Genomic DNA, 55,897 nt, shown 5'->3' on the forward strand with positions numbered 1-55,897 from the left:
CGTCGGCGAGGTGGGCGAGCGCATCGCCCGTACCCGCGCCGAGGCCCGGGAGAAGCACGGCTGGATCATGGACGTCTACCTGCTCCGCCGCCCCTGATCAGTTCAGCGCGGCGAGGACCTTGTCCGCCAGCTCAGGCCGGCAGATCACCAGGTCGGGTAGGTAGGGGTCGGGGTTGTTGTAGGTGAGTTCGCTGCCGTCGAGGCGCGAGCAGTGCAGGCCGGCGGCCCGCGCGACGCCGACGGGCGCGCACGAGTCCCACTCGTACTGGCCGCCCGCGTGCAGGTACACGTCGACCCGGCCGGTGACCACGGCCATCGCCTTCACCCCTGCCGACCCCAGCGAGACCGGCTGCAGCCCCAGCGACTCCGCGACCCGGAACATGCCGGGCGTCGCGCGACTGCGGGACAGGGCCAGGTTCCCGGTGAGGGCGCCGGTGGGCGGGGTGACGGTGTCGGAGCGGAAGACCTGCCCCATCGCGGGCAACGAGACCGCGCTGTGCACCGGTTGCCCGTCCTGCGTGAGCGCGACGTGCACCGCGTAGTCCGGACGGTGCGCCGCGTAGTCGCGGGTGCCGTCGAGCGGGTCGATCACCCACACCCGGTCGGCGGACAGGCGCTCCGCGGAGTCCGGCGCCTCCTCCGAGAGCACCGCGTCGTGCGGCCGGTACCGGCGCAGGACGCGCGCGATCCACGCCTGCGCGAGCCGGTCGCCGGTGTCACCCAGCACCCCGTCGTCGAGCAGCGCGGCGTGCCGGATGGCCTGCAGGATCCGGCCGGCACCGTCGGCGATCTCGGCCGCGAGGTCGATGTCGGACAGGGCGCCACCGCCGGAACGGCCGAAGTAGGTCATACCTCCAGCCTAGAGTGGGGTCATGCCGGAGCTTCCCGAGATCGCCGCGATCGCGGACTACGTGGGCGCCAAGGCCGTCGGCACGCAGGTCCGCCGTGTCGACGTGGCCGCGTTGTCCGTGCTCAAGACCTATGCGCCGGGCCCGCAGGACCTGGTCGGGGCCACCGTGACCGGCACGCGCCGGATCGGCAAGTACTTCGTCCTCGATGCGCGCAAGGGCGACGATGCCCTCGCCCTCGTCGTGCATCTCTCCCGCGCGGGCTGGCTGCGCTGGTCCGAGAAGCTCTCGCCGACCCCGCTGCGACCGGGTGGGAAGTCGCCGATCGCGCTCCGCGTCCACGTCGGGCCGGAGGGCGAGGGCTTCGACCTCACCGAGGCCGGCACGCAGAAGCGGCTCGCGGTGTGGATCGTGCGCGACCCCCAGGAGATCGAGATGGTCGCGACCTTGGGGCCCGACGCGCTGGCCGTCACCCGGGACGAGTTCGGGGAGATCCTCGCCGGTTCGCGCGCGCAGCTCAAGACCCTGCTGCGCGACCAGCGCACGATCGCGGGCATCGGCAACGCCTACTCCGACGAGATCCTGCACACCGCGAAGCTCTCGCCCTTCGCCGCCGCGAAATCGCTGGGCGAAGAGCAGGTCGACGCCCTCTACGCCGCCATGCGGTCCGAACTCGACGATGCGGTGCAGCGGTCCGTCGGGCAGCACGTGGCCACCCTCAAGGCGGAGAAACGCTCCGGGATGAAGGTGCACGCCCGTACCGGCAGCCCGTGCCCCGTCTGCGGTGACACGGTGCGGGAGGTCTCCTTCGCCGACCGGTCCTTCCAGTACTGCGCCACGTGCCAGACCGGCGGGAAGGTGCTCGCGGACCGCCGGATGTCCAAGTTGTTGAAATAGGTCGAATCGCCCTGAGGGTAGGCATCACTTCATAGGCGGTTGTAGGCGTGCCTTACCTTGGAACGCATGAACTGGGGTGATGCCGTCCCGAACTTCCTCATCGGCCTGCGCGAGGGCCTGGAAGCGGGACTGATCGTGAGCATCCTGCTCGCCGCCGTGAAGAAGTCCGGCGGGTCGCGGGTGCCGGTGTGGTTGGGCGCGCTGGGCGCCGCCTCACTGTCGCTGAGTTTCGGCGCGGTGCTGACGTTCACCACCTCCGAGCTGTCGGCCACCGCCCGCGAGGTGGTGGCGGGAACGTTGAGCGTGCTCGCGGTGCTGCTCGTGACGATGATGATCTTCTGGATGCGGCGCACCGCGGCCTCCTTGTCCAAGGGGCTGCGCGCCGATGTTGAGACGGCGATGGTGCTCGGCGCGGGCGCGCTCGTGCTCACCGCCTTCTTCGCCGTTGCGCGCGAGGGCCTCGAGACCACGCTGTTCCTGTGGACCGCGGCCCGCGCGTCCGGCGATGCCGTGGGGCCGGCCGTCGGCGCCGCACTGGGCCTGGCGGTGGCCTTCGGCATCTGTGTGCTGCTCTACCGGCAGGCGGTGCGGCTGAACCTGGCCACCTTCTTCCGGTACACCGCGATCCTGCTGGTCGTCGTGGCCGCGGGCGTCCTCTCCTACGGCCTCGGTGATCTGCAGAACGCCGGGGTCCTGCCCGGCCGCACGTGGATCGCCTTCGACCTCTCCGGCAGCATCAGCGCGGACTCCTGGTGGGTGGCGCTGATCGGGGGGATCACCAACCTCGGCCCGAAGATGACGGTGCTGCAGGTGGCCGCCTGGCTGGCGTACCTGGTGATCGTGCTCGCGATCTTCCTCGGCACGAAGCCCGCGCCCGCTGTCCCGGGGGAGAAGGGCCGTTTCGAGGCCTGGGCGGCGCGCCTGGCCGGGACCCGCACCGGACTGGCGGCGGCGGTCGTCGTCCTGGTGCCGCTGCTCGTCGCCGGCCTGATCATCGCGATCCTGCCGGCCAAGCCGCCCGCGGCGGGCACCGTCACGGTCACCGAAGCCGACTGCGCCAAGGGCTTCACCGGCGCCTCCGCCGGCCAGCAGCGCATCACCGTCACGAACAAGTCCGGCAAGTCCGGCGAGATCACCCTGGTCGACAGCGGCGACGCCGTCGTCGGCGAGATCGAGACCCTCGGCCCGGCCACCACCGCCGACCTCTCCGCGACGCTCGGGAACGGCGGCTACCGGTTCGTCTGCTACCTCGCCGGCCAGAAGGAGACCCGGTCCGAGCAGTTCATCGTGACCGGCGGTGCCGGCGAGGCGCCGAAGCCCGTCGCGCGGGTCACCAAGGACGACCTCGACGGGGCGAACGCGAAGTACCAGGACTACGTGCTGACGGTGCTCCCGTCCGTCGAGTCGGCGCTGACCCGCGTGAAGACGGCGCTGGGCGGCGGCGACACCGCGGCCGCGAAGGCGGCCTGGTCCGACGCCATGACCGCTTGGGAGCGAGTCGGCGCCTCGTACAACAGCTTCGGCGACGCGGGGAAGGCCGTCGCGGGCCTCCCGGACGGATTCGCCGACGGGGTCCGCGATCCGGACTTCTCCGGTATCCGCCGGATCGAGTACGGGCTGGCCACGGGCGAGCCGTCGGCGGCGTTGATCGCGCAGGTCGACAAGACCCTCGACGGGCTCGCCAAGGTCCGCACGGACCTGCGCACCGACGAGATCGCGGGCGACCCGATCACGCTCACCAAGCGCGCCCAGGAGATCCTCGAGGACGCGCTCCGGGACCACCTCACGGGCGTCAGCGACCAGGGACTGCACGCGGGATACGCCGCCACCGCCGCCGACGTCGAGGCCACCCGCGCCGTGCTCCGCGTGCTCGAGCCGCTGCTCGCGCCGCGCGTGCCGGACCTGCTGCCGACGGCCCGCCGGGAACTGGACGACATCACCAAGGCCCTCGACGCGGTCAAGCGGCCGGACGGCACCTACCCGCCGCTCGACGGCGCGGGGGCACCCCCGCTCGCGCAGCGGCAGAAGATCAACGGCACCGTCGGGCAGGCCCTCGAGACCCTGTCCGCCGTGCCCAACCTCCTGGAGATCCCCAAGCATGAGCGATGAGCAGCAGAGTGTTCCGGTGGCAGGTACCGGTCGCCGGAGGTTCCTGCAGGGCACGGCGGTCGGTGCCGTGGGGGTGGCCGCGGTCGGCGGCCTGCTGGCCGAGGGCGCGCGCAGCGACGCCGCACAGTCGGCGGGTCCGGCGGTGCGCGAGTCCTACCCGTTCGAGGGCGAGCACCAGTCCGGCATCCTGACGCCGTCGCCGGCGGAGAAGCAGGCGTCGCTCATGGTGGCGGTCTTCGACGTGATCGCCGCGGACCGCGCGGGCCTGGAGAAGCTGCTGCGGACCATCACGGACCGGGCGCGGTTCCTCACCGCCGGCGGCGCGCCCGCGAACCTGGGCGTGGGGAAGCCGCCGTCGGACAGCGCGGTGCTCGGTCCGGTGGTCCCGGCCGACGGCCTGACCATCACGCTCGGCGTGGGGGCGTCGCTGTTCGACGGCCGGTTCGGGCTCGCCGAGAAGAAGCCACGCAAGCTCAAGCCGATGACGGTCTTCCCGAACGACCAGCCCGACCCCGCCCAGATGCACGGCGACCTGGTGCTGCAGCTGTGCGCGAACCACCCCGATACGGTGCACCACGCGCTGCGCGACATCGCCAAGCACACCCGCGGCGCGATGCAGCTGCGGTGGAAGATGCAGGGCTACGGTGCGCCGCCGCGCCCGGAGGGCGCCTCCCGGAACCTCATGGGGTTCAAGGACGGCAGCGCTAATCCCGTGGGCCGCCAGGCCGAGGAGCTGATCTGGGTCACGGGCGGGGACGAGCCGGCCTGGACCCACGGCGGCACGTACTACGTGGTGCGGCTGATCCGGATGATGGTCGAGTTCTGGGACCGCGTCTCGATCGCGGAGCAGGAGGGCATGTTCGGCCGGCGCCGCGACTCCGGTGCGCCGCTCGACGGTGCCGTCGAGACCGACGAACCCGATTTCGCGGCCGACCCCGAGGGCGACGTGATCCCGATGGACTCGCACATCCGCCTGGCGAACCCGCGGGAGGGGGAGAAGACGGAGAAGCAGCGCATGGTCCGGCGGTCGTACAACTACGACCTGGGCCTGGACATGAACGGCAACATGGCCTGCGGCCACATCTTCCTCTGCTTCCAGCAGGACGTGGAGGCGCAGTTCGAGGAGGTGCAGAAGCGCCTGATCGACGAGCCGCTCACGGACTACGTGACGCCCTTCGGCGGCGGCTACTTCTTCGCCGTCCCCGGCGTGCGGGGCGCGGACGACTTCCTGGGGGCCGGGCTGTTCCGGTAGCGGCGGCCGCGTGCCCTCGCAGACGACGATGCCGCCGGACCCCTGGGTGATGGGGGCCGGCGGCATCCGTGTTCGCGGCCGGTGAGTGCCGCGGCGGGGACTACTTGATCAGCTTGTCCGCGCCGTCGTTCTCGCCCGTCTCCGGGTCGTAGTCGCCGAGGATGACATCGCCCTCGGCGGACTCCCGCTCGATCTCCTCGGAGACGGCGGCGGTCTGCGCGAGGGTCGCATTGCGGCGGGCGATGGTGATCGCGCCGCCGGCGACGGCGCCGCCCAGCGCGAGGGCGGCGAGCCACGGCTTGTTCAGGCGGTCGCCCAGCAGGTGGTCGACGGAGTACTTGCCGGGGCCGGTCAGCGCCAGTGCGGCCGCGGCGGCACCCAGGGTGATCGGGTACTCGTTGCCGCCGCCCTGCGCGGCGAAGCCCTGCGGCCGGTGCACCTCGGCGGCGACGATCATCGCGCCGACGCCACCCGCCGCGGCCAGCGGCGTCGCGGCGCCGAGAGCCAGTGCCACACCCGCCAGCTCGCCCGCGCCGGCGAGGGCCGCGTTCGGCTTGCCGGGCGCGAAGCCCATCGACTCGAAGCCCTGCCCGGTCGCGTCGAGGCCGTGGCCGCCGAACCAGCCGAACAGCTTCTGTGCTCCGTGGTAGGCGAGCGCGCCGCCGACGGCGGTGCGCAGGGCGAGGAGGCCGAGGTCACGTGCGGTGTTCTTCTGTCCCATGTCGGGGTGTCCCTTCCAGCGGAGGTCGTCGGTTCTGGGGTGTTCAACCGGACCGCGGTCCCAGTGATTCCTCCAGCGGGCGGATATGACGCACGTCACGCTGCGTCGGTGGTGAAGGACCGGAGGTTGCGGAGTGTCTCGGTGACGAGGGTATCGGGAATCGCCGTGCCCCAGAGGTCGACGCTGAGCCGACCCCGGTAGGACGAGGCGATGCCCAGGGGGAACGCCGCCCCGAAGGCGTCCCACATCGCCGTGCCCTCCGTGGAACCGCTCGCGGCGAGGTGCAGTGCGGGATGGAAATCGGTGAGGGCGAGTCCCGGCGGCGTGGGGAGGTGCGGCACCGGGCCCCAGTTCGTGAGGGGGGCCATCACGCCGTCCGCGGGAAGCCCGCCGGTAGCGGCTCCGGTCATCGGTTGCTGGACCGTCCCGGCGGCGAGGTCGCGGGCGAGGCCTGCGCCGACCTGCGCAGCGAGTTCATCGAGGCTCGTCTCGTCGACCTCCGCCTGGAACAGGGCCGTGCCGAGCGCGTCGGTCACGTCCGTGAAGGCGATGGGGGGTTCGCCCAGGCGGCGGCGCAGGTCCACGGGATAGCAGTAGGTGACTTTCGAGACGCCCAGCCCGCGGACGGTGGCGGCGGCGGCGATGAAGGCGGCCGAGACCATCTGGTTCACCGTGCGGCCGGTGCGGTGGCCGTGCGCGACGAGTGCGGCCGTCTCCGCCGCCGTGAGGCGGGCCCGCCGGATGGAGGGGGCGGCGGGATCTCCTGTGGGCGTGGTCGACCCGGTGAGCGAGGCGGCGCTCTCCAACAGCGCCGCGCCCGCCGATGTGTCGCCGACCGGTTCGGGGTATGCCCGTTCGGCGAGGATCTCTTCGAGCGATCGGGGGAAGGTCTCGGGGGCCTGCGCCGGGGTGTCTTCGGTGCCCGTGACGATCGCCGTGTACGCGGTCCACAGGGACTGCAGGAGGGCGAGCGCGTGGTGACCGTCGGCAAGGGCGTGGTGAACCACCAGGTAGACGAGGTGGGAGCGGTCCGATTCCGTGATCACGTGGATGGCGGCGAGCGTCTCGCCCTGGCTGAGGCCGATATCGGGCAGGGGTGCGGCACCGTCGACCGTGCCGGAGCTCTCCGAGACGCCGACGGGGCTGGGGTCGTCGCGGAAGACGAAGATCCCGCTGCCCGGGGCGTCGGCGACGATCCGGGCGCGCAAGCCGGGGTGGGCGTTGGAGAGCCAACCGGACGCCTGTCGGAGCGCGGCCAGGTCGATCGGGCCCTCGGCCGTCACTCCGTAGCCCACGTAGACGCCGTCGCCGACCAGGAAGAACGCCTCCGTGGGCGCGAGACGCCGGATGGCGCGGGGCTCCACCGATTTGTTTAGTTGCGCTCTTCATGTATCGACGATAGAACCGCGCATCCGCTCGGTGCTACGAAATGTGACGGGGCGCATAGCGGTTCCGCGTCGATCACACCACCAGCTGCCCCGCCAGGTCCGGCAGGCTCGTGCCGCCCGTGGCCCGGCGGTACGCCGCCCCGACCAGCTCGATGGCTCGCGCGAGCTGGTCCGGAGGCAACGTGTAGGGGATGCGGATGTTGCGCTCGAGGGCACCGTCGACCCCGAAGGCGGAGCCTGCGGCGATCCGCACCCCGAGGGCCGCGGCGGCCGCGGCGGTGGCGGTGCCGACCGGCCGCGGCAGGGTCACCCACAGGCACAGTCCGCCGACGCCGGGGGAGACCGTGGCGCCGGGCAGCTGCTCGGCGACGGCGCGCAGCGCGACGGTGCGCGAGGCGCGCAACGAATCGAGCCGTGCCGGCAGGAAGTCCGCGAGGTGGTCGAGCGCGTAGCCCGCGGCGAGCTGCTCGAAGACGGCGCCGGCGAGGTCCATGTCGTGGCGGGCGGCGGTCATGGAATCGGGCGCGGTCTCGGTGCGGATCCAGCCGACCCGCAGGCCCGCCCAGATGGTCTTGCTCGCCGAGCCGAGGGTGATGATCCGGGCGCCCCGCGGGGCGCCCGCGGCGACGGGCGGGGGAGCGGGCGCGTCGAGGGCAAGCTCGGCCATGGTCTCGTCGACCACGACGGGCACGCGGTAGCGCGCGGAGATCTCGCCGAGACGCCGCCGCCCGGCCGCGTCGAGCAGCAGTCCCGTCGGGTTGTGGAAGTCGGGGATGGTGAAGACGGCCCGCGGATTCTGCTGTTTCACGACGGCTTCCAGCTGGTCGAGATCCCAGCCCTGCTCCGGGTGCAGCCCCACCGCGACAGGCCGGACGTTGTGCCGGCGCAGCGCGAGGATGCTCCCGTGGTGGGTGGGCTGCTCGATCACCACGCGGTCGCCCGGGTGCACCAGCGTGTCCAGCACGATCCGCAGCGCGTGCTGCGCGCCGGAGGTGACCAGCACCTGCTCGGGGTCGGTCGGCAGGCCGCGGTCGGTGTACCGCCGCGCGATCGACTCCCGCAGTGCCCGAACGCCTCCCGGGTACAGGCCGATGCCGGCGAGGTACGGCGGGGCGCATTCGAGGGCGTGCCGGTAGCCGTCGTGCACGATCTGGTCGGGGGCCGACGGTGCCGCGATGTTCAGCCGGATCAGGTCGGCCTCGGGTCCGGTGTCCGCGGGCTCGACGGGCACGGCCTGCGGCAGGGTGAGAACGCTGCGCGCGCCCTGCCGGGACTGGAGGTGGCCGCTGTCGCGGAGCTCGGCGTAGGCCGCGGTCACCGTCGTCCTGCTGACCTGCAGGTGGGCGGCCAGGGCGCGCTCGCTCGGCAGCGCGGTCCCGACGGGGACCCGGCCGTCGAGCACGAGTAGGCGCAGCGCTTCGGCGAGCGCGAGGTAGGCGGGACGCGGACCGTCGGGGCGCCAGGAGCCGAGCTGCCGGGTGAGGGCGGCCGCGCCGACAGTGCCAGTTGAGAGGAACACGAGGCCAGTATCTCAGAACTGGCTATGGATTGTCATGCCACTTAGCGGGCAGAGTGATTGCCATGATGATTCGACTCGGGAAGCTGTTCGTCGGCCTGTGGCTGTACGGGACCGCGATGGTCGCGATCCTCCGCGCCGGGCTCGGCAACATGCCGTGGGACGTGCTGCACCAGGGGCTCGCGGAGAAGATGGGCCTGTCCGTGGGGGTCGTCTCGATCATCGTCGGCGCGCTGGTGCTGCTCGCCTGGATCCCGATCCGGCAGAAGCCCGGCTTCGGCACCGTCGCCAACGTGATCGTGATCGGCGTCGCCTTCGACACCATGGCACCGCTGTTCCCGGAGAATCCGGCGCTGCCGGTCGCGGTCGCGATGATGCTGGGCGGCATCGTGCTCAACGCCTTCGCGACGGTGCTCTACATCGGGGCGGGCATGGGCCCCGGCCCGCGCGACGGCCTGATGACGGGCCTCGTCGCCCGGACCGGCGGGTCGGTGCGGGTGGTGCGTACCTCGATGGAGGTCCTCGTGGTCATCGTGGGCTTCCTGCTGGGCGGCACACTCGGCGTCGGCACCGTGCTCTACGCGGTGGGCGTCGGCCCGCTGATCCAGCTGTTCGCTCGGACCGGCCTCGGCGGCCCGGCGCTGGCCCGCGGCGACGCGCACGGCGCGAACCGGGCGGACACCGCAGTCGCGGTTAAGGTGAGTGAATGCGGATCCTCATCACCGGAGCCAGCTCCGGTCTCGGCGAAGGCATGGCTCGGACGTATGCGGAGCGCGGCGAGGACGTAGCGCTCCTGGCCCGGCGCCTCGACCGCCTCGAGGCGCTGCGGGCCGAACTCGCGACGCTGCCGGGCGCGGGTGCCGTGGAGATCGGCCGGCTCGACGTCACGGATTTCGATGCCGTGCCGGTCGCCATCGCCGACGTGGTGGGTCGCCTCGGCGGCCTGGACCGCGCGATCATCAACGCCGGCATCGGCAAGGGCGCGCCGCTCGGTACGGGCAAGGCGCACGCCAACCTCGAGACCATCCAGACCAACCTGACCGGCGCCGTGGCGCAGGCCGAAGCCGTGCTCGAGATCTTCCGCGAACAGGGGCGCGGTCACCTCGTCCTCATCAGCTCGATCGCCGGGCAGCGCGGCATGCCCAAGGCGCAGGCCGCGTACTCGGCGAGCAAGGCGGGCCTGACGGCGCTGGGCGAAGGGCTGCAGGCCGAGTTCGCCGGCACCGACATCACGGTCACCGTCATCAAGCCGGGTTTCATCGAGACCGAGATCAACAAGGGCGTGAAGACCGCCATGAAGTCCTCCCTCGAGGACGGGGTGAAGGCCCTCGTCAAGGCCATCGACCGCGAGCCGAAGGAGGCAGCGGTGCCGCCGTGGCCGTGGATGCCGCTCGGTGCCGTACTGCGGCACGCCCCCGACGAGCTGACCCGCCGCCTGATCTGAGCCACCGCTTCCTCGTCGATCTCACCCGTGCGGGGTAGGGGCCCAGCCCTGACGCCCCGCCGCGGGAAACCCGGGATCGACCCGGATGTGCCGCCGCACCGTCCTTCCTAGCGTAAGAGGGGACGAAAGGTGGTGCGAAATGCGCACATTCATCAAGACGGCAACAATCGCCTCCGCAGCCGGGATCGCCCTCATCCTCGCCGCCGCCCCGGCCCACGCGGACCCGGACGGCACCGACTACGCCCGCGGCAGCGTCGGCGAGAGCTGCGCCGGCTACGCCTGGGGGCAGCTGGCGCTCGATCGCAGCCAGGGCTTCGTGCTCAGCTGCTCCGCCGACGGCGTCTGGCGGATCCCCAAGGCGCCCTAGGTGTTCCGGGGCGTGTCGGCCTTCCGCTCGGCGATGAACCGCCGGGTGACGGCCATGTCCCGCTCGCCCAGCCCGGCGTCGACGATCTCCTGGAACTCCGCCAACAGCGCGGGGAGCAGCGCCGCATCCGTCCCGGTGGCGGCCGCGACCTCTGCCCCCGACTTCAGGTCCTTGAGCAGGTACTTCGCCATCCCCGACGGTGCGTCGTCGCCGGTGACCAGCTTCTCCTTGCGCGTGTCCAGCAGGCGCGAGGCGGCGTAGCCCCCGCCGAGCAGGTCCCACATTGTGGCCAGGTCGATGCCGGACCGGTCGGCCAGCACCGTGGCCTCGCCCAGCGCGGCGATCGTCGCGGCGACCACCAGCTGGTTGCAGGCCTTCGCGACCTGCCCAGCGCCCAGTGGTCCCAGCCGGACCGGGGTGCCGCACGGCGCCAGCACGGCCGCCGCGACGGCGCAGTCCTCCTCGGTGCCGCCCATCATGATCGACAGCGTGCCGGCGATCGCGCCGTCCTCGCCGCCCGACACCGGGGCGTCGACGACTCGGACCCGGCCGTCGGTCTCGCGGTCGAGGCGCTCGGCCAGCGCACGCACCCCGGGCGCGGAGGACGTGGAGCCGATGAGGAGCAGCAGGGGGCGGTCGCCCGCGAGCAGCCCGCCCGCGAGCACCTCCTCCACCTCGGGCAGATCCGGCAGCATCAGCAGCACCACGTCGGCGACGGCGGTGAGCGACCCGGCATCGGGGTGCTGGACGGCACCGTCGGCGACGAGGTCGGGACGCGGGCGCCGGGCGGTGATGTGCACCGTCCCGTGCGCGCCTGCCAGGTGGCGCGCCATGGGTGCGCCCATGGCGCCCACCCCGATGACGCCGACCGCAAGGGAGGACATCGTCAGACGGAGCGGCCGCGCTGCGTGCGGTACCAGCGCACCTCCGCCTCGGTCGACGAGTCGAGGTCGGCGGCGACGGGATCGTCGGAGGCGATGACGGGGAGCAGCGCGCCGGCCTGCACCTTGCCCAGCTCGACACCCCACTGATCGAAGGCGTTGATGCCCCACACCGCGGCCTCGGTGAAGACCTGGTGCTCGTAGAGCGCGATGAGCTGGCCGACGACGGACGGGGTGAGCTTCGGCGCGAGGATCGTGGTGGTGGGCCGGTTCCCGGGCATCACCTTGTGCGGCACGACGGCGGGATCGGTGCCCTCCGCACTGATTTCGGCGGCCGTCTTGCCGAAGGCGAGCACCTTGGTCTGCGCGAACAGGTTGCTCATGAGCAGGTCCTGCATCGTGCCGACGCCGTCGGTGGTGGGCAGGTCGTCGGTGGACTGCGCGAAGCCGAGGAAGTCCGCCGGGACGAGTCGCGTGCCCTGGTGCAGCAACTGGAAGAAGGCGTGCTGGCCGTTGGTACCCGGTTCGCCCCAGAAGATCTCGCCGGTGTCGACGGTGACCGGCGAGCCGTCGATGCGTACTGACTTGCCGTTCGACTCCATGGTGAGCTGCTGCAGGTACGCGGGGAAGCGGGCCAGGTCCTGCGAGTAGGGGAGTACTGCGCGCGACTGCGCGCCGAAGAAGTCCGAGTACCAGAGCCCGATGAGGCCCAGCATCATCGGCGCGTTCTGCTCGGTCGGTGCGGACGCGAAGTGCTCGTCGACGGCGTGGAAGCCCGCGAGGAACTCCGCGAACCGCTCGGGGCCGACGGCGATCATCACCGACAGGCCGATCGCCGAATCCACGGAGTAGCGCCCGCCGACCCAGTCCCAGAAGCCGAACATGTTCGCCGTGTCGATGCCGAAGGCCGCGACCCGCTCCGCGTTGGTCGAGACGGCCACGAAGTGCTTCGCGACGGCCTCCTCGCCGACGCCGAGCCTGTCGAGGAGCCAGGTCTTCGCCGCGTGCGCGTTGGTCAGCGTCTCCTGCGTGCCGAAGGTCTTCGAGGCGACGATGAACAGCGTGGTCGCGGGATTGAGCTGGGCCAGCGTGCCGGAGATGTCGGCCGGGTCCACGTTGGAGACGAAATGGCAGGTCAGGCCGCGCTGGACGTACGCGCGGAGCGCGCCGTAGACCATCGCCGGGCCGAGGTCGCTGCCGCCGATGCCGATGTTCACGACGTCGGTGATCGGCTCGCCCGTCGCGCCGCGCCAGCGCCGCGAGCGCACCTCGTCGCTGAAGGCGGCCATCTTGTCGAGCACGTCGTGCACGTCGCCGGAGACGTCCTGCCCGTCCACCCGCAGGTCCTTGCTCGACGGTGCGCGCAGGGCGGTGTGCAGCACGGCGCGGTCCTCGGTGGCGTTGATGTGCTCGCCCGAGAGCATCTTCTCGCGCCGGGCGGCGACGCCGGCCTCGTCGGCGAGCGCGGCCAGCAGGCGCAGCGTCTCGCGGGTGACGCGGTGCTTGGAGTAGTCGATGTAGAGGTCGCCGACCTGGAAGACGAGGTCCGTGCCGCGCTCCGGATCGGCGGCGAAGAGCTCCCGCAGGGTGGTCTCGGCGATCTCGGAGTGGTGCTCGACGAGGTGCCGCCAGGCGGGGGACGCTGTGATGTCGCTGTCGCTCATGGCCGCCAGCCTAATGTCCGGAGGCTCGTGCGCGGGCGGTTCGCGCGAGAGCCGCTCGATCCGCGCGCGGACGAGGTCGTGCGCGTGCGCGGGAGCCGGGGCTAGGGTGGCGGTATGGCAACCGAGCAGCGCATCCGTGACCTCCTCGACCGCGTCCCGACGGGCATCTTCGTGGGCGGCGCCTTCCGCGATTCGAGTTCGGGCGCAACCTTTCCGGTGCACGACCCCGCCACCGAGGAGGTGCTGGTCGAGGTCGCCGACGCCACCGCGGAGGACGGTGCCGCCGCTCTCGACGCCGCGGTCGCGGCAGGTCCGGCGTGGGCCGCGACGCCCGCCCGCGAGCGGGGCGAGATCCTCCGTGCCGCGTACGAGGGGCTGCACGCCCGGGCCGACGACTTCGCGCTGTTGATGACGCTGGAGATGGGCAAGGCCCTGCCGGAGTCGGCCAACGAACTCAAGTACGGTGCCGAGTTCTTCCGCTGGTTCTCCGAGGAGGCCGTGCGGATCGCGGGCCGGTACACGCCCGCGCCCGCCGGCACCGGCCGGATCATGGTGAGCAAGGCCCCCGTCGGGCCGTGCCTGGCGATCACCCCGTGGAACTTCCCGCTCGCGATGGGCACCCGCAAGATCGGCCCGGCGCTGGCGGCCGGCGCCACGATGCTGGTCAAGCCGGCGGGCCTCACGCCGCTGACGATGCTGCTGCTCGCCGACGTGCTGCGCGAGGCGGGTGTGCCGGACGGCGTGATCGCCGTGCTGCCCACGTCGAAGTCCTCCGCGCTGACGGGGCCGCTGCTCGAGGACCGGAGGCTGCGCAAGCTCACCTTCACCGGGTCGACGGAGGTCGGCGCGGCGCTCGTGGCGCAGTCGGCGCCCGGCATCCTGCGCACCTCGATGGAGCTCGGCGGCAATGCTCCGTTCGTCGTCTTCGACGATGCCGACGTCGACCACGCCGTCGCGCAGGCCCTGCTCGCCAAGCTGCGCAACGGCGGCGAGGCGTGCACCGCGGCGAACCGCTTCCACGTGCACGAGTCGGTGCTCGAGGAGTTCACCGCGAAGCTCGTGGAGGGGATGGGGAAGTACGTGCTGGGCCGCGGCATCGACGAGGGGGTGACCATCGGGCCGCTCGTCTCCGCCGATCAGCAGGCCATCGTCTCCGAGCTGGTGCAGGACGCGGTCGCCAAGGGCGCGACGCTCCGGCTCGGCGGAGTCGCGCCCGAGGGGCCGGGCCACTTCTTCCCGCCGACGGTGCTCGCCGACGTCCCGGCCGACGCGCGGATCCTCACCGAGGAGGTCTTCGGCCCCGTCGCGCCCATCGTCTCCTTCGCCGACGAGGACGAGGGCGTCGCCGCCGCGAACGCCACGGAGTACGGCCTGGCCGCGTACATCTTCACGAAGGACCTCGACCGCGCGCTGCGCGTCGCCGACCGGATCGAGGCCGGCATGGTCGGCGTGAACCGCGGCGTCATCTCCGACCCCGCCGGGCCGTTCGGCGGCGTCAAGGCCTCCGGCTTCGGCCGCGAGGGCGGCAGCGAGGGCATCGAGGAGTACCTGGAGACCCGCTACATCGCCCTGCAGTGACCTCCACCCGCAATTGAACGCTGTTATGGAGATTTCGACCTGCGGGTTTCCTCTCCATGACGGTGTTCAATTGTGTGCCGTCTCGGCGATGCGGGCTACCGCAGCGCCCTCTTCGGCATGCAGCACGAGAGCGCGGATCCTGCCGAGCGGGCGTCGGCCCGCGCCGGTGCGGTCAACGCCTGACCTACACCCGGACCTGCCGGAACTCCGGCGCGACCTCCGCTATCCGCTCGTAGTCGCTGTCGCGATGCACGACGATCGCGCCGTGCTCGATCGCGACAGCGGCGATCAGAGTATCGACGGGGCCTGCGGCCCGGACCCTGCCCGAACGCCAGAGGCGACGCTGAATCTCGACCGCGATCGCGTGAGTGCGATGACCGGGATGGAGCACCATCAGCAGCGACCAGTTGTCCGAGTACTCGCTCTCCCATTCTCTGGGCGACCTCGTGGAGTACAGGACTTCGAGTAATTGGGGGGTAGCGGCCGCGAGATAATGACCGTCCTCGGTGAACCGTTCGACCGAGGAGTAATCGATTTCGCCTGTTTCGAGTCTCGCGATCACGGAATGGTCCACCAGACATGGAGTGGGGACAGGCACCATTGGTAGTGGTGGGGCGGTCATCTGCGAGCCTCCGCCCGGAACTCCGGATCGAGCAGCGCGGCGTAGGGCCCGTCCGGCCGATCGGCGATCCGCCGCAGCATCTTGCGTTGGAGATGCTGCATGAGTGCCAGTTCGACCAGGCTGACGACCATGTCCTGGTTGGACGCGTATCCGAGCTCTTCGCGAGCGCGATCGAATAGCCCTTCGGGTGCGCGAAGTGAGGTCATCTTGAGCGGAGCCTCCTGAAACTCGGGCATGTGGATCTCCATTGCCCTCCTCCACCTGTATATGAACTCTACAGCTAGAGTATATCAGAATCGGACACGGCGCAGAATCCGATATTGCTTGCCGCCCCGCGCTCAGCACCGCGCCGGCGTGCGGATGCGGGTCCGGACCTCGAGGCACAGCAGCTCATTTCGTCCAGTACTCCCCGCTCTACGAGCAGGGCGATCACCCGCTGCGCTGGGTGGCGCACACGGAACGCCGCCGGTGTGGTGGCGCGTTACAGGGCGTCGATGCCCGCCAGGAGCAGGTCGAGTCCCGCGCGGAACTGGGCGCGATCGTCGTGGTGCGCCATGGTGGCGGCGATGCGATGCAGGTACGGGAACTCGTCCGGATCCAGCTGCGCGATGCGCGCCGCGACGTCGCCGAGCAGTTCCTCGCGGCTGGGCCCGCTGCGAGCGAGGGGCGAGCGGGCGTTCGCGGCGTTCTGGGCCGCCGCGCCGAGGATGTAGCCGACGACCGCGGTCGTGGCGTCGAACAGCGCCGCCTCGGGCGCGCCCATCGCCAGCACGGCGCCGCCGATCCGTTCGCTCAGGAGCAGGTTCGCCGGCCGGCCCGGATCGGCCATGACCTGCGCGGCCAGCCACGGGTGCTCGTCGATCGTGTCGAACAGCGCCAGCGCCAGCGTCCGGATGGCCTCCCGGGGTTCGTCGTCCCGCGCGGGCGCGGCGAGGATCGGCCGCAGGACGGCGTCGGTCGCGGCGGCGAGGAGCTCGTCCTTGCCGGCGACGTGGTGGTAGATCGCCCCGCTTCCGGTGCTCAGCGCGCCGCCGAGCGCGCGGAAGGTCAGTGCGTCGGCGCCGCTCTCGTCGAGCAGGTCGATCGCCGCGTCGACGATGCGGTCGCGGGAGAGGGCGTCGGTGCGGCGGCTGCGAGGTGGCACGGCTCCATCTTGACACGACTGGAACATTGTTCCAAACTCATTGGAACAGTGTTCCAATGAGAGGCGGAATCATGCGCACATCCATCGCGATCATCGGAGGCGGCCTGGGCGGCCTCGTCCTCGCCCGCGTCCTGCACCTGCACGGCATCGCGGCCACCGTCTACGAGGCGGAGCCCACGCCCATGTCACGGACGCAGGGTGGGCAACTCGACATCCACGAGGCTGACGGCCAGGCCGCCCTCGCCGCCGCCGGCCTCACCGCGGAGTTCCGCGCGCTCATCCACGAGGGCGGCGAGGCGACCCGGGCCATCGGCCGCGACGGCACCGTCCTCCTCGACCTCCCGGACGACGGTGCCGGAGGTCGCCCCGAGGTGCTCCGCGGCGAGCTGCGGCGCCTGCTGCTCGACTCGCTGCCGGCCGGCGCGATCCGCTGGGGCGCCAAGGCCGTGGCGGTGCGCGCGCTCGGCGACGGACGGCACGAGGTGGGCTTCGCCGACGGGACCGCGGTCACCGTCGACCTGCTGATCGGGGCCGACGGTGCCTGGTCGAAGGTGCGTGGGCTCGTGACCGACGCGACACCGTCGTACTTCGGCACGACCTACGTCGAGACCTACCTGCACGACGTGGAGCGCCGGCACCCCGGCATCGCCGAGCTGGTGGGGGAGGGAGCGATGTTCGCGCTCGCGCCCGGCCGCGGGATCAGCACGCATGCGGAGGCGGGCGGCATCGTGCACACCTACGCGCAGCTGCACGTCGACGAGGACTGGGTCGACGGGATCGACTGGTCGGACGCGTCGGCGGCCGACCGCGTGATCGCCGAGTACCCGGGGTGGTCGGACGAGCTGCTCCGCCTGATCGGGGAATCCGATACGCCGCTCGTGCCGCGGCGTCTCTACACGCTCCCCGTCGGACTCCGCTGGGAGCACGTCCCGGGCGTCACACTCGTCGGCGATGCGGCGCACGTCGGCCCGCCGGCCGGGGAGGGCGCCAACATCGCGCTGTTCGACGGTGCCGAACTGGCCCGGCACCTCGTCGCGAACCCCGGCGATCTCGACGCCGCGGTCGCCGCCTACGAGAGCGAGATGTTCGATCGCGCGGCGGCGTCGGCGGCGGACGCGGAGGCGATGGCGACGATGATGCTGGGCGAGGACGCCCCGAACGGCTTGCTCGCCTTCTTCGCGGGCGTCACCGGCTGACGACGAGAGGGGCTGCTACCGGCCCAGCGGGCCCCGGCCGAGCCGCAGCAGCAGCATCGCGAGGGTGTGGCCCTCGCGCCCGAGCTCGGAGAACCGCTCGAGCACCTTCATCTCCCGCGAGTGCACGAGGCGGGTGCCGCCCGATGCCATGCGGGTGCGGCCGATGATCTGGGAGACCTCGCTGCGCCGCTTGATCGCGGCCAGGATCTCGGCGTCGAGGCGGTCGATCTCCTCGCGCAGGGCCTGGATCTCTTCTTCGGCGAGTGGCGTCTCGGCGCCGGTGTCGTCCGGTCTGCTCATGGCGATAAGTTTCCCACAGTCACGGGACCTACTATCGAGCACCGTGCTCCGTGCTTCCCGCGCCCCCGGTCCGCAGCGCCTGCTGTGGATCGGCGCGGCAGTGCTCATCGCCGTGCACCTCGCGGTCCGCGGCTACGTGCTGGCCCGGGGAGACTTCTACTGGGACGACGTGGCCTTCGTCGGCCGGGCGTCCCGCCCGCTCGCGGACCTGGGGGCCTGGTTCGTCGACTACGACGGTCACTTCATGCCCGGCACGTTGTTCGCGGCGGCCGTGATCACGAAGGCGGCGCCGCTGAGCTGGCCCGCGGCCGCGGTCTCCCTCCTCGCCCTGCAGGCGGTGGCGTCGCTGGCGACGCTGCGGGCGCTGGTGGTGATCGCCGGGCGGCGGCCGGTGGTGCTGGTGCCCCTCGTCTTCTTCCTGTTCAGCCCTCTCACCCTCACGGCCACGGCGTGGTGGGCGTCGGGGCTCAACGCGCTGCCGTTGCAGATCGGCCTGGCGGTGGTGGTCGCGGAGACGGTGCGGTACGTGCGCGGCCGTCGCCGATCCGGCGCGTACGCCGTGCTGGCGCTCCTGGTCGCGCTGCTGTTCTTCGAGAAGGCGCTGGTCGTGCCGTTCGTCGCACTGGCCGCGGCATGCCTGCTCCCGTACCTGCGGGGGCACCGCCGGCCCGTGCGCTCCGTGCTGCGCCGCGGACGCCCGCTGTGGCTCGCCTTCGCGGTGGTGGTGGCCGGGTGGATCGTGCTGTGGCTGACGGTCACCGCGTCGCGGCCGGGCACGCACACCGCCGCGTTCACGGCCCGGACGCTGTGGCGTTCGGTGAACGCGGTCATCGCGCCGGCCGCGGTCGGTGGGCCGTGGACCTGGACCCGCACCAATCCCGGTCCGCCGCTGGTGGTGACCGGGCTGGCGCTGACGGTCGTGGGGCTCGGAGCGATCGCGGCGATCGTGCTGGTGACGCGGCTGCGCGCGCCGCGGGGCGTCGTGGCCTGGGGCGCCGCCGCGCTGTACTTCCTCGGCGCCTCGTCGACGGTCTTCTTCCTGCGCAGTTCCGAGTTCACCTCGCCCCTACTGCCCCTCTCGCTGCGCTACTTCGCCGACTTCGCGTGGGTGCTCACGCTGGCCGGTGCGCTCGTGCTGTGTGCTGCACCGGGCCGGGCGCGGGACGGAACCGGCCGGATCCAGAGCGACGGGGCGCGGTGGCGGCCCGTGGCGACGCGGGTCGCCGGCATCACGGCGGACCGTCGGCTGTGGATCGGCGTGGTGATCGCCTTCGCGCTCAGCGGCACCGCCTCGGCCGTGCGTTTCGCCCCGGTGTGGCACGACAATCCGACGGGGCCCTACCTGCAGAACCTGCGCGCCGGAGCCGCCGAGTACGCGGGCCGCGAGATGCTCGATCAGGAAGTCCCCGGCGACGTCCTGAGCCGGCTGTCCGGCCCGAACAACCGGCTCTCGCGGATCCTCGCCACGCAGCCGGCGCACCCGCGGTTCGCCGAGTACGCGGCGGAGGCCACGGTCGCCGACCGGTCCGGGGCGTTCCAGCCCGGCCGCGTCACCCGCGTACGCAGCCTGCCGCTCGGCCCGTACCCGTGCGGGACCCGCGTCGACGACGGTGCGCCCGCCCTCCTCGCCTACGAGGGACCGCTCGCCTTCTGGGACTGGGTGGTGGAGCTGAACTACCTCGCGTCCGCCGACGGCGAGATCACGCTGGAGCAGCAGCGGGGCGCGACGCCCGTCCGCGTCGCGGTGCGCAAGGGTGCGCACACCGTCTACGCGCGCGTCACCGGGACCGGGGACGGCCTGCTCGCACGGGCGGAGACGCCGGGGCTCGTCGCGTGCGTCGGGAGCGGCCCCGTCGGGCTGCTCGTCCCGGCATCGGCCCTGCGCTGATCGCCCCACGGTCGACGGTGCCGTTGACCTGCGGCGATGCCGTGATTTCCAGCGGCACGGATCGGCGGTGCGACATATCAACGTCGTATGTCGCAAAGTTTCGTTGAATCGGGCGTAAATCCACGCTGTGGGTTGTATGGTGCCTTCGTCCGGATCTCCTGTGATCGGTCTCACTCCAGCCGAAGGGTGCCTGCCTCCATGCATGCCGCTGTCCGTCGTTCCGTCCCGCGCCGCTACGCCGGCGCCTCCATCGCCATGGTCACCGCGGCCGCGATCGCCGTCGCGCCGATGACCGCCTCCGTCGGCGCGGTCACCGCGCCGGCGCCGGCGGCCACCGTCCTCGTCAACCCCGCGAAGCTCGTGAATCTGCAGGCGCAGGTCGCCGGCTCCGTCGCGAACCTGCTGCCGCTCGCGGCCGGTCCTGCCGCCCCCGCGGCGGCGGCCCCGGCCTGGGGCTGGGGCGATGTCACCGTCATCGCGCAGGCCCTGCAGGACGCGCTCAAGGCCGCCTACGAGTCCGCCGCGGGCACCGACTTCGCGGGCGCGGGCTTCCCGAAGGCGCTCCAGGCCGCCTTCGAGGCGATCTCCAAGGGCAGCCTGTCCGGCGCGTACGCACCGATCGGCTCGCAGCTCGAATCGACGCTGTTCATCGGCCTGATGACCGCGCTCTTCCCGATCGCCGATCACTTCAACCCGAAGCTCGGCAAGCTCGGCGCAGCGCTCGACGCGGCCCTGAACGACGGGAGCATGATCGCGCTCGGCCAGGCCGCCATCGGGCTTCCGCTGCGGCTGCCCACCGAACTGCTCAAGGCCGGCGAGGCCATCGCCAAGGCCGTCCTGACCGGCGACGTCACCAAGGTCGGCGCCGCGGTCGGCACCGGCATCAACAACGTCGGGAAGTTCCTCGAGACCTACGTGACCAACAGCTCGACGGGGCTGCTGCCGAACCTCGTGAAGGTCGGAAGCACGCTGCTCGGCGCGGTCATCCCGGCGCTGCCGTCGGCGTCGCCAGCCAAGGTCGACGCGCTCGCCGCGCAGGCCGCCGTCGCCACCGCGCCCGCCCTCGGGATGCCGGACTTCGACACGCTGTTCGAGACCTGGAAGATGGGCTTCGAGATGTTCGTCACCAGCGTCAAGGGCGACGAGTGGACGCCCGGTGTGGCGAAGACGCTCACCGACGCGCTCGCCAAGCTCGCCAAGGGCGACCCGGCCGGGGCGGTCGGCGACATCACCGACAAGGCCAAGGCGCTGTCGATCATCGTCCTCCTGGCCGGCGTCATGCCCATCGCCGACCTGGTCAACCCGTACCTCGGCCCGATCGGGACCGGCCTGGCGAACTCGCAGCCGGACTTCATCGCGGCCGGCAACGCGGCGCTCGCGGTGCTCTTCGACACCCCGGGCAAGGTGATCGGCGTCGGCCAGAACCTGGTGACCGCGCTGCTGTCGGGAGATCCGGCGAAGGCGCTGACGGGGCTGACCGCGGACATCGGCTCGCTGACGACCTTCCTCAACACCCGCCTGTTCGTGCCGACGGACAACCCGTTCGACAACGCGCTGTTCCCGGCGCTGTCGAACATCGGGAAGAACATCATCGACGCCTTCAAGCCCGCGGACGCCGCCAAGCCCGCGGCGGGTGTCGCCGCCCTCAGCACGGCCGCAGCGCCCGAGGCGCCCGCCGGGGCGGTGCCGGTGGCCCCCGCCCCCGCGGAGACGACGCCGGCCGAGTCGGCCGTCGTCGCGACGCCCACGGTTACGGCTTCGGCGCCGGTCCAGCCCGCGGCGCAGACGTCCGCGCCGGTGGCCCCGGTCGAGTCTGCCGTGCCCGCTGCACCGGCCGAACCGTCGGCACCTGCGGCGCCTGCCGCACCGGCGGAGCCGTCCGGTCCCACCGCACCGGCCGAGCAGGCTGAGCCGGCGGCCTCCGCCGGGACCACGTCGGCGGGGGCGACCGAGTCCGGATCCTCGGGCGGTACCGCGGACGCCCCGTCCGCATCCTCCGCGGCCTGACCGCCGCACCTCTCCACCCGAACGCACCCGGTACGCCGGGTGCGTTCGGTCGTTCCGGGCGCGGGGGGAGCGCGACGACGGTGCCCCGCCCGCCGCCGCGCCGGCGGCCCGGCGCGCGGCGTACGGAACATGTCGGTCGCCCCGTCTAAACTGGCCGGGAGATGAGTAACCCAGCACCGCAACAGTCCGGACTCCGCCAACGCCAGCCCTTCTCCCGCGAGACAGCGCAGGTGGCGCGGCGGGAACGCGGGCAGGAACTGCTCGAGGGGCTCAACCCGCAGCAGCGGGCGGCGGTGCTGCACGAGGGCTCGCCGCTGCTGATCGTGGCGGGTGCGGGCTCGGGCAAGACCGCGGTGCTCACCCGGCGCATCGCCTACCTGCTCGCGGCCCGGAACATGCACCCGGGCCAGATCCTCGCGATCACCTTCACCAACAAGGCCGCGGCGGAGATGCGTGAGCGCGTGGCCGGGCTCATCGGCCCGCGCGCGAAGATCATGTGGGTCTCCACCTTCCACTCCACCTGCGTGCGCATCCTGCGCGCGCAGGCGGGCCTGCTGGCGGGCATGAACTCCAACTTCTCGATCTACGACGCGGACGATTCCCGCCGCCTGCTCACCATGATCGTCAAGGAGATGGGGCTGGACGCGAAGAAGTTCGCCCCGCGCGCGCTCGCCACCCACATCAGCAACCTCAAGAACGAGCTGATCGATCCGGAGCAGGCCTCCGCGGACGCGGCGAAGACGGGGGAGCCCTTCGCGGTCACCGTCGCCGAGGTGTACGGCACCTACCAGTCCCGCCTGCGCGGGGCGAACGCCTTCGACTTCGACGATCTGATCGGGGAGACGGTGGCGCTGCTGCAGTCGCACCCCAATGTCGCGCAGTACTACCGCCGCCGGTTCCGGCACGTCATGGTCGACGAGTACCAGGACACCAACCACGCGCAGTACGTGCTGGTCCGCGAGCTGGTCGGCCTCGAGACGGATGCCGACGGAGTCGAGCCCAGTGAGCTGTGCGTCGTGGGTGACGCGGATCAGTCGATCTACGCCTTCCGCGGCGCCACGATCCGCAACATCGAGGAGTTCGAGCGGGACTTCCCGAACGCGGAGACCATTCTGCTGGAGCAGAACTACCGCTCCACCCAGACCATCCTCTCGGCGGCCAACGCGGTCATCGCCCGCAACGCCGGCCGCCGCGAGAAGAAGCTCTGGACCGACCAGGGCGACGGTGACCTCATCACCGGCTACGTCGCCGATAACGAGCACGACGAGGCCAGCTTCGTCGTCTCGGAGATCGACGCGCTGGCGGACAAGGGCGTCAAGTACAGCGACGTCGCCGTCTTCTACCGCACCAACACCGCCGCGCGGGTCCTGGAGGAGGTCTTCATCCGCCACGGCGTGCCCTACAAGGTGGTCGGCGGTGTGCGCTTCTACGAGCGCAAGGAAGTCCGGGACCTGGTCGCGTACCTGCGTGCCATCGACAACCCGAACGACACGGTCAGCCTGCAGCGCATCGTCAACACCCCGCGCCGCGGCATCGGTGACCGCGCGCAGGCCTGCCTGACGGTGCACGCCGAGAATCGTGGGGGCACCTTCAGCACCGCTATCGAGGACGCGGTGGACGGCACCGTCGCCATGCTCAATCCACGCTCGCGCAACGCGATCGCCGCTTTCGCGGGCCTGATGGCGGATCTGCGCCGCACCGCCGCCGACGAGGATCAGGACCTGGGCGACCTGCTCGAGGCCGTCGTCGAGAAGACGGGCTACCGGGCGGAGCTGGAGGGCTCGTCGGACCCGCAGGACGGTGCACGCCTGGAGAACATCGAGGAGTTGATCAGTGTCGCGCGGGAGTTCTCCGCGCAGGACTTCACCGATGTGGTGGTCGACGAGGGCGCGCCCGAGCCGGGCTCGCTGGCCGCCTTCCTGGAGCGGGTCTCGCTGGTCGCCGACGCCGATCAGGTGCCCGACAGCGAGGCGGGCGTCGTCACCATGATGACCCTGCACACCGCGAAGGGCCTCGAGTTCCCGGTGGTCTTCGTGACCGGCTGGGAGGACGGCCAGTTCCCGCACATGCGCGCGCTGGGTGACGAGTCCGAGCTCGCCGAGGAGCGGCGCCTGGCGTACGTGGGCATCACCCGCGCCCGCGAACGGCTCTACCTCTCCCGCGCGATGGTCCGCGCCACCTGGGGCGACCCGATGCAGAACCCCGAGTCCCGCTTCCTCGCGGAGATCCCGCAGCACCTCATCGACTGGCGCCGCCTCGAGCCCAAGCGCAGCCAGTTCGGCGGCGGTTCCCGCGGCGTCTTCGGTCAGGACCGGGGCACGTGGGGCGGCGGTGGCGGCTACGGCGGCCGGGAGCGGTCCTCGAGCTCCGACGGTGGCTGGACCCCCAAGCGGGCGCCGCGGCCCACGCGCCGGGCCAACAAGCTCGTGCTCGCCGTCGGCGATCGCGTCTCGCACGACTCCTTCGGGCTCGGCACCGTCACCGCGATCACGGGTGCGGGGCCGATGGAGCGCGCCACCTTCGACTTCGGCTCGTCGGGCACGGTCACCCTGATGACCTTCGGCGGCCTGCCGATGGAGAAGCTGTAACCACGAACAACGCGAAAGGCGCCCCGGTGTCCGGGGCGCCTTTCGCGTATCGATTCCTTAGACGCGGATACCGCGCTCGGCGAGCCAGGCCTGCGGATCCAGCTTCGCGCCGCCCGGGCTGTGCACCTCGAAGTGCAGGTGCGGGCCCGTCGACATGCCGTTGTTGCCGACCCAGCTGACCAGGTCACCGGCCTTCACGGTCTGCCCGACGTGGACGTTCACGTTGTACATGTGGCCGTAGACCAGCACGGTGCCGTCCGAGAGGCGGATCTTGACCCAGATGCCGAAGCCCGAGGCGGGGCCGGCATCGGTGACCACACCGTCGGCGGCGGCGAACAGCGGGGTGCCGAGCGGGGCGGCCAGGTCGAGCCCGCCGTGCATGGCGCCCCAGCGGGTGCCGAAGTTGGAGGTCAGGGTGGCGCCGTTGATGGGAGCGGTCACCTTCGGGCGCATCGAGTCGATGATGCGCTTGTCGTCCGCGTCCTTGCGGGCCTTGCCTCCGGCGAGACCGGCGGCGAACTGCTCGGTGCCCTGCGCGGCCGGAAGCGGTGCCTGGCGGCCGGCGTTGAACTCGGGGCCGCTGGGCGGGACGATCGGCTGCTGGGAGGTCGACGGTCCCTCGCCTGCGGTGGCGCTGACGACGGCGGCGCCGGCGACGCTGGCGCCCGCGGCGAGCGCGAGCAGCGCGGCGCGGCCCTTGAGTGCGTGCGGGGCGGTGGGGATGCGGTGCTTGCCGCCCTTGCGGACGGGCGCGGGGATCAGCTCGGGAGCGGCCTCGGGCGAGCTGAGGAGTGCGGTCTCCTCCAGCTCGTCCAGCTCGGGCGCGTCGAACTCGGTGTCCCGGGTGAAGAGCACCTCGGGGATCATGAGGTCCTGCGTGACCTCGGAGCTGGACGGCCGGTACAGCAGGCCGGTGTCCTCCGGGCTGTCGGCCCAGCTCTCGGAGTAGGCCTCCTCAAGGCGGGCCTCGAGTTCATCCAGCGGGATGATCGCGGTGATCGACTCATCATCGAGGACCTGTGTGCTGCCCTGCGGGCGCACGTGGTTCTCGCGACTCCGTGTCATATCTCGCCTACTCCAACCGTAAAAACCGCACTTCGGACCACGTGGTGATCCGACCATGTCCTCGTCGTGACCGCTTCGTGATCCGCGTTCCATCGACGATAACGAAATGATTGCGGTGAGACAACCTCTCCGGCGGACCTCCGACCGAATGTGTGCTTGGTCACAACGAGATCACAAAGCCCTGCGTCACACTGGTGTCAGTGCTGGTAGAGCCGGACCCGGTCGTCGTCCGCGTCGTAATCGTAGAGCTCCGCGTACCGCCCCCAGTCGATGGCCAGGCGCATCTGCCGCTCGGCGTCCTCCGGGCCGAAGCCGCGGCGCAGCAGATCGACGAAGAAGCCGAGCCTGGCGGCCCCGTCGTTCGCCGCCCGGAGGGTCCGCAGGACGGTGCGGACGAGGGGTGCGCGGGCCGCGGCCTGTCGCGCGAAGACCTCCTTCGCCTCGGTCAGCGGCACCGTCACGAAGGTGCGGCCCTCCTCGGTGATGCTGATGTCGTTGCCGACCACGTCGACGAAGCCCAGCATCGCGGCGGCGTCCACCAGCGGCATGATGTCGTCCAGCTCGAAGTTCAGGTCGGCCGCGAGGTCGGGCAGGTCCGCGTGGTCGTCGTGGGCGTGCACCAGTTCGACGAGGCCCGCGAGCCCGCCGACGGTGGCGTCCGGGAGGGGCCGGCTCACCGGCGTGGCGTCGCCGGGGTCGGGCGCGTGCTGGATCTCGGCGCTGCGCCCGGTGAGCGCCTCGTACAGCTCGTCGACGATCTCCTCGAATTCGGGGGCCGACCGGTCGCGCGGCCGGACCAGAGGGATCGAGGTCTCGTGCACGATGCGTCCGGGCTTCGAGCCGAGGACCACGACCCGATCGGCGAGCAGCACCGCCTCCTCGATGTTGTGGGTCACGATGCAGATGCTCCGCGTCGGGAAGTCGTCCTGCCCCCACAGTTCGACGATCTCGTTGCGCAGGTTCTCCGCCGTCAGCACGTCGAGCGCCGAGAAGGGCTCGTCCATGAGCAGCAGGTCGGGTTCGAGGACGAGGGCCCGCGCGAAGCCGACGCGCTGCCGCATTCCGCCCGAGAGCTCGCGGGGATACGCCGAGGCGAAGCCGTCGAGGCCGATCGTGTCGATCGCCGCCAGCGCACGGGTGCGCCGGGCGTCCTTGGCGACGTTCCGGGCGAGCAGGCCCAGCTCCACGTTGTCCTGCACGGTCAGCCAGGGCATCAACGCGAAGGACTGGAAGATCATCGCCGTGCCCGGGTTCGGGCCGGTGAGGGCGGCACCGTCGGCCTCGACGGTGCCGGACGTCGCGGGGGTGAGCCCGGCGATGATCCGCAACAGGGTCGACTTGCCCGAGCCCGAGCGGCCCAGCAGGGCGACGATCTCGCCCGGCTCGATGGTGAGCTCGATGTCGTCGAGGACGGTGAGGGTCTCGCCGGTGGCGCCCTCGAAGCTCTTGGTGAGGCCGGAGAGGTGGATCAGGGGCCGGGTCGCGGTGGTCATGGAGTGCTCCTCGGGGACGGGGTGGCTTCTAGAGGGAGTAGCGGCGCTCGGCCAGGCGGTAGAGGCGGCGCCACAGGGCGGCGTTGGTGCCCACGACGAACAGGCACATCACGACGATGCCCAGCAGTAGGTGCGCGGTGTGCTCGACGCCGGTGGCGGCGGTGGCGCGGGCGATGTAGTCGCCGAGGCCGTAGGCGTGGTGCTCCTCGCCGTTGTACGAGACGACCTCGGCGACGATCGAGGCGTTCCAGGCCCCGCCCGCGGCGGTGATGCCGCCGGTCACGTAGCCCGCGAAGACGCCGGGCAGCAGGACGTACCGCCACCGCATCCGTCGGGACAGGCGCATGTCGGCGGCGGCTTCGAGGAGGTCGCCGGGAATCGCGCTGGCCGCGGCGATCACGTTGAACAGGATGTACCACTGGGTGCCGAGCGCCATGAGGACGATGCCGCCGAAGTCCAGCGGGATGTTCCACGCCACGAAGACGGCCGTCACCAGGGGGAAGAGGAAGTTCGCGGGGAAGCTCGCGAAGATCTGGATGAAGGGCTGCAGCGCGCGGCTCAGGGCCGGGTTCAGGCCGATCACCACGCCGATCGGCACCCACACGACGGTGGCGAAGATCATCACGACGGCGACCCTGGCCATCGTGGCGAGGCCGAGGAGGAGGACGTGGCCGACCTCGCCGATCCCCGCGTCCCGCAGGATCACCTCGACGCACCGGTAGATGCCGTACGCGAGCGCCGCGAGGACGACGGCGGCGAAGACCAGGTCGCCGGCCCGGCGCCGGGCGGGAGCGACGACGGTGGCCGTGCGGGTCCGTCCGCCGAGGGCACCGAAGACCGTGTCGCACAGCGCGATCACCGGGGCGAGCGCCCGACCGACGACGGTGCCGACGTGCGAGCGGCGCAGCAGGGTGAGGACGGCCGAGCGCGGCTCGCGGCTCGTCGCGGAGTCCTCGAGGCGGAAGCGCTCCGCCCACGCGGTGAGCGGGCTCCAGAACAGCAGGTTGACGCCGACGATCACCACGATCATCGCGAGGATCGCCCACCCGACGCGGCCGAGGTCACCGTCGGCGGAGGCGGACGCGACGTAGGCGCCGATGCCGGGGAGCGCGTACTCGTGGCCCGCCACCGACACCGCCTCGGAGGCGGTGAGGAAGAACCAACCCCCGCCGAAGCTCATCATCGCGTTCCAGACCAGCGGGATCATCCCGCTGGGCACGTCCAGTCGCCAGAAGCGTTGCCACCGGGACAGTCCCAGATTCTGCGCGGCCTCGCCCAGGTCGCGCGGCTGGCTGATCAGGCTCTGGTAGAAGGCGAAGGTCATGTTCCAGGCCTGCGAGGTGAAGATCGCGAAGATCGCGGCGCATTCGAGGCCGAGCGTGGAGCCGGGGAACAGGGCGATGAACAGAGTGACCGTGATCGACAGGAAGCCGAGGATCGGCACCGACTGCAGCACGTCGAGGACCGGCATGAGCACGGACCGCGCGCGCCGGGACCGCGCGGCGATCGTGGCGTAGACGAACGTGAAGGCCAGCGACGCCGCGAGCGCGAGGAACATGCGCAGCAGGGAGCGCCCGGCGTAGTACGGCAGGCGTGCCGGATCGGTATCGATGCCGGCCTGCGCCTGCGTCAGGTCGACGGGTGCGTTCATGCCCTGGCCGACCCGGATCACCAGCCAGATCAGCGCGGCGGCGCCGAGCACGACGAGGACGTCGGCGACGATGCCCGCGCCGCGTTCGCGGCGTCCCGCCCGGCCGCGGGCCGAGAGCAGGGCGAGGGGAGCGGTGCTCACAGGTCCGCCTCCTCGCGCTCGGCGAGGACGTTCCAGCGCACGGCGGTCACCGACGGTTCCATGCTCAGCTGGCTGATCGCCGACTCGAGGGCGCGGTCGTCGCGCCCGTCGGCCGCGAGCGTCGCGCGGACCTCGACGAGGCCCTCGCCGGTGTTGCTGCTGCTGATCGACTGGAGGTGGAAGACGGTGCGGCTCAACGCCTGCACCAGCATCACCCGCACGTGCGCCTCGTTCTCGTCGCGGGTGACCGCGACGAACTCGTAGCGGCTGGGCGCCTCCTTGCCGGTGTCGGGGGCCTTATCCACGACGTGGCCCACCGAGCGCAGCGCGGTGTTGACGGCGATCACCACCCCGGTGCCGACGGCCGCCGCGAAGTACAGGCCGGAGCCGGCGAGGGCGCCCACCGCGGCGGAGCACCACAGGGTGGCCGCCGTGTTGAGCCCGCGCACGGTGAGGCCGTCGCGGAGGATCACGCCGCCGCCGAGGAAGCCGATCCCGGAGACGATCTGGGCCGCGACCCGGGTGGGGTCGCCGCCCGCGAATCCGAAGGCGGACAACACCACGAACAGCGCGGAGCCGACCGCGACCAGTGCATTGGTGCGCAGGCCCGCCATCCGGGCGCGGTACTGCCGCTCCAGGCCGATCAGAGTGCCGAAGCCGACACCGGCGGCGATCCGCAGGAGGATGTCGAGCATGGTGACGCTCGAGGTGACGTGCATGGTGTTCTCCCTCGTCGGGGCACGCGTCATCGCGCCGCGACCAGGGCGGCGGACGTGCGTGATCGGTGCTGTTGCCGGGCAGCCCGAAGCCACGACGGATCGCCGCCGGGGGTGTCGAGCTACCCGAACCGGTTGAGGCTCAGCGGATCCCCCACGGTGATGCGGGAGACGCCGAGTAGGGACTGTGACTGTCGTCGGGCATTGCATCACCTCCATGGGGCCGGGAGACCACGCGCCGATGGAGGGAAGGTGAAGAAATCGCGCCCCTCCACGTCAGACCTTCAGCACTTCGCGGCGTGAACCCGTGTGACGGGAGCCAATCGGGGCGCACCCTTAAGCCGGATGCACCTGTCCTGACCCGGGGCGTCTCTCGACGTTCGGGGTCGCTGGCCTGTTTCCGCGAAGGAGCCTCAGCGAACGAATGGCGCCTTGCGCAACAAGCATGACACGGGCTACGGGGTGGGGCAACCCGAGTAGTGTGGCCCGCCATGGAGGTACCCACGACGAGGGGCAGGGCCGGCGTCGCCGAGGTGACCGGTACCGCGCGCGAGCGCGCCAAGGCCGCCCGCCGCCGCGAACTGCTCGCCGCCGCGGCCGCGCTCATGGCGGAACGCGGTTTCGCGGGGGTGCGTCTCGAGGACATCGGTGCCGCGGCGGGGGTCTCCGGACCCGCCATGTACCGGCACTTCGCGGGCAAACAGGACGTGCTCGCCGCGCTCCTGGTGGAGATCTCGGAGTACCTCCACGACGGTGGCCGCCGGGTCGCGGACGAGTACGCCGACGATCCGCGCGCTGCGCTGTGCGAGCTCGTCGACTTCCACGTCGACTTCGCCGCCTCCGAGCCGGATCTGATCCGCGTGCAGTACCGCGACCTGTGGTCGCTGGGGCCGGAGGACGCCCGCAGGGTGCGGCGGCTGCAGCGGCAGTACGTCGAGATCTGGACCGACGCGTTGACCGAGATCGGTGGTGAGCGCGTGGACAATCGGGCTGTCGTGCACGCCGTCTTCGGCCTGATCAACGCCGCGCCGAGTCTCCCCGCCCTGCCGCAGTCCCGCCTGCGCGCCCTCCTTCGAGACAAGGCCCTCGCCGCCCTCGGTATCTAACCCCGATTGAACACCGTTATGGAGACCCTGACCTGGGGTTTTGCTCTCCATAACGGTGTTCAATCGGGTGGTACTAGACAGGTGGCCCAGGTCACAGCTATGCTCGTTTCAGTTAATGGTGACTAACTCACGAGGAGCGGGTGTGACATTCCGCGAGGAACACGAGGCGAACGTCGCCGAGCTGAGGGCGCGGCTCGAGAGGGTGGCGCAGGGCGGCGGCGAGCGGGCCCGCGCCCGGCACGAGGGCCGCGGCAAGCTGATGGTCCGCGAGCGCATCCGGCGGCTGCTGGATACCGGTAGCCCGTTCCTGGAGGTCGCGCCGCTGGCGGCCGAGGACATGTACGACGGCAAGGCTCCGTCGGCAGGCGCCGTCGCGGGCATCGGCACCGTCTCCGGCCGGCAGGTCATGATCGTCGCCAACGACGCGACGGTCTCGGGCGGTACGTACTACCCGGTCACCGTGAAGAAGCACCTGCGCGCGCAGGAGATCGCGCTGCAGAACCGGCTGCCCTGCATCTACCTCGTCGACTCGGGCGGAGCCATGCTGCTCAACCAGGACGAGGTCTTCCCGGACCGCGAACACTTCGGCCGCATCTTCTACAACCAGGCCACCATGAGCGCCGCGGGTATCCCGCAGATCGCGGCGGTGCTGGGCAGTTCCACCGCGGGCGGCGCCTACGTGCCGGCCATGAGCGACGAGACGGTCATCGTCCGGGACCAGGGCACCATCTTCCTCGCCGGCCCGCCGCTGGTGAAGGCCGCGACGGGCGAGGACGTCACCGCGGAGGACCTGGGCGGCGGCCTCATGCACTCCACGAAGTCCGGCGTCACCGACCATCTCGTCGACTCCGACGACGAGGCGCTGGAGAAGGTCCGGCAGATCGTCGGGCGGCTCGGCCCCGTCGGCGAGGTGCAGTGGGACGTGCGCCCGGCGCGACCCGCACTGCGCCCGCAGACCGATCTCTACGACGTGGTGCCGACGGATCCGAAGATCGGCTACGACGTGCGGAAGGTGATCGAGATCATCGCCGACGGGGGCGAATTCGACGAGTTCAAGGAGCTCTTCGGCACCACGCTGGTCACCGCCTTCGCCCGGATCCACGGGCACCCGGTGGGCATCATCGGCAACAACGGCGTGCTCTTCGCAGAGGCGGCGCAGAAGGGCGCCCACTTCATCGAGCTGTGCGACAAGCGTCGCATCCCGCTGCTGTTCCTGCAGAACATCACCGGCTTCATGGTCGGCCGGCAGTACGAGGAGGGCGGCATCGCCAAGCACGGCGCCAAGATGGTGACCGCGGTGGCGTGCGCCCGGGTCCCCAAGTTCACCGTGATCGTGGGCGGCTCCTTCGGCGCCGGCAATTACTCGATGTGCGGCCGCGCGTATTCGCCTCGCTTCCTGTGGATGTGGCCGAACGCCCGGATCTCCGTCATGGGCGGGCCGCAGGCCGCCGACACCCTCGCCTCCGTCCGCCGCGACCAGGAGGGGATCGAGGAGTTCAAGCAGGGGGTTCGCGACCAGTTCGACCGCCAGTCCCAGGCCTACTACTCCACGGCGCGGCTGTGGGACGACGGCGTCATCGACCCCGCCGACACCCGCACCGTCCTCGGCCTCGCGCTGGAAGCGGCGTCCCGCACGCCGCTGCCCGAGGTCTCCTACGGCGTCTTCCGGATGTGAGCTGAGATGAGCACGAAGATCGAGAAGGTCCTGATCGCCAACCGCGGCGAGATCGCCTGCCGCGTCATCGATACATTGCGCACGCTGGGCATCGCCAGCGTCGCGGTGTACTCCGATGCGGACGCCGACGCCCGGCACGTGAAGCTGGCCGACGAGGCCGTGCGCCTCGGTCCGGCGGCTGCCACCGAGAGCTACCTGCGCATCGACCGGGTGGTGGAGGCCGCGCGCGTCACGGGCGCCGACGCGGTGCACCCCGGCTACGGCTTCCTTTCCGAGAACGCCGCCTTCGCCCGGGCGCTGGCGGACGCCGGGATCGAATTCCTCGGCCCGCCTGTGGAAGCCATCGAGACGATGGGTGACAAGATCACCGCCCGCGCCGCCGTCGTGGAGCGCGACGTGCCCGTGGTGCCCGGCATCAGCCGCCCGGGCCTCACGGACGCCGACCTCATCGGCGCGGCCGAGGGCATCGGCTTCCCCGTGCTGATCAAGCCCAGCGCGGGCGGCGGCGGCAAGGGCATGCACCGGGTGGAGAACCCGGCGGACCTGCCCGCCGCGGTCGCCGCCGCGCGTCGCGAGGCGGCCGCCGCCTTCGGCGATGACACGCTGTTCTTGGAGCACTTCGTGGACACCCCGCGCCACATCGAGGTGCAGGTACTGGCGGATAAGCACGGCAACGTGATCCACCTCGGCGAGCGCGAGTGTTCGCTGCAGCGCCGCCATCAGAAGGTGATCGAGGAGGCACCGTCGGCCCTGCTCGACGAGGCCACCCGGGCCGAGATCGGCCGCGCCGCCTGCGATGCCGCGCGGTCCGTCGGTTACACCGGCGTGGGCACCGTCGAGTTCATCGTCTCGGCGAAGCGTCCCGAGCAGTTCTTCTTCATGGAGATGAACACCCGCCTGCAGGTCGAGCATCCCGTCACCGAGCTGGTGACCGGAGTCGATCTGGTGGAGCAGCAGATCCGGGTCGCGAACGGTGAGGTGTTGTCGCTCACGCAGGACGACATCGTGCTCACCGGGCACGCAGTCGAGGCCCGCGTCTACGCCGAGGATCCCGCGGCCGGCTTCCTGCCGACCGGCGGCACGGTGACGGCGCTGCGCTACCCCCGGAGCGACCGCCGCGGTCCGGTCCGCGTGGACACCGGCATCGAGGCCGGCAGTGTCGTCGGCAGCGATTACGATCCCATGCTGGCCAAGGTGATCGTGCACGCCGACGACCGCGAGCAGGCCCTGCGCCGCCTCGACGAGGCCCTCGCCGGCACCCAGCTGACGGGCCTGCGGACCAACGTCGACTTCTGCCGATTCGTCCTCGCCGACGGTGACGTCGTCTCCGGCACGCTCGACACCGAGCTGCTGGATCGCCTGGCGCCCACCTACACCCGCCCGGAGCCGACGGTCCGCGCCTACGCCGCCGCCGCGCTCACCGCAGTCGCCGCCTCCCGCGGCGAGGGGGCGTGGGGCACCGAGACCGGGTGGCGCATCGGGGGTGCGCAGCCCACCGTCGTCCGGTTCGACGGTGACGGTGACGGCCAGGTCTCGGCCTCTGTCCTGGGAGACGCGGTGACGGTGCGCAGCTCCGGGGACGAGCCCCGTCTGGACTGGGCGGGCACCGCCCGCCTCGCCGGCGCCGGGAGCGGAGCGAGCGGGCCGCATCCAGCGGGCGAGCGTCTCGTGGTCGACGGCTTCTCGACGCCGGTCACCGTCGACCTGATCGACGGAACGTACTGGGTCAGTGGCGAGGACGGCACGTACGAGCTGCCGCTCGCGAGGTCCACGTCGAAGGATCGCGACGGTGCGCACGGCGGAGACGTCGTGAGCCCGATGCCGGGCGCCGTGGTCGCGGTTCCGGTCGAGGACGGCCAGACGGTGACCAAGGGCGAGACCCTGGTGATCATCGAGGCGATGAAGATGGAGCAGCCGCTCGCCGCGCCGCACGACGGCGTGGTGTCGATCGCGGTGCGCACGGGCGACAAGGTGACCGCGGCGCAGGTACTCGCGACCGTCACGGCCACGGAAACGGAAGAGAACTGACATGGAACTGACCCAGGACTACGCCGATCTGCGGGACACGGTGCGCGACTTCGCGAACCAGGTGGTCGCGCCCGTCTCGGCCAAGCACGACGAGGAGCACTCCTTCCCGTACGAGGTGGTCGAGCAGATGGGGCGGATGGGCCTGTTCGGCCTCCCCTTCCCCGAGGAGTACGGCGGCATGGGCGGCGACTACTTCGCCCTGGCGTTGACGCTCGAGGAACTCGGCCGCGTGGACCAGTCCGTCGCGATGACGGTCGAGGCGGCCGTCGGCCTCGGCGCCATGCCGATCTACAAGTTCGGGACCGAGGAGCAGAAGCAGAAGTACCTGCCCGCCCTCGCCGCGGGCGAGAAGCTCTCCGGTTTCGGTCTCACGGAGCCGGGCTGCGGCTCGGACGCCTCCGGCACCCAGACCACCGCCAAGCTCGACGGCGACGAGTGGGTCATCAACGGCGCCAAGCAGTTCATCACCAACTCAGGCACCGACATCACCAGCCTGGTGACGGTGACCGCCGTCACCGGCACCGGACCCGACGGGCGCAAGCGGATCTCCTCGATCATCGTGCCCAGCGGCACGCCCGGCTTCACCGTGGAGCCCGCGTACAACAAGGTGGGCTGGAACGCCTCCGACACGCATCCGCTGAGCTTCGCGGATGTGCGCGTGCCGCGGGAGAACCTGCTCGGCGAGGAGGGGCGCGGCTACGCGAACTTCCTGTCCATCCTCGACGAGGGCCGTATCGCCATCGCCGCCGTCGCGACCGGTGCCGCGCAGGGCTGCGTCGACGAGTCGGTGAAGTACGCCAAGGAGCGCAACGCCTTCGGTAGGCCGATCGGCGGCTTCCAGTCGATCGCCTTCGCCATCGCGCGGATGGAGGCCCGCGCGCACACCGCCCGCGTCGCCTACTACGAGGCGGCGCGGCTCATGCTGGCCGGCAAGCCCTTCAAGAAGGAGGCGGCGATCGCCAAGATGATCGCCTCCGAGGCGGCGATGGACAATGCGCGCATGGCCACCCAGATCCACGGCGGGTACGGCTTCATGAACGAGTACCCGGTGGCCCGGCACTACCGGGATTCGAAGATCCTCGAGATCGGTGAGGGCACCACTGAGGTGCAGCTCATGCTGATCGCCCGTTCGCTGGGGCTGAGCGCATGACCGAGAATGCTCCCGAGCCGACGAAGCGCGTCACCCAGCGCGGCCTGTGGTTCGACGAGTTCGCCGAGGGGGTGCTCTACGAGCACCGGCCCGGCGTGACCGTCACCGAGGCCGACAACATGCTGTTCACCAAGCTGACCATGAACACACAGGCCCTGCACCTGGACGCGCACTGGTCCGCGCAGCAGCCGGGGTTCGGCGGTCAGCGGCTGGTGAATTCGATGTACACGCTCTCCACGCTGGTCGGGCTGTCCGTCGCGCAGCTCACCCAGGGCACGCTGGTCGCGAATCTCGGCTTCTCCGAGATCGCCTTCCCCGCACCGGTCTTCGCCGGTGACACGCTGTACGCCGAGACGCTGTGCACGGGCAAGCGGGAGTCGAAGTCGCGGCCGGGGCAGGGCATCGTCAACCTGCGGCACGTGGCACGGAACCAGGACGGCACCGTCGTCGCGGTGGCGGAACGGTCGACCCTGGTGCGCACGGCGCCGTCGGACGGGGAGGCCTGAATGTTCTTCTCCGACGGCCGGGACGCCCCGGCCTGGCAGCCGCCCGGCCCCGCGATCCTGTTCTGCCCCGCTGATCGCCCCGAGCGGTACGCCAAGGCGGCCGAGCGCGCGGATGCGGTGATCCTCGACCTCGAGGACGCGGTCACCGCTGATGCGCGCCCGGCCGCGCGCGAGGCGTTGATCGACAATCCGTTGGACCCGGACACCACGATCGTGCGGGTGAACGCCCTGGGCACCTACGACTTCGCTGAAGACGTCGAGGCGCTGCGCCGGACGGCCTATCGTGTGGTCATGCTCGCCAAGACCGAGTCGGCGCACCAGCTGGACCGGCTGGCGCAGGTCGACGGGTTGCAGGTGATCGCGCTCATCGAGACGCCGCTGGGCGCGGTGAACGTGAACGAGATCGCCGCCCACCCGCGGTGCATCGGACTGATGTGGGGCGCCGAGGATCTGGTGGCCGCGATGGGCGGGCGCTCCAGCCGTCTGGCGGACCACACCTATCGCGACGTCCCGCGGCACGTCCGCTCGGCCACCCGCCTGGCCGCGGCGGCCCACGGCAAGTTCGCCCTCGACGCGGTGCACATCGACATCGCCGACACCGAGGGCCTCGCCGCGGAGGCGGAGGACGCGGTGGCGCTCGGCTTCGCCGCCACCGTCTGCATCCACCCGTCGCAGGCGGCGGTGATCCGCGCCGCGTACCGGCCCACGGACGACGAGATCGCCTGGGCCCGCGAGGTGCTCGAGGCGGAGGCCGGCAACAACGGCGTCTTCTCGGTGCAGGGGCGGATGATCGACGCGCCGCTGCTCGCCCAGGCCCGCGCGATCCTCGCCCGGGCGGACTGACGTCACACCAGGAGGAGCGAAGATGACCACCCCGTCCTACGACCGCGGCGAGGCCGAGCCGGCGCTGCTCACCGCCACCATCGGCGCCCAGCTCGAGATGACCGCCGACCGGTTCGGCGACCGTACGGCGCTCGTCGACGTGCCGTCGGGCCGCCGCTGGACCTACGCGGAACTGCTCGCCGACTCGCGGGCCTTCGCGGCGGCACTGCTGCGCACCGGGATCCGCCGGGGCGATCGCGTCGGCGTCTGGGCGCCCAACACCCCGGAGTGGGTGATCGTGCAGTTCGGCACCGCGCTCGCCGGCGTGATCCTGGTCAATCTCAACCCCGCCTACCGGCAGCGCGAACTGGAGTACGCGCTGAACCAGTCCGGGATCGTCGCCGTGTTCACGATGACGAGCTTCAAGACCTCCGAGTACGCCGCGATGCTCGAGGCGGCGCGGCCCGAGGCGCCGTCGTTGCGCGATGTGGTGACCTTCGGCTTGCCCGAGTGGGACGCCCACCTCACCGCGCCCACCGAGAGCGAGCTCGACGCCCTCGCCGATCTCGGTGACGAGCTGCGCGCCGACGACCCGATCAACATCCAGTACACCTCGGGCACAACGGGTTTCCCCAAGGGTGCCACGCTGACCCACACCAACATCCTCAACAACGGATACCTGGTGGGGGAGCTGCTGAACTACACGGAGCAGGATTCGATCTGCATCCCGGTGCCCTTCTACCACTGCTTCGGCATGGTCATGGGCAACCTCGCGGCGATCACGCACGGCGCCGCGATGGTGATCCCGGGGCCGGCCTTCGTGCCCGAGGAGGCGCTGGCCGCCGTCGCCGCGGAGAGGTGCACCAGCCTCTACGGCGTGCCCACGATGTTCATCGCCGAACTCGCCCTCGCGGACTTCGACTCCTACGACCTGTCCAGCCTGCGCACCGGCATCATGGCGGGCTCGCCGTGCCCCGAAGAGGTCATGCGCAGGGTGGTCGAGAAGATGGGGATGACCGAGGTCTCGATCTGTTACGGCATGACCGAGACCTCGCCGGTGTCCACCCAGACGCGGGTCGACGACGCGCTCGAGCTGCGGGTCGGCACCGTCGGGCGGGTGGGGCCGCACCTGGAGGTGAAGGTGGTCGACCCGATCGACGGCACCGAGGTCGCCCGAGGCGACGTCGGGGAGTTCTGCACGCGTGGCTATTCCGTGATGCGGGGCTACTGGAACAATCCCGAGAAGACGGCCGAGGCGATCGACGCCGACGGCTGGATGCACACCGGCGACCTCGCAACGATGGACGAGAACGGGTACGTGCGGATCACGGGCCGGATCAAGGACATGGTGATCCGCGGCGGCGAGAACATCTACCCGCGGGAGATCGAGGAGTTCCTCTACACCCACCCGGACATCCTCGACGCGCAGGTGATCGGCGTGCCCGACGAGAAGTACGGCGAGGAGCTGATGGCCTGGATCCAGCTCCGTGATGGCGTGGACTCCTTCACCGTCGAGGACCTGCGGGCCTTCGCGGAGGGAAGGATCGCGCGGCACAAGATCCCGCGCTACGTGCACGTGGTGACGTCCTTCCCGATGACGGTGTCGGGGAAGATCCGCAAGGTGCAGATGCGAGAAGAGTCCGTGACGCTGCTGGGTCTGGAAGGCTGACGGGGTGTATTCGATCGATCGCTTCGCAGAGACCGTCGGCCTCCCCACGGGGGACTACGACGCCGTGTACCAGTGGTCCGTGTCCGAGCCCGAGAAGTTCTGGGGCGCGATCTGGGACTTCTTCGAGCTCGGGGAGCGGCCCGGCCCGGTGCTCGCCACGCGCGAGATGCCCGGCGCCCGATGGTTCCCGGAGGTACGGCTGAACTACGTGGACCGGGTGCTGCAGTACGCCTCGCTGCCCGGCGCCGCCATCGTCGGGCTGTCGGACGACGGTGCTCGGGTCGAGATCCCGTGGTCCGAGCTGCCGTCGCGGGTGTCCGCGATCGCGGAGCTGCTGCGGTCGCGGGGTGTGGGCGTGGGCGACACCGTCGCGGCGTACCTGCCCGACGAACCGTTCGCGGTGCTCGCCTTCCTGGCCACGGCGTCGATCGGTGCGGTGTGGTCGGGCTGCGGCCAGGATTACGCGCCCGAGGGCGCGGCCGGCCGGATGGCGCAGCTGCAGCCCAAGGTGCTCTTCGCCCGCGACGGCTACGCCTACGGTGAGAAGCGGGTGGACAAGCGCGCCGACACCGTCGAACTGGCCGGCCTGCTGGGGGTTCCGGACTCGCACGTGATCACGGAGCTGCCGGAGCCGGGCCCGCAGACCCCGGAGCTGAAGTCGGTACAGGTGCCCTTCGATCACCCGCTGTGGGTGCTCTTCTCCTCCGGCACCACCGGCAAGCCGAAGGGGATCGTGCAGGGGCACGGCGGCATCCTCATCGAGCATCTCAAGGTGCTGGGCCTGCACAACGAGATCGGGCCGGGTGACGTCTTCTTCTGGCACACCGCGCTGTCCTGGATGATGTGGAACTACCAGGTTGCGGGCCTACTGATGGGCGCGACCATCGTGACCTTCTCCGGGAATCCGCTGGCACCGACCGCGGATCGTCTGTGGCAGGTCTGCGAGGACGAGAAGGTGACCTTCTTCGGTACCAGCCCGGGGCAGCTGCAGGCCTCCCGCAAGGCGGGCCTGAACCCGGGAACTGATCACCGCCTGGTGCTGAAGACGATCGGCAGCACCGGGTCGCCGCTCGCGCCCGACCTGTTCACCTGGGTCGACGAGCATGTGGCGCACGGCCTTCCCGTGAGTTCGGTATCGGGCGGGACGGACGTGTGCAGCGCCTTCTGCGGGGGGACGGTGTCCGTGCCGCACGTGCCGGGGGAGCTGACGGTGCGCTACCTCGGGTGTGCACTCGAGGCGTGGGCGCCGGACCGGACCCCGCTGATCGGCGAGGTCGGCGAGATGGTGATCACCCAGCCGATGCCGTCGATGCCGACGAATTTCTGGAACGATCCGGGCGATGCGAAGTACCGGGCCGCGTACTTCGAGCACGAGTGGACCGACGGTGTGGCCGAGAACGTGTGGCGGCACGGCGATTGGGTGGAGCTGACCGACCGCGGTTCGATGACGATCCACGGGCGCAGCGATGCGACCCTGAATCGCAACGGCATCCGCATGGGCTCGGCCGACATCTACGAGGTGGTCGAGGCGATCCCGGAGATCGCGGAGGCGATGGTCGTCGGCGTCGACGGCCCGGACGCGAAGTACTGGATGCCGCTGTTCCTCACCGTGGTCCCCGGGGCGGAATTGACGGACGAGCTGGTCGGGCGGATCCGCGCCGACGTGCGGTCCCGTCTCTCGCCGCGGCACGTGCCCGACGAGGTGATCCTCGCTCCCGGCATCCCGCACACCAAGACCGGCAAGAAGCTGGAGATCCCCGTCACCGGGATGCTCGCCGGCCGGGATGTCAGCGTCGACCCCAAGTCCGTGGACGATCCGGAGTTGCTGAGCTGGTACGAGGAGCGGGGCCGCGCCCACGCCTGGTGATCCACGGGTCTCCGCTGAGCTGTGGCGAGGACCGGGCTGCGAACTGGAGCGGTACTGACCGGGGCGCGAGGAAAATCGCGAGCTTCTCGCGAGTCCATGCGTGCGACGCATGACTCGCGGGAGCGGATGGTCGCTACGCGCGCAGATGTCGTCGCCAGCGGCGCTGGTCAGGTATTTCCGCAGGTCACAGGTGAGCCTGCGCCGCTAGGGACGACATCTGGGCGGCTATCCCTGGCGCGGCGTGCGGCGACGAGGCTCGGGCGAAGTGTTCAGTCCACCACGCCGATCTCCTCGATCGTGCCGCCCGTTTCCGCGGAGATTCCGCAGAAGCCGCACGTCGACATTCGATCGCCGTTCCAACAGGAGAGCTTGCTGCACGTGCCGCACTTGACGAAGCTGTTGGCTCGGCAAGCCGCGCAGCCCGGATAATCAGGCCCGATAGTCATGCTTCCGGACAGATTCCGGTTGACGCCGGCGGCGCCTGCGGCCTCCGGGGGCGCTGGATGCGAGGTGAGCAGCTCCCAGCCGGTCGTGGTCTGGCCGAAGGCCCCGAGCGTGAAGGACGAGGTAGCGGCGCAACCGAAGTAGACGTAGGCCTTGCCGCGCGGTCTGGGGGTAGCGGTCATTGATGTGTTCCTGTCTTCTCGTTTCGGGACATAATCTCTGGTGTCGCGGGCATTGCCGCATAGGTCCGTCTCACGACGCGTTTTTCAGGATGAGGTACTGCGCTGCTGCAGACTGCTTCGCCAGTGTGAAGGTCGAGCTGAGAGTCTCTGCATAGTAGCGGCCGAAATGGACCGCGCAGGCGTACTTGTCGCTGTTATTGAGTTTTCCGCAGCGCGCTACGTCTACCGCGAGACCCGGTATTCGTCCGTTCGCCGAAGGAGTGGGGTACCTGTCAAGCAGCTTCTCTCGGGCAGCGGCCGGATCGCGCATACGTTGCACGTGAGTGCTTTCGATAACGGATTCGAGGTCAACGCCGTAGTCGGTGACGTCCTTATTCCAGACCTCCCGTTGGCTGGGAAGCGCTAGGTTCTTCGCGTACGGTGTGCGATACCCGAACAAGGGTGAGTTGTTGCGCGAGAGTCCGAATCCCACTGGTATCTCGCTCCCACCGCTGCCCGAGAGCGTGCGGGAGACGATGCCGTCGCGGTCCATGTCTACATCGAGGGGTGGCAGGCCGAGGTACAGAGTGGGTCGATAGGTCGGCAACTTGGACACCTGTGCCGTCAGCGCTTTGCCGACGAGGGTGGTCGCGGTTTCTCGGGTGTCGGCCCTGGCGTGGGCGATCAACAGGAGGTCGCCACGCTGGGTGATTGCGGCGACCTTCTGCGTGTCCGGAGTCGAGTCGGTCCCGAGTGAACGCGCTCCGTCGATCTTCGAGAATGCGCCCGGTGACGGTTCATCCTTGACGCGGAGCGCCTCCACAGCACGACTTGCCGTTGCGGCGTCGGCGAACCGCAGCATGCCGACGGCCAGGGTTCGGCTCGGAGTGTCCGAGTCGCCGGTCTGCGCGATGAATCCGCCGAGGAAGGGTACGGACTTCAAGGTCCGCACCTGCTCCGGGGTGAACACCTGCGGCCAGCCCATACTCTTGAACTTGTCGCCGATATCGATGCCGAACTGGACCGGCGCTACGAGCGGCGAGGTGATCGTTTCCGGAACGTTGTTTGTCAGCGACGGGTCGATCGACCACGGTTCGATGACGCCGTCGGCCATCCGCCAACTCTCCTGAACCCACGCGTCGGCGGGCGTCCCCGCCGTGACTTTCCGAGGGGTGATGGGGAAGTTGCCGGTGTCCAGCTTGATCGCTGTCGGGTCGGCGGTCGGCGTACCTGGGACCGTCGAGGTGCAGGCGGCAAGGGGAAGGCACAGCGTGGCGGTGACCGCGGCGGCAATCGCGCCCCTCATGATGCGTCCCTTGCGACGGAGCGCGAGGGGGACTCGCGGAGGGACCGGCGGAAGTCGGCGGCGAAGAGGATCGCGGTGCGCGGCCGGGCGGCGGGGTCGGGTGACATGGCGGTTCGGACGACGGCGGACGGCCCGGGAGCGACACCGTGGAGCTCGGGGATGGTTCCGCTAAGGATCAAGCCGATCAAGTCTGCCGCATTAGAAGCGGCGAACGGTGGAGCTCCGGTGAGGAGGTGGAACGCGGTGCACGCGAGAGAGTAGGTATCGGCGCAGTGCGAGTACGGCGCGCCGTTGATGAGCTCTGGTGCGAGGTACGCACGGTCCCATACGTGCGGGTACTGGATCGACGGGGCGGTGGCCTCCGCCGTCATCAGAGTCGTCCCCGCGAGTTCCGGATCGGCGAACCCGATGAGGCGGGCCGCGCCGACGCGGCCCGACGTGAACGTCACCACGATGTTGTTCGGCTGCACCGCGCCGTGCAGCCGATTCCGCAGCCCCCATTCCGTACTCAGTTCGCCGGCAACGTGATCGAGGATCACGGCGACGTCGGCCGGAGCGATAGGGGCGCGGGTGCGGATCACCTCCGCGGCGGTCATGGACGTCATGATGACCTCTACCGCGGGCTCCACCAGTACCAGCCGTCGTCGAACCGCGAGCAGGTCGCTTCCCAGCCGTACGACCACGCGTTCTGCTCGCAGGTCCAGCTCGAACTGAACGGTCCGATCCAGCCGACGTCTGCGTTCGCGGCTCCCGCGGACAGCGCGCTGCCGGCGGCGACGGCGCAGACGCAGACGGCGGACGCGACGATGGCTCTGATCGATTTCATGGTCTTTCCTACTCGGTTCGACAGCCTGTGACAGCGATGACACTATCTGTTGTGCATCGATGGCTCCAGGGGCTCTGACCAGCAGTGCAAGCGCTGCTTAGGCGCCTGTTCAGTTCTCGCCGGCGGCCTCGCCGATCACGTACGCGGTAGCCGCGGCTTGCCGCGTGAGCTTGAGGGTGGGGACTGATCGTCGTGGCCAGATACCTGCCGACGACCACGGTGCAGCCCGATGAAGCCCTCTTGCTGCCACGCATCCGCGGACCAATACTCAGCGTTGGTGATCCGAAGGATAATCGGCCTTGAACGGTTGCTGTCGGATAGCCGAATTCGAGACGCGAAGGTAGCGATTTCAATTTCCGGCAACTCCGATCTGGTCATAGGATTTGTTGGATCTCGGTTCACTCTGTCCGGCGCTGCCGGAGGAAGATGCAGGGAGCTGGAGCATTCACCTCGAAACGCCGATCGTCGGCATTGTCATAGTCTGAACGGCCATCCTCGGCCTGGCAGCCGGGGCGCTCAACCTAGACGACTGCCACGAGGCAGTCGGAATCGACGGTGACGAAGCCGTAGAGTAGGACGGATCGCCGCGGGGGAGAGCACGGTCGAGCAGGAAGTCGAAACGGCGCGTCGGCGTGCGCTCGCGAGGATGAACCGTTAGCGGCGCAAGACCGTGTGAGCGACGAAGGTCTGCCGAACAAGCTCGGTATCACCGATCCGAAGCGGTTCGCTGAATACCTCATGCTCCGCGAGGCGGGCCACCCCGTCGGCTGACCGCGCGGCAGCGGCGCACGCCGCCCGCCACGTGGCCATGCACCCTCTGCCCGGCTCGCGAGGCCCGGTCCTGGAGTCCGTCTCTCGGACGACGAGGTCGCTCGGATCAGCGCCCTCCCCGGCGAGCGCATCGGCCCGAACCCGGCGGAGTTCAACCTCCGCTGATTCGCCGGTCCGGGCCGCGGGCCCGGGTTCGGGCCCGGGCGACCTCGGGCCCGTGTCTTCAGTGCGTGAAGGCGACGGTGACCGAGCCGAGTCCGGTGATGTCGGCCCGGACGGTGCCCGGGGCGCCGACCGCGACCATCGGGCCGAGGGCCCCGGAGAGAATCACCTGGCCGGCGAGCAGGGGCTGGCCGACGTCGCGCGCGGTACGCGCGAGCCACGCCAGCGCCAGCAGGGGGTCGCCGAGGCAGGCGGCGCCGTTTCCGGTGGAGACGACGGTGCCGTCGACGGACATCCGCATCTGAGCCTCGACCGGCTCGAAGGCATCCAGGGTGCGCCGCTCGTCACCCAGCACGTACAGCCCGCTCGACCCGTTGTCGGCGACGGTGTCACCGAAGGTGATGTCCCACCCGGCGATCCGGCTGTCGACGATCTCGATCGCCGCCGCGGCGTAGTCCACCGCGGCGCGGATCCGGGCGGCGTCGAGCGGCCCGTCCGCCAGGTCGTCGGCGAGGACGAAGGCGACCTCCGCCTCAGCCTTCGGCTGTAGCAGGCGCGTGAGGGGAATCGGTTGGTCCTGCCCGCAGCGCATGTCGTCCAGGAGCACGCCGAAGTCCGGTCGATCGACACCGAGCTGCTGCTGGACGGCTGGCGAGGTCAGGCCGATCTTGCGCCCGACGACCCGCGCCCCCGCCGCGATTCGGGTGCCGATGTTGAGCTCCTGGACGGCGTACGCGGCGGCGACGTCGTCGCTGCCGATGAGATCGCGCACCGGCGCGCACGGCGTCGACATTGCGGCCGCGGCACGGAGCCGTTCAGCGGCGGCCATGATCGCGGCGGACTGGCCGGTGGTGGAACCGGCGGCACTGGGGGGTGGTGTGGTCATCTGGCTTCCCGGGGTAGTTGTCAATGGTGGTCGGGCCTGCGGTTCCACTGTCCCGGTTGTGGTCAGCCGCCGCCAAGCCGGCGTTCCACTGAGTCGACTGCTCTACCGTGGGCTCGGTGGGTACGGGGCGCCGGGGTCGCGGTGGCCGCCGCCGGCGCGGGCATCCCGACGGTGCTGGAGCTCGGGGGCAAGAGCGCGAACATCGTCTTCGCGGACGCCGACCTCGAGCGGGCCGCCGACGGTGCCGTCGCCGCGATCTTCTCCGGCGCAGGGCAGTCGTGCATCGCGGGATCCCGCCTGCTCGTTGAGTCGAGTGTGCGCGCGGAGTTCGTCCGAGGCGGAGGGTCGTCTACAACCTCTGCGACACCCACGTCGCCTAGCTCCTCGACGAGGCCCGTATACCTCGCCGAACACCTGCGTATGGGCCTAGCTGATCAGCCCGCCGGGAATGGCCCGCGGGCCCGCGGACTCCGAGAACGTGACTGTGAAGTATTCTATGAGACAGGAAAAAGGCGCACTCGTCCGGCTGTCCCTGATCGAGGGTGACGACCTCCGGTTCGTGAGCCAGTACGAAGGTGCCCCGGCGGCCTGCGCTACGCCCCCGACGGCGGCACGGTCGCCCGCCTGTCGTGTTCCGCCTCCGGGATGGCCTGGATGTCCCAGCTTCCCGAGGAGGAGGCCTCGGGCGGATCTATCGTCAGGGCATCGGCACCCGCGAGGAGTTCGGCCCCAACCACTATCGAGGAGATCCGCGCGGCGCTCGCGGTGACCTGCGAACGCGGATGGGCCACCGTCGACGAGACGTGGGCCGCCGGTATATCTGCCGTTGCCAGCCCCGTCCTGGACACTGAGTCCGGCCGCCCGGTCGGCGTCGCTAGCATAGCCGGCCCGAGCATGGTGCTCACCGAAGCGAGTAGGTACGAATTGGCCGCCGACGTCCTCGCCGTCTGCAGCGAACTATCCCACCTCGCCGTGCAAGAAGCACACTCCGTCCTCGTCTGATCACCGGATCCGCTCGGCGAGCAGCGCAGCGGTCATCACGACGGTGGCGTGCGGCCCGCTGCGCAACGGCCCGGGCAGCACGGAGGCGTCCACAACCCGCAGGCCGACGGTGCCGGGCGGGGCCCCGGCACCGCCGACGCCGGAACCGAGGGGCAGGGTTCCCCAGGCGTGCGAGGACATCCCGATCACGGGGTCGATCGCGATCGAGCCGGGTTCGACGAGGTGCGCGAACGCGCGGGAGGCGAGCATCGCGACCACTTCCTCGACTCCCCGGGCCAGGCGGGCGAGCGACTCCGGGTCGGGTTCGCCGAGGTCGAGCGCGATGCCCGGCCCGGCGGGCGCGATGCGCCCGGCGGTGGCGCGGGTCATGTCGGCGATGCCGATCGCCACCCCGCCGCGCGGCAGGCCGGGGAGGTAGTCGGCGAAATCACCGCCGTACGGTCGCAGCTCCAGGCCGTCGGCGGTGTGCAGCACGGTCTGCAGCAACGCGACCGCGGGCAGCGGGACGCGCGGGGTGAACCGGACGATGCGTTCCGGGTGCTCGTGCGGGGTGAGGGGACCGAGGATCGGAACCAGCAGGGCGGCGGTGCCGAGGGTGCCGGCCGCGAGGATCACTTCGCCTGCGTCCATCCCGCCCCGGTCGGTGTGGACGCCGGTGACCCGCCCGCCCCGCTCCGCGAGGCCCCGTACGCGGGCCCGCACTGTCGTGACGCCGGCGGCACCGAACCCGTCGGCGGTGGTCCACCGATGACCGGCGACCCGGTTCGAACGCACCCGGTTCACCCCGATCACCGGCCACGGACCGGTGGCCGGCGGGCCCCAGTACGCCTCGAACGCCCGGGCCACGTCCCCGAGCTCGGCATCGGCGAAGGCGGTCACCCGCATTGCGGGCTCGATCGCCGCGAACGTCGCGTCGATCTCGTCGGGGGTCCACGGCCACGGGGCGTAGTCGTCGCGGTGCCCGCGCAGGAAGTAGCCGCCGTTGATCGCCGCGGAGCCGCCGAGGCCGTGGCCGCGGACCACGTCGCGCCCGCGCCGCTCCGGGTATCGGAGCACACGGTCGCCGGGATGCAGCGGCAGCGCGGTGAGCCGGGTGAGGGCCGGCGGCGGCGCCGCGACCGGACCGGCCTCGACCAGCAACACCCGGCGGCTGCGGGCGAGGATCGCCGCGACCGCGGCGCCCGCGCTGCCCGCCCCGACGACCACGGTGTCGGCGGTCCGCGCCGCGCTCATCGGGTGAGCACCGGGCGCAGCGCGGCGGGCGCCCGGCGCCGGAGCGCGCCCTGCCACACGCCGAGCCCGTAGGCGAGGTCGTCGAGGCGGTGCAGCACGGCCCAGGTCAGCGGGTCTGGATGGCGCGCCGACGGTTCCCGGGCCACACCGAGCGCCCAGGTCACGACCGGTTCGAGCGCGGCGGCGAGGAGGACCCGCCGCCGGAACCGCCGACTCGCCGCGGTGGCGACGACGGTGAGCGGCCAGTGGTGCCGCAGCAGCGCCGACCAGCCCTGCAGGACGCCGTATCCGGCGGCCCGGGCGACGGTGCGGGCGGCGAGCGCGTCCCGGCCGGGCACATCGGCGAGCCGCCCGCGCAGGCGGTGGAACATCCAGCCGTACGCACAGCCCGCGGCCAGCGCCCCCGGCCGGGTTCCGGACAGCAGGCCGACGGTGCCGACCGCGCCGGGGATCGAGGTGACCACGGGCGCCGCGGCCGCGCCGTGCCGGCGGGCCAGCTCGGCCGCCCCGGTGCCGTAGAACCGGCGGCGGTCCAGCAGCCCACCGAGGGCGTGGCGGTGGTCGTGACCGACCCGGGCGGCGGGGTCGTAGCGCACGGTCCAGCCGGCCCCGTCGAGCCGCCAGCACAGGTCCACGTCCTCGGCGACCCGCAGCGCCTCATCGAAACCCCCGACCCCGTCGAACGCGGCGCGGCGGACCACCAGGGCCGCGGACGGCACGTACGGAATCGGGTTGCCGGGCCGGGCGGCGGCGCCCTGGGGGCCCATGTCCAGGCTGGAGTGCAGGTCGGCGAACCGGCCGACCGGGCCGCGTCGCACCCCGGCGGGCGCGGGGAGGCCGACGATGCGCGGGGCGGCCACCGCCACCGTCGGGTCGGCGAACAGCGCGGTGAGGGGTTCGAGCCAGCCCGGCTCGGGCACGGTGTCGGCGTCGAGGAAGGCCACCAGGCCGGTGTCCGCGAGCGCGGCGCCGACGTTGCGGGCGTGCGCGGGGCCGCGGTTGCGGGGCAGCCGCAGCACGCGGATCCCGTCGCCCGTGCGGATCCGCAGCGGAACCGGGGAGCCGTCGTCCACCACCACCACGGGCACGCCGGGCAGCGCCGCGAGCAGCCGGTCCAGGCCCGCCTGGTCGCCGCGGACCGGGATCACGACGGTGACGTCCCGGGACCCGTCGCCGGGCGGGACGGGGTGAGCCACGCCGGCGTCGAGGAGCCGCCGGGCGAGCACGCCGGTGTTCCGGTCGCGGACGGTGACGGTGCCGTCCGCCCCGATCAACCGGGTCGCCGCGGCGGACAGGGTGAGGACCCGCAGGGGCGCGCCGCCGATCAGCCGCCGCGGGTCGCGGGCGCGGCGGCATCGCGGGTCGATCCGGACCGCGAACCCGGGCGGCAGGTCGCGGACCGCGGGGCCGCTCACGTCAGTCGCCCGGTGTCGTCGACCGCCCACCGCTGCAGCGCCGCGACCAGCGTCGCGGTGAGCGCGTCCAGCATACGCGCGCCGTCCGCCGCGGTCGCCGCGGTCGGATCGCCCAGGACCCCGTTCGGCGCGACGGCGGCGACGCCGCCGGCGCGCAGGCGATCCATCACCTCCCCGATGGGCGCGGTGTTCCCCGGTTCGGCGCGATCGAGACGCACGGCAGCGGGGTCGAGGGCGAGCAGCACGGACGTCTCGGTGCGGCCGGCGTGCGCGTCCGCCGCCGGGAACGTACACGGGAACCACGCGGCGTCGCGGCCCTCGTACCGCAGCCGGTGCACCGCCGCCGCCACCGGGACTGCGTTGCCGCCGTGACCGTTGACCAGCAGGATCCGGCCCGCCCACCGGCTCGCGCTGCGCCCGAGCTCGAGCAGCACGAGTTCCAGCGCCTTCCGGCCGATCGAGACGGTGCCGGGGAACCCCTCGTGCTCGCCGGACGCGCCGTAGGGCAGCGGCGGGCCGAGGACCACCGCGCCGGCACCGTCGAACCGCTCGGCCGCACGGCGGGACACCACGGCCGCGACGCGGGTATCCGTATCGAGCGGTAGATGCGGTCCGTGCTGCTCGATGGACCCGATCGGCACGACCAGCGTCGGGCGGTCGCCGCCGGGCCCCGGCGCCAGCTCCGGGGAGGTGAGTTCGGTGAGCGCCCGCACGGCGGTCACGCCCCGTAGGCGCGTTCGAAGCCGTCCGGGATGACCAGGTCGTCCCGGGTGAGGTCGGCGACGTCGGCGCGGCCGAGCCCCATGAGCGCGGAGTCGATCCCCATCCGCATCAGGTCGAGGACGTTCTCCACCCCCGCCTGTCCGTTGGCGGCGAGGCCCCACAGGTACGCGCGGCCGATCATCACGGCCCGGGCGCCCAGGGCGAGGGCCTTGACCACGTCGGAGCCGCGCCGGATCCCGCCGTCGAGCAGGACGTCGAGGTCGGCGCCCACGGCGTCGGCGATCGGGCCGAGCACGCGGATGCTGGCCGGGGTCCCGTCGAGGTTGTTGCCGCCGTGATTGGACACGGAGATCGCGGTGGCGCCGATGTCGACGGCGCGCCGGGCGTCGTCGACGCGGGTGACGCCCTTGACCATGAACTCCCCGCCCCACAGTTCCCGCAGCCACGCCAGATCGTCCCAGGTGGGCGGCGGGGTGTTCATCCACTGCCCGTAGGCGCCGAAGAACGTGGGCCCGGTCTGGCCGCGCTCCACCAGGTTCGGCGTGCTGAGGTCGGGCACGACGATCCGGCCGTCACGGATCCAGTCCAGCGCGTAGCGGGGGCGGGCGGCGATCTCGGGCGCGAGGCGGGCGAGCGCCCGCAGATCCACCTTCTCGGGGATCTCGGGGCTGCCCCAGTCCCGGCCGATGTTGAACACCCAGTCGGTGGTGACGATCAGCCCGGTGCACCCGGCGTCCTTCGCGCGCCGGGCGCGGGCGGCGATCTCGTCGCGGCTGCCCAGCCAGTAGATCTGGAAGAACGTCCTGCCGTTCACGGCCGTGACGTCCTCGACCGGCTTGCTCGCGAAGCTGGACAGTCCCATCGCGGTGCCGCGGGCCGCGGCGGCGCGCGCGACCGCCACCTCGCCGTCGGGATCGACGGCCTGCACCCCGGTCGGCGAGATCATCACGGGCAGCGCGAGGTCCTGGCCCATCACCCGGGTGGCGAGGTTCCGCTCGGCGGTCGCGCCGATGACGTGCGGCGCGAAGCCGAGTTCGGCGAATGCGGCGGTGTTGTCATGGGACGTCACGCCGCCCTGGGTGCCGGCGATCAGCGACGAGTACACGGTGCGCGGGAGCCGCTTGCGCGCCCGCTGCTGCGCCTCGTGGACGGTTTCGAACCAGGGGTTGCGGCGCCACGGGTTCTTCTCCAGCAGCGCGGTGAGGGTGGTCATCGGGGTGGTCCTCCGGAGATCGGGTCAGGTGGCGGGCGTGAACCCGGCGAGCGGGCTCTCGTCGCAGCCGCGGGTGGGCGGGGCCGACGGTGCCGGCTGACGGGTCATCAGCTGGAGCGGGACGCCGCGGGAGTGGTTCTTGTCGGCGGCGGGTCGACTGCGTTCACCGGCGAGCAGGGTCTCGCCGTGCCCGCGGACGCATTCGGGGTCGGGGCCGTCGAGTGGGAGACCGGTGAAGAACTTGGCGGCCATGCAGCCGCCCCGGCAGGAGTCGAAGAAGTCGCAGTGCGCGCAGGCGCCGGCGCTCTGCGGCGCGCGCAGCGACCGGAACAGTTCCGACTCCTGCCACACCCGCCCGAAGCCGCCGTCGGCGGTGACGTTGCCGGCGAGGAAGTTCTCGTGGATCGCGAACGGGCAGGCGTACACGTCGCCTACCGGGTCGATCAGGCACACCACCCGGCCGGCGCCGCACAGGTTCAGCCCGGGCAGGGCGCCGCCGCCGGCGCCACCTGCGTCGGCACCGCCGAACGCGGACAGGTGGAAGAAGGAGTCGCCGGTGAGCACGCCGTCGCCGTGCGCGACGAGCCAGTCGTAGAGTTCGCGCTGCTGTTGCGGCAGCGGGTGCAGCTCGTCCCAGACGTCGGCGCCGCGGCCCGACGGCCGCAGGCGGGTGATCCGCAGGGTGGCGCCGTACCGGTCGGCGAGGGCCTTGAACTCGTCGAGCTGGCCGATATTGTGCCGGGTGGAGACCACGGAGATCTTGGCGTCGGCGAATCCGGCGTCGGCGAGGTTCTCCAGAGCCCGGACGGCCATCGCGAAGGAGCCGGGGCCGCGCACGGCGTCGTTCACCTCGGCGGTGGCCCCGTCGAGCGAGATCTGCACGTCCACGTAGTCCGACGCGGCCAGTCGGCGGGCCACCTCCGGGGTGATCCGCAGGCCGTTGGTGGAGAACTTGACTCCCACCTGATGCGCGGTGGCGTAGTCGACGAGCTCCCAGAAGTCGGATCGCACGGTGGGCTCACCGCCGCCGATGTTCACGTAGAACACCTGCATCCGCTGCAACTCGTCGATGACAGCCCTGCACTGCTGCGTGCTCAGCTCCCGCGGGTCGCGCTTGCCGGAGCTCGACAGGCAGTGCACGCACGCCAGGTTGCAGGCGTACGTCAGCTCCCAGGTCAGGCAGATCGGCGCGTCCAGGCCGCGCTCGAACTGGTCGACGAGCCGGCCGACCGGGGCGGCGGCCCGGGGCCGCTCGATTGTGGTCATTTCGGTCACTCCTGATCGGATGCCGGGACGATCATCCCGGACTGCGCCAGCGTGGCGAGGGCGCGGAGGTACATCGGTCGGTCGGCCGCGGGAATCCCGGAGGCGGTCAGGGCGGCCGCGGCGCTGGCGTGCTCGGCGAGCGACCGCACCAGCACCACGGAGGTTGGGTTCTTGAGGAAGGACAACTTCCGGGTGCCGAAGTGGTAAAGCAGCGCACCGAACGGCTCGGGCCGGACCGCGACCCGCGGATTCAGCCGCCAGGCGAGCGCGGGGTCGAAGGCGGGACTGCAGGCCTCGGCGACCGGCGTCAGTGCGGCGGTCATCAGTAGACGCCGCACATCCCGTCGATGGAGACTTCCTCCACCAACGACTCGGTGATCAGCTCGTCCTGCCCGGTGTTCGTCGTCTCGTCCATGTTCTGCCTTTCACTCACGGGGACGTGTGTCCCGCGTCACACCGTAATGGCACTGAGTGCAAAATCATAGGCCCGTGTCGAATTCGGTCTGTCGTACGATCACAGAACACCGCCTGACGTGGGCGGAACCGGCGACGACGGGAGGGGCATCGATGGCCGACGGACGGCGCAGCAGCCCCCTCGGCGGCCGCCCCAACGCCACCACCCGAGGGCATCTGAGCAGCGTCGCGGTGGATCTGTTCATCGAGAACGGATTCGACGAGACCAGCGTCGACGACATCGCCGCGGCCGCGGGGATCGCCCGGCGCACCCTCTTCCGCTACTATCCGTCGAAGAACGCGCTGGCCTGGGGCGAGTTCGACGATCACCTCGACGGCCTCCGCGCGCTCCTGCAGGAGGCGGACGGTGCCTCGCTCGGCGTTGAGCTGCGCGACGCCGTGGTGGCGTTCAACGCGTTCCCCGCCTCCGAGCGCGAGCACCATCGCCGCCGCATGCGGCTGCTGCTGACAGTGCCGGCGCTGCAGGCGCATTCGATGCTCATGTACGCCGATTGGCGGCAGGTGATCGCCGAACACAGCGCTCGGCGGCTCCACTGCGACGCGGGTGATCACGTGCCGCAGACGATCGGCTGGATGGCGCTCGGCGCCTCCCTCGCCGCCTACGAGCAATGGCTCGCGCAGCCCCCCGACGCCGACCTCGGGGCCCTGCTCCGGGCCGGCTACGAGCTGTTGGCTGGCGCGGTGGACGCGGTGGACGCGGTGGCCCCGGTCAGCCCGGAGCGGGAAGCGTCACGCTGATCAGGTGCGGCCCGGGCTCGGCCCGCGCCGCCCGGATCCGCGCGGCGAGTTCCCTGGTGATCGCAGCCCGCATCACAGGCATCGACACCTCACACGCCCACCGGACGACAGGTCCGCGGGCCATCCCGCGCACACCTCTAAATAGAGACACCGCCGCGCGATCGTGTCCCCGGCTAATCGCCAAGTCCCGCATGCGCGTCCCGAATCATTCAGTTTCGCAACATATCTCGCGCTGAAACTGTCAGGGGTATGCGGGATAATCTCGGCATGAGCAACCAGATCGCGGCGCGGGCCGCCGCCGCCGCCGCCGTTCCCGGCACCGCTCAACGAGACGGCGACGGCCCTCGAACGACAACGGGGCAGTACGGTGAACCATGACGGGTCCTTCGGATCGGCTGGTGAGTGGTTGGCGATTAATCATCCTGCCGCCGAGGATCCGTCACCCGGCTCAGCCTGGACGCCCCGGCGTGTCTACAACGTCATGCCCGCGACACTTAGCCAGCGAAGGGCTGCCATGTGCTGAAACTTCTCAGTCGGAATCGCTATTTGGATAGCTTCTACAATTTCGAGCCTGGACGGGCCGATAGAACAATCCAAGCTGGAGGAGCCCGGCGGCTGTTCCTCCCACCGCGACTATGAGTGACCTGACCAGACCAGAGCGATCGAGAGATGTACCTAGTACGGCGTCGACCGAAAGTGCACCGGGCCCGGCGATCGCGATCACCCCCGCAATGACAGCGAAGATAAGGTTGTACTCCCCGCCGTTGTTGACGATGAAGAACCCGTTACCGCGATGAGCCGTCCAGTATGCGACCAGCATGAGTGCGACGACGACGGCGCTCGCGACCGACGTCAGCAATCCGATAGCGAGTAGCGCTCCTGCGCCGATTTCGGCGCTGGCCGCCACCACCGCATGGAATCGCCCCGGGCGCACTCCAATCTGGTCGAACCATCGCGCGGTTCCGGATATTCCGCCTAGCCCGCGGACCTTCTGATAGCCGTGAGCCGCCAACGTCAATCCGGCAACGACCCTAAGAATCAAGATTCCGAAATCTACTTGAGAATAGTCCACAACCACACTCTTCCATTAGGCTACCTGTACACCGCGAATACCTTGTTGGAATTAAATATCTGAGTCTCGACGAAATTGCTCCAATCCAGGTGAAGTCCAAGCTCGGAAACAGCACCCAGCAGCGCGTACCAGTTAAGGATCTCATGCTGCCCCGCGTCGACAATTTCACGCGCGCTTGTTTCTGTCCACGTCGCATAGTCGCCGGCGACCATGGCTGAATAGAGGCGCTTATCGGCAGCGGTGTCGGGACGCAAATGCCAGTTCTTGTCTGTCAAGAATGCATGCGACCAGCTGGACGACGCAACCAGCGCGATGCGCTGATTCGTGCCGGACAATGCTCGTGCAACCGCTTGGCCCAGCTGGAAACATCGAAGGGGACTTGGCCCAGGCGGATCTAGCTGCTCTCCCGCTGCGATATCGGCGAACCGTGCGTCTCTCCCCTTACGGGCAATCACATGCTCTCCGTAGCAGTTGATGGCGATGGGGACCACAGGGTATGGAAACGTGCGGCCGATATTGTCGTAATCGAGAAAGATCTGCGTGTTACTGAAAGCGTGAGGAAAGTGGATCCCTTCGCGCATCTCGTACGAGTACGCGATATCGATTCCGGAATTTATAATGCGCGCGGTTAGTCTTTTTGCGAACTCCGGAGCTCCGCGCATCGTAAATTTCTGGCCTTCCTGTGGAAGCCCCCACGCGTTGGGAACATTCAGAATGCGCGGTACAGCGAACGGGTCCACCACGGTATCGCCGTATGCGAGCACGCAAAACGACGGTACTACTTCCTCGCGAAAGTTCTCGTACTGGTCATCGCCCCAGACGATGACTACGTCAGGCGCGAACTCGTCGAGTGCGTCGCGACATCGGTCCAGTCCAGCGCGCAACTGTGCTCGGTGGTTCGCCGCAGCGGTGGTACCGCCGTCGTGGCCCCATTCGTGCTTCGCCAACTCCGGCCAGCTAGCGGGATCCTTTTCTTCTGGCGGGATGTCCGGGTCCTTCATCGTGGATTTCAGCAGGTTCGCCATGTGGGTGTCGGCGCCTGCCAGCATCGGGTAGTGGGTGATCCCGATTCCAAGTACTTCTGTCATCGACTTCTCCTTGCCTGTAGCCGATTCGGCGACTACCTCGCGCCTCGTCGTCGTGCACCGATGTTGTATCGGCCGGGGCCTGCCTCGACCACACCGAGTTCTAGTGCCTGGAATGCGGCACCAACTGTGGGGGCCTTACCCCAGCGCGAGTTCCGGGCATCGAAACTGAGCCTGGGCAGTCACCACAGTTTGCCGCAGACTGGTGCCGTAATCCGGCGCGCATCTGCCGCCGACATCACCGGGAGGAGCAGTACCATGGTCGAGCCCACCGTCACTGAACGAGTCTTTGCTTGTATGGTGGAAGATTTGGAGAGGGGTGCATCGATGACTGTCCAGCATGATGTTCCTGTCGCACTCTATCGAAGCGAATCAGGTGAGTTCTATGCGACCGCCGATTCATGCACACACGAGAAGTGGTCGCTGGGAACCGACAGTGACGTCGAGGGGTACGAGGTGGTCTGCCCACTACACATGGCTCGCTTCGATATGCGGGACGGCCGCGCCATGTGCTTTCCGGCCACGATTGGCCTGAGAACTTTCGAAGTCGAGGTAGACGACGCCGGGCGGGTCTTCGTGATCGTGTGATACAGGGTGAGATATCCCTGCAGGCAGGGTCAGACTTCCGGCCGACCGGAGGGTGGGCCGCAGTCCAGCGAATTGAGATGAAAGTGTCACCATGTCCACAGTGATAGTTGGGGCGTCAGTCGCTGGCGTCCGAACCGCCCAAGCCCTGCGAATGCGCGGCTATGACGACCCCATCATCCTCGTAGGGGAGGAACCGCACCTCCCCTACGACAAGCCACCTTTGTCTAAAGATG

At 70.6% G+C, this 55,897-nt stretch carries 53 protein-coding genes and 1 riboswitch (2 of these 54 cut by a window edge); of the genes, 25 read left to right on the forward strand and 28 right to left on the reverse strand.

Going from position 1 to position 55,897, the window contains the following annotated elements:
- On the forward strand, positions 1-97 hold the 3' portion of the coding sequence (gene cobF / locus AC21LY_RS12980; protein WP_489046899.1) for a precorrin-6A synthase (deacetylating). Its footprint begins 662 nt before the window's first position; 97 of the gene's 759 nt are visible here — the last part of the coding sequence; the start codon falls outside the window, past its left edge; it ends in the stop codon at positions 95-97.
- Here the strand turns inward: cobF and AC21LY_RS12985 are convergent, their stop codons facing one another.
- Positions 98-850, reverse strand: a complete 753-nt coding sequence (locus tag AC21LY_RS12985; protein WP_489046900.1) for a 3'(2'),5'-bisphosphate nucleotidase CysQ — start codon at positions 848-850, stop codon at positions 98-100. It lies immediately after the preceding gene.
- A gap of 22 nt (positions 851-872) precedes the next feature.
- On the opposite strand from AC21LY_RS12985, the gene AC21LY_RS12990 reads away from it, so the two are divergent.
- The 3 genes from AC21LY_RS12990 to efeB all read left to right on the forward strand — a co-directional run bounded on the left by AC21LY_RS12990 (position 873) and on the right by efeB (position 5,106).
- Positions 873-1,745, forward strand: coding sequence for a DNA-formamidopyrimidine glycosylase family protein (locus AC21LY_RS12990; RefSeq protein WP_489046901.1), 873 nt, complete (start codon positions 873-875; stop codon positions 1,743-1,745).
- 66 nt (positions 1,746-1,811) lie between these two features.
- Positions 1,812-3,854: an iron uptake transporter permease EfeU gene (gene efeU, locus AC21LY_RS12995; protein ID WP_489046902.1), complete on the forward strand. Its 2,043-nt coding sequence runs from the start codon at positions 1,812-1,814 to the stop codon at positions 3,852-3,854.
- Positions 3,844-5,106 (forward strand): iron uptake transporter deferrochelatase/peroxidase subunit, encoded by a 1,263-nt coding sequence (gene efeB, locus AC21LY_RS13000; protein WP_489046904.1) that lies wholly within the window; start codon positions 3,844-3,846, stop codon positions 5,104-5,106. The genes efeU and efeB overlap by 11 nt, the downstream gene beginning before the upstream one ends.
- A gap of 100 nt (positions 5,107-5,206) precedes the next feature.
- On the opposite strand, the gene AC21LY_RS13005 is transcribed toward efeB, so the two are convergent.
- From AC21LY_RS13005 to yczR, 3 genes are all read right to left on the reverse strand, one after another.
- Positions 5,207-5,827, reverse strand: coding sequence for a DoxX family protein (locus tag AC21LY_RS13005; RefSeq protein WP_489046905.1), 621 nt, complete (start codon positions 5,825-5,827; stop codon positions 5,207-5,209).
- A gap of 95 nt (positions 5,828-5,922) precedes the next feature.
- Positions 5,923-7,191 (reverse strand): phthiocerol/phthiodiolone dimycocerosyl transferase family protein, encoded by a 1,269-nt coding sequence (locus tag AC21LY_RS13010; protein WP_489046906.1) that lies wholly within the window; start codon positions 7,189-7,191, stop codon positions 5,923-5,925.
- 97 nt (positions 7,192-7,288) lie between these two features.
- Positions 7,289-8,734 carry a MocR-like transcription factor YczR gene (gene yczR, locus AC21LY_RS13015; protein ID WP_489046907.1) on the reverse strand — a complete coding sequence of 482 codons (1,446 nt, stop codon included), beginning with the start codon at positions 8,732-8,734 and terminating at the stop codon, positions 7,289-7,291.
- Positions 8,735-8,796: 62 nt separating this feature from the next.
- On the opposite strand from yczR, the gene yczE reads away from it, so the two are divergent.
- The 3 genes from yczE to AC21LY_RS13030 all read left to right on the forward strand — a co-directional run bounded on the left by yczE (position 8,797) and on the right by AC21LY_RS13030 (position 10,542).
- Positions 8,797-9,519 (forward strand): membrane protein YczE, encoded by a 723-nt coding sequence (gene yczE, locus AC21LY_RS13020; protein ID WP_489046909.1) that lies wholly within the window; start codon positions 8,797-8,799, stop codon positions 9,517-9,519.
- Positions 9,438-10,175, forward strand: a complete 738-nt coding sequence (locus AC21LY_RS13025; RefSeq protein ID WP_489046910.1) for an SDR family oxidoreductase — start codon at positions 9,438-9,440, stop codon at positions 10,173-10,175. Before yczE ends, AC21LY_RS13025 begins: the two co-directional genes overlap by 82 nt.
- Before the next feature lie 139 nt (positions 10,176-10,314).
- Complete coding sequence (locus AC21LY_RS13030) at positions 10,315-10,542, forward strand: hypothetical protein (protein ID WP_489046911.1); 228 nt, start codon at positions 10,315-10,317, stop codon at positions 10,540-10,542.
- Here AC21LY_RS13030 and AC21LY_RS13035 read toward each other — a convergent pair.
- Both AC21LY_RS13035 and pgi read right to left on the reverse strand, forming a co-directional pair.
- On the reverse strand, positions 10,539-11,426 hold the full coding sequence (locus AC21LY_RS13035; protein ID WP_489046912.1) for an NAD(P)-dependent oxidoreductase: 888 nt from the start codon (positions 11,424-11,426) through the stop codon (positions 10,539-10,541). The genes AC21LY_RS13030 and AC21LY_RS13035 overlap by 4 nt on opposite strands.
- Positions 11,427-11,428: 2 nt before the next feature.
- A complete protein-coding gene (gene pgi, locus AC21LY_RS13040) occupies positions 11,429-13,087 on the reverse strand; it encodes a glucose-6-phosphate isomerase (RefSeq protein WP_489046913.1) in 1,659 nt (552 codons plus the stop codon).
- 114 nt (positions 13,088-13,201) lie between these two features.
- Here pgi and AC21LY_RS13045 point away from each other — a divergent pair, with 114 nt between their 5' ends.
- The gene (locus AC21LY_RS13045) at positions 13,202-14,665 is read left to right on the forward strand and encodes an NAD-dependent succinate-semialdehyde dehydrogenase (protein ID WP_489046914.1); all 1,464 of its coding nucleotides are present in this window, start codon (positions 13,202-13,204) and stop codon (positions 14,663-14,665) included.
- Between the two features lie 184 nt (positions 14,666-14,849).
- Here the strand turns inward: AC21LY_RS13045 and AC21LY_RS13050 are convergent, their stop codons facing one another.
- From AC21LY_RS13050 to AC21LY_RS13060, 3 genes are all read right to left on the reverse strand, one after another.
- Entirely contained in the window at positions 14,850-15,287 is a 438-nt protein-coding gene (locus AC21LY_RS13050) for a PIN domain-containing protein (protein WP_489046915.1), read from the reverse strand.
- Positions 15,284-15,535, reverse strand: a complete 252-nt coding sequence (locus AC21LY_RS13055) for a hypothetical protein (RefSeq protein WP_489046916.1) — start codon at positions 15,533-15,535, stop codon at positions 15,284-15,286. The genes AC21LY_RS13050 and AC21LY_RS13055 overlap by 4 nt, the downstream gene beginning before the upstream one ends.
- Before the next feature lie 233 nt (positions 15,536-15,768).
- Positions 15,769-16,431: a TetR/AcrR family transcriptional regulator gene (locus AC21LY_RS13060; RefSeq protein WP_489046917.1), complete on the reverse strand. Its 663-nt coding sequence runs from the start codon at positions 16,429-16,431 to the stop codon at positions 15,769-15,771.
- A 71-nt stretch (positions 16,432-16,502) separates the two neighbouring features.
- On the opposite strand from AC21LY_RS13060, the gene AC21LY_RS13065 reads away from it, so the two are divergent.
- Complete coding sequence (locus AC21LY_RS13065) at positions 16,503-17,627, forward strand: FAD-dependent oxidoreductase (RefSeq protein ID WP_489046918.1); 1,125 nt, start codon at positions 16,503-16,505, stop codon at positions 17,625-17,627.
- A gap of 15 nt (positions 17,628-17,642) precedes the next feature.
- Here the strand turns inward: AC21LY_RS13065 and AC21LY_RS13070 are convergent, their stop codons facing one another.
- On the reverse strand, positions 17,643-17,927 hold the full coding sequence (locus tag AC21LY_RS13070; RefSeq protein WP_489046919.1) for a chorismate mutase: 285 nt from the start codon (positions 17,925-17,927) through the stop codon (positions 17,643-17,645).
- Between the two features lie 43 nt (positions 17,928-17,970).
- On the opposite strand from AC21LY_RS13070, the gene AC21LY_RS13075 reads away from it, so the two are divergent.
- The 3 genes from AC21LY_RS13075 (at position 17,971) to pcrA (ending at position 24,410) form a co-directional block, all read left to right on the forward strand.
- Positions 17,971-19,815 carry a hypothetical protein gene (locus AC21LY_RS13075; protein ID WP_489046920.1) on the forward strand — a complete coding sequence of 615 codons (1,845 nt, stop codon included), beginning with the start codon at positions 17,971-17,973 and terminating at the stop codon, positions 19,813-19,815.
- 198 nt (positions 19,816-20,013) lie between these two features.
- Positions 20,014-21,822: a hypothetical protein gene (locus AC21LY_RS13080; protein ID WP_489046922.1), complete on the forward strand. Its 1,809-nt coding sequence runs from the start codon at positions 20,014-20,016 to the stop codon at positions 21,820-21,822.
- 161 nt (positions 21,823-21,983) lie between these two features.
- Complete coding sequence (gene pcrA, locus AC21LY_RS13085; protein ID WP_489046923.1) at positions 21,984-24,410, forward strand: DNA helicase PcrA; 2,427 nt, start codon at positions 21,984-21,986, stop codon at positions 24,408-24,410.
- Between the two features lie 57 nt (positions 24,411-24,467).
- On the opposite strand, the gene AC21LY_RS13090 is transcribed toward pcrA, so the two are convergent.
- From AC21LY_RS13090 to AC21LY_RS13105, 4 genes are all read right to left on the reverse strand, one after another.
- Positions 24,468-25,475 carry a M23 family metallopeptidase gene (locus AC21LY_RS13090; RefSeq protein ID WP_489046924.1) on the reverse strand — a complete coding sequence of 336 codons (1,008 nt, stop codon included), beginning with the start codon at positions 25,473-25,475 and terminating at the stop codon, positions 24,468-24,470.
- Positions 25,476-25,672: 197 nt separating this feature from the next.
- Positions 25,673-26,968 (reverse strand): ABC transporter ATP-binding protein, encoded by a 1,296-nt coding sequence (locus AC21LY_RS13095; RefSeq protein WP_489046925.1) that lies wholly within the window; start codon positions 26,966-26,968, stop codon positions 25,673-25,675.
- 28 nt (positions 26,969-26,996) lie between these two features.
- Positions 26,997-28,760: an ABC transporter permease gene (locus AC21LY_RS13100; RefSeq protein ID WP_489046926.1), complete on the reverse strand. Its 1,764-nt coding sequence runs from the start codon at positions 28,758-28,760 to the stop codon at positions 26,997-26,999.
- Positions 28,757-29,479: an MgtC/SapB family protein gene (locus AC21LY_RS13105; protein WP_489046927.1), complete on the reverse strand. Its 723-nt coding sequence runs from the start codon at positions 29,477-29,479 to the stop codon at positions 28,757-28,759. The genes AC21LY_RS13100 and AC21LY_RS13105 overlap by 4 nt, the downstream gene beginning before the upstream one ends.
- 259 nt (positions 29,480-29,738) lie before the next feature.
- Positions 29,739-29,908: riboswitch (M-box (ykoK) riboswitch) on the reverse strand.
- Between the two features lie 59 nt (positions 29,909-29,967).
- Between AC21LY_RS13105 and AC21LY_RS13110 the strand changes: the two genes are divergently transcribed.
- The 8 genes from AC21LY_RS13110 to AC21LY_RS13145 all read left to right on the forward strand — a co-directional run bounded on the left by AC21LY_RS13110 (position 29,968) and on the right by AC21LY_RS13145 (position 40,299).
- Positions 29,968-30,582: a TetR/AcrR family transcriptional regulator gene (locus AC21LY_RS13110; protein ID WP_489046928.1), complete on the forward strand. Its 615-nt coding sequence runs from the start codon at positions 29,968-29,970 to the stop codon at positions 30,580-30,582.
- A 115-nt stretch (positions 30,583-30,697) separates the two neighbouring features.
- The gene (locus tag AC21LY_RS13115; RefSeq protein ID WP_489046929.1) at positions 30,698-32,257 is read left to right on the forward strand and encodes a carboxyl transferase domain-containing protein; all 1,560 of its coding nucleotides are present in this window, start codon (positions 30,698-30,700) and stop codon (positions 32,255-32,257) included.
- 6 nt (positions 32,258-32,263) lie between these two features.
- The gene (locus AC21LY_RS13120; protein ID WP_489046930.1) at positions 32,264-34,285 is read left to right on the forward strand and encodes an acetyl/propionyl/methylcrotonyl-CoA carboxylase subunit alpha; all 2,022 of its coding nucleotides are present in this window, start codon (positions 32,264-32,266) and stop codon (positions 34,283-34,285) included.
- A gap of 1 nt (position 34,286) precedes the next feature.
- Positions 34,287-35,435 (forward strand): acyl-CoA dehydrogenase family protein, encoded by a 1,149-nt coding sequence (locus tag AC21LY_RS13125; RefSeq protein ID WP_489046931.1) that lies wholly within the window; start codon positions 34,287-34,289, stop codon positions 35,433-35,435.
- Positions 35,432-35,941 (forward strand): MaoC family dehydratase, encoded by a 510-nt coding sequence (locus tag AC21LY_RS13130; RefSeq protein WP_489046932.1) that lies wholly within the window; start codon positions 35,432-35,434, stop codon positions 35,939-35,941. The genes AC21LY_RS13125 and AC21LY_RS13130 overlap by 4 nt, the downstream gene beginning before the upstream one ends.
- Positions 35,942-36,784 (forward strand): HpcH/HpaI aldolase/citrate lyase family protein, encoded by an 843-nt coding sequence (locus AC21LY_RS13135; protein WP_489046933.1) that lies wholly within the window; start codon positions 35,942-35,944, stop codon positions 36,782-36,784.
- A 22-nt stretch (positions 36,785-36,806) separates the two neighbouring features.
- The gene (locus AC21LY_RS13140) at positions 36,807-38,432 is read left to right on the forward strand and encodes an AMP-binding protein (protein WP_489046934.1); all 1,626 of its coding nucleotides are present in this window, start codon (positions 36,807-36,809) and stop codon (positions 38,430-38,432) included.
- 4 nt (positions 38,433-38,436) lie between these two features.
- Positions 38,437-40,299, forward strand: coding sequence for an acetoacetate--CoA ligase (locus tag AC21LY_RS13145; RefSeq protein WP_489046935.1), 1,863 nt, complete (start codon positions 38,437-38,439; stop codon positions 40,297-40,299).
- Between the two features lie 269 nt (positions 40,300-40,568).
- Here the strand turns inward: AC21LY_RS13145 and AC21LY_RS13150 are convergent, their stop codons facing one another.
- The 5 genes from AC21LY_RS13150 to AC21LY_RS13170 all read right to left on the reverse strand — a co-directional run bounded on the left by AC21LY_RS13150 (position 40,569) and on the right by AC21LY_RS13170 (position 44,855).
- Positions 40,569-40,925 (reverse strand): hypothetical protein, encoded by a 357-nt coding sequence (locus tag AC21LY_RS13150; RefSeq protein ID WP_489046936.1) that lies wholly within the window; start codon positions 40,923-40,925, stop codon positions 40,569-40,571.
- Between the two features lie 70 nt (positions 40,926-40,995).
- Complete coding sequence (locus AC21LY_RS13155; protein WP_489046937.1) at positions 40,996-42,210, reverse strand: DUF7373 family lipoprotein; 1,215 nt, start codon at positions 42,208-42,210, stop codon at positions 40,996-40,998.
- Positions 42,207-42,806 carry a protein kinase domain-containing protein gene (locus tag AC21LY_RS13160; RefSeq protein WP_489046938.1) on the reverse strand — a complete coding sequence of 200 codons (600 nt, stop codon included), beginning with the start codon at positions 42,804-42,806 and terminating at the stop codon, positions 42,207-42,209. The genes AC21LY_RS13155 and AC21LY_RS13160 overlap by 4 nt, the downstream gene beginning before the upstream one ends.
- A 17-nt stretch (positions 42,807-42,823) precedes the next feature.
- Positions 42,824-43,036, reverse strand: coding sequence for a hypothetical protein (locus AC21LY_RS13165; RefSeq protein ID WP_489046939.1), 213 nt, complete (start codon positions 43,034-43,036; stop codon positions 42,824-42,826).
- A 994-nt stretch (positions 43,037-44,030) separates the two neighbouring features.
- Positions 44,031-44,855: a 2-keto-4-pentenoate hydratase gene (locus AC21LY_RS13170; protein ID WP_489046940.1), complete on the reverse strand. Its 825-nt coding sequence runs from the start codon at positions 44,853-44,855 to the stop codon at positions 44,031-44,033.
- A 141-nt stretch (positions 44,856-44,996) separates the two neighbouring features.
- Between AC21LY_RS13170 and AC21LY_RS13175 the strand changes: the two genes are divergently transcribed.
- Positions 44,997-45,401 (forward strand): aldehyde dehydrogenase family protein, encoded by a 405-nt coding sequence (locus AC21LY_RS13175; protein WP_489046941.1) that lies wholly within the window; start codon positions 44,997-44,999, stop codon positions 45,399-45,401.
- Positions 45,402-45,443: 42 nt separating this feature from the next.
- Positions 45,444-45,857 carry an IclR family transcriptional regulator domain-containing protein gene (locus tag AC21LY_RS13180; protein WP_489047151.1) on the forward strand — a complete coding sequence of 138 codons (414 nt, stop codon included), beginning with the start codon at positions 45,444-45,446 and terminating at the stop codon, positions 45,855-45,857.
- On the opposite strand, the gene mftG is transcribed toward AC21LY_RS13180, so the two are convergent.
- The 7 genes from mftG to mftA are packed head-to-tail and all read right to left on the reverse strand — an operon-like array spanning position 45,858 to position 52,140.
- On the reverse strand, positions 45,858-47,090 hold the full coding sequence (gene mftG / locus AC21LY_RS13185) for a mycofactocin system GMC family oxidoreductase MftG (RefSeq protein ID WP_489046942.1): 1,233 nt from the start codon (positions 47,088-47,090) through the stop codon (positions 45,858-45,860).
- Positions 47,087-48,505 carry a mycofactocin biosynthesis glycosyltransferase MftF gene (gene mftF, locus AC21LY_RS13190; RefSeq protein WP_489046943.1) on the reverse strand — a complete coding sequence of 473 codons (1,419 nt, stop codon included), beginning with the start codon at positions 48,503-48,505 and terminating at the stop codon, positions 47,087-47,089. The genes mftG and mftF overlap by 4 nt, the downstream gene beginning before the upstream one ends.
- Positions 48,502-49,218, reverse strand: coding sequence for a mycofactocin biosynthesis peptidyl-dipeptidase MftE (mftE, locus tag AC21LY_RS13195; protein ID WP_489047152.1), 717 nt, complete (start codon positions 49,216-49,218; stop codon positions 48,502-48,504). Before mftE ends, mftF begins: the two co-directional genes overlap by 4 nt.
- A gap of 5 nt (positions 49,219-49,223) precedes the next feature.
- Entirely contained in the window at positions 49,224-50,441 is a 1,218-nt protein-coding gene (gene mftD, locus AC21LY_RS13200) for a pre-mycofactocin synthase MftD (protein ID WP_489046944.1), read from the reverse strand.
- 24 nt (positions 50,442-50,465) lie between these two features.
- Positions 50,466-51,707, reverse strand: a complete 1,242-nt coding sequence (gene mftC / locus AC21LY_RS13205; protein ID WP_489046945.1) for a mycofactocin radical SAM maturase — start codon at positions 51,705-51,707, stop codon at positions 50,466-50,468.
- Positions 51,708-51,712: 5 nt separating this feature from the next.
- Entirely contained in the window at positions 51,713-52,030 is a 318-nt protein-coding gene (mftB, locus tag AC21LY_RS13210; protein WP_489046946.1) for a mycofactocin biosynthesis chaperone MftB, read from the reverse strand.
- Complete coding sequence (mftA, locus tag AC21LY_RS13215; RefSeq protein WP_489046947.1) at positions 52,030-52,140, reverse strand: mycofactocin precursor MftA; 111 nt, start codon at positions 52,138-52,140, stop codon at positions 52,030-52,032. Before mftA ends, mftB begins: the two co-directional genes overlap by 1 nt.
- Before the next feature lie 134 nt (positions 52,141-52,274).
- Here mftA and mftR point away from each other — a divergent pair, with 134 nt between their 5' ends.
- Complete coding sequence (mftR, locus tag AC21LY_RS13220) at positions 52,275-52,919, forward strand: mycofactocin system transcriptional regulator MftR (protein WP_489046948.1); 645 nt, start codon at positions 52,275-52,277, stop codon at positions 52,917-52,919.
- Between the two features lie 529 nt (positions 52,920-53,448).
- Here the strand turns inward: mftR and AC21LY_RS13225 are convergent.
- Both AC21LY_RS13225 and AC21LY_RS13230 read right to left on the reverse strand, forming a co-directional pair.
- The gene (locus AC21LY_RS13225; RefSeq protein ID WP_489046949.1) at positions 53,449-53,991 is read right to left on the reverse strand and encodes a DoxX family protein; all 543 of its coding nucleotides are present in this window, start codon (positions 53,989-53,991) and stop codon (positions 53,449-53,451) included.
- Between the two features lie 20 nt (positions 53,992-54,011).
- Positions 54,012-55,079 (reverse strand): DODA-type extradiol aromatic ring-opening family dioxygenase, encoded by a 1,068-nt coding sequence (locus AC21LY_RS13230; protein WP_489046950.1) that lies wholly within the window; start codon positions 55,077-55,079, stop codon positions 54,012-54,014.
- 255 nt (positions 55,080-55,334) lie between these two features.
- On the opposite strand from AC21LY_RS13230, the gene AC21LY_RS13235 reads away from it, so the two are divergent.
- Together AC21LY_RS13235 and AC21LY_RS13240 are read left to right on the forward strand one after the other, a co-directional pair.
- Positions 55,335-55,664 (forward strand): non-heme iron oxygenase ferredoxin subunit, encoded by a 330-nt coding sequence (locus AC21LY_RS13235; RefSeq protein ID WP_489046951.1) that lies wholly within the window; start codon positions 55,335-55,337, stop codon positions 55,662-55,664.
- A 91-nt stretch (positions 55,665-55,755) separates the two neighbouring features.
- A protein-coding gene (locus AC21LY_RS13240; RefSeq protein ID WP_489046952.1) for an NAD(P)/FAD-dependent oxidoreductase crosses the window boundary here: on the forward strand, positions 55,756-55,897 show its start. The gene runs 1,046 nt beyond the window's last position; only the first 142 of its 1,188 coding nucleotides appear in the window; its start codon is at positions 55,756-55,758; its stop codon lies off the right edge, out of view.

It is taken from the genome of Tsukamurella sp. II2bb (assembly GCF_057815145.1).

Excerpts from the sequence above, each read along its gene's own strand:
- AC21LY_RS13070 (WP_489046919.1), bottom strand. The coding sequence starts at position 17,927 with ATGAGCAGACCGGACGACACCGGCGCCGAGACGCCACTCGCCGAAGAA.
- AC21LY_RS13025 (WP_489046910.1), top strand. The coding sequence starts at position 9,438 with ATGCGGATCCTCATCACCGGAGCCAGCTCCGGTCTCGGCGAAGGCATG.
- efeB (WP_489046904.1), top strand. The coding sequence starts at position 3,844 with ATGAGCGATGAGCAGCAGAGTGTTCCGGTGGCAGGTACCGGTCGCCGG.
- AC21LY_RS13130 (WP_489046932.1), top strand. The coding sequence starts at position 35,432 with ATGACCGAGAATGCTCCCGAGCCGACGAAGCGCGTCACCCAGCGCGGC.
- AC21LY_RS13230 (WP_489046950.1), bottom strand. The coding sequence starts at position 55,079 with ATGACAGAAGTACTTGGAATCGGGATCACCCACTACCCGATGCTGGCA.
- AC21LY_RS13050 (WP_489046915.1), bottom strand. The coding sequence starts at position 15,287 with ATGACCGCCCCACCACTACCAATGGTGCCTGTCCCCACTCCATGTCTG.
- AC21LY_RS13165 (WP_489046939.1), bottom strand. The coding sequence starts at position 43,036 with ATGAAATCGATCAGAGCCATCGTCGCGTCCGCCGTCTGCGTCTGCGCC.
- AC21LY_RS13140 (WP_489046934.1), top strand. The coding sequence starts at position 36,807 with ATGACCACCCCGTCCTACGACCGCGGCGAGGCCGAGCCGGCGCTGCTC.
- yczE (WP_489046909.1), top strand. The coding sequence starts at position 8,797 with ATGATGATTCGACTCGGGAAGCTGTTCGTCGGCCTGTGGCTGTACGGG.
- AC21LY_RS13160 (WP_489046938.1), bottom strand. The coding sequence starts at position 42,806 with ATGACCGCCGCGGAGGTGATCCGCACCCGCGCCCCTATCGCTCCGGCC.
- AC21LY_RS12985 (WP_489046900.1), bottom strand. The coding sequence starts at position 850 with ATGACCTACTTCGGCCGTTCCGGCGGTGGCGCCCTGTCCGACATCGAC.
- AC21LY_RS13030 (WP_489046911.1), top strand. The coding sequence starts at position 10,315 with ATGCGCACATTCATCAAGACGGCAACAATCGCCTCCGCAGCCGGGATC.
- mftR (WP_489046948.1), top strand. The coding sequence starts at position 52,275 with ATGGCCGACGGACGGCGCAGCAGCCCCCTCGGCGGCCGCCCCAACGCC.
- AC21LY_RS12990 (WP_489046901.1), top strand. The coding sequence starts at position 873 with ATGCCGGAGCTTCCCGAGATCGCCGCGATCGCGGACTACGTGGGCGCC.
- AC21LY_RS13065 (WP_489046918.1), top strand. The coding sequence starts at position 16,503 with ATGCGCACATCCATCGCGATCATCGGAGGCGGCCTGGGCGGCCTCGTC.
- AC21LY_RS13005 (WP_489046905.1), bottom strand. The coding sequence starts at position 5,827 with ATGGGACAGAAGAACACCGCACGTGACCTCGGCCTCCTCGCCCTGCGC.
- AC21LY_RS13055 (WP_489046916.1), bottom strand. The coding sequence starts at position 15,535 with ATGGAGATCCACATGCCCGAGTTTCAGGAGGCTCCGCTCAAGATGACC.
- AC21LY_RS13110 (WP_489046928.1), top strand. The coding sequence starts at position 29,968 with ATGGAGGTACCCACGACGAGGGGCAGGGCCGGCGTCGCCGAGGTGACC.
- AC21LY_RS13105 (WP_489046927.1), bottom strand. The coding sequence starts at position 29,479 with ATGCACGTCACCTCGAGCGTCACCATGCTCGACATCCTCCTGCGGATC.
- mftG (WP_489046942.1), bottom strand. The coding sequence starts at position 47,090 with ATGAGCGCGGCGCGGACCGCCGACACCGTGGTCGTCGGGGCGGGCAGC.
- efeU (WP_489046902.1), top strand. The coding sequence starts at position 1,812 with ATGAACTGGGGTGATGCCGTCCCGAACTTCCTCATCGGCCTGCGCGAG.
- AC21LY_RS13090 (WP_489046924.1), bottom strand. The coding sequence starts at position 25,475 with ATGACACGGAGTCGCGAGAACCACGTGCGCCCGCAGGGCAGCACACAG.
- AC21LY_RS13035 (WP_489046912.1), bottom strand. The coding sequence starts at position 11,426 with ATGTCCTCCCTTGCGGTCGGCGTCATCGGGGTGGGCGCCATGGGCGCA.
- AC21LY_RS13115 (WP_489046929.1), top strand. The coding sequence starts at position 30,698 with ATGGTGACTAACTCACGAGGAGCGGGTGTGACATTCCGCGAGGAACAC.
- AC21LY_RS13235 (WP_489046951.1), top strand. The coding sequence starts at position 55,335 with ATGGTCGAGCCCACCGTCACTGAACGAGTCTTTGCTTGTATGGTGGAA.
- AC21LY_RS13095 (WP_489046925.1), bottom strand. The coding sequence starts at position 26,968 with ATGACCACCGCGACCCGGCCCCTGATCCACCTCTCCGGCCTCACCAAG.
- AC21LY_RS13155 (WP_489046937.1), bottom strand. The coding sequence starts at position 42,210 with ATGAGGGGCGCGATTGCCGCCGCGGTCACCGCCACGCTGTGCCTTCCC.
- AC21LY_RS13045 (WP_489046914.1), top strand. The coding sequence starts at position 13,202 with ATGGCAACCGAGCAGCGCATCCGTGACCTCCTCGACCGCGTCCCGACG.
- pcrA (WP_489046923.1), top strand. The coding sequence starts at position 21,984 with ATGAGTAACCCAGCACCGCAACAGTCCGGACTCCGCCAACGCCAGCCC.
- mftB (WP_489046946.1), bottom strand. The coding sequence starts at position 52,030 with ATGACCGCCGCACTGACGCCGGTCGCCGAGGCCTGCAGTCCCGCCTTC.
- AC21LY_RS13120 (WP_489046930.1), top strand. The coding sequence starts at position 32,264 with ATGAGCACGAAGATCGAGAAGGTCCTGATCGCCAACCGCGGCGAGATC.
- pgi (WP_489046913.1), bottom strand. The coding sequence starts at position 13,087 with ATGAGCGACAGCGACATCACAGCGTCCCCCGCCTGGCGGCACCTCGTC.
- AC21LY_RS13150 (WP_489046936.1), bottom strand. The coding sequence starts at position 40,925 with ATGACCGCTACCCCCAGACCGCGCGGCAAGGCCTACGTCTACTTCGGT.
- AC21LY_RS13125 (WP_489046931.1), top strand. The coding sequence starts at position 34,287 with ATGGAACTGACCCAGGACTACGCCGATCTGCGGGACACGGTGCGCGAC.
- AC21LY_RS13170 (WP_489046940.1), bottom strand. The coding sequence starts at position 44,855 with ATGACCACACCACCCCCCAGTGCCGCCGGTTCCACCACCGGCCAGTCC.
- AC21LY_RS13080 (WP_489046922.1), top strand. The coding sequence starts at position 20,014 with ATGCATGCCGCTGTCCGTCGTTCCGTCCCGCGCCGCTACGCCGGCGCC.
- mftD (WP_489046944.1), bottom strand. The coding sequence starts at position 50,441 with ATGACCACCCTCACCGCGCTGCTGGAGAAGAACCCGTGGCGCCGCAAC.
- AC21LY_RS13135 (WP_489046933.1), top strand. The coding sequence starts at position 35,942 with ATGTTCTTCTCCGACGGCCGGGACGCCCCGGCCTGGCAGCCGCCCGGC.
- mftC (WP_489046945.1), bottom strand. The coding sequence starts at position 51,707 with ATGACCACAATCGAGCGGCCCCGGGCCGCCGCCCCGGTCGGCCGGCTC.